Origin of the sequence: Rhizobium sp. WYCCWR 11128, assembly GCF_013416305.1 — a bacterium.
Lineage (GTDB): Bacteria > Pseudomonadota > Alphaproteobacteria > Rhizobiales > Rhizobiaceae > Rhizobium > Rhizobium indicum.
The window spans coordinates 169,285-225,071 of the sequence record NZ_JACCEZ010000010.1; the positions used below are offsets into that span (position 1 = coordinate 169,285).

Below are 55,787 nucleotides of genomic sequence, written 5' to 3' on the forward strand. Positions count from 1 at the left end.
GGAGCGGATGATCGACGCCGTCAGCGGCCGTACCGACATGGAAAAGGCGGAACGCTGGGTTCACCTCAAGGCGAGCGGCGAGACCTTCGAAGTGCTGACCTATGGCCGAGAAGTGCGTTTCGAGGACCGGGCCGCAATCCTGGCGATCGTGCAGGATCGCAGCGAGGTCAACGCCGCCAGACGCCAGATGAGCGATACGCGCTCGCTTCTCGACAGCATCGTCGACAACCTGCCGGTCGGCGTCTTCGTCAAGGACATGGAAGCGGACGGGCTTTACGTTCTCTTCAACGAGGCCTGCGGCGACATCGTCGGCATGAAGGCGGAGGACGTGGTCGGCCGAACCGACCGGGCGCTGTTTCCCCCCAGTCAGACAGACGCCTTTCGCGAGCAGGATCGCCGGGCCTTCGAAGCCAATGCGACGATCAGCTTTGAGGAGACGATGCTGCGCGCCGATGGGGCGCCGCGCCTCTTGCGCACCGTCAAACGCGCCCTGCCGACGCCCGAGGGCCATGCCCCGCGTTATCTGCTCGGCATCTCGCAGGACGTGACGGAGGAGCGGACCGTCGAGGCAAAGCTTGCCCATCTCGCCATGCACGATTCGCTCACCGGCCTGCCGAACCGGGCGGCGTTTTCCAGGCACATCAACCAGCGGGCGGTCGAGGCGACCGCCGACAGCCCGATCGCGCTGCTTTATATCGATGTCGATCATTTCAAGCATATCAACGACAGCAAGGGACATGCCGCCGGCGATGCGCTGCTTTGCCAAGTGTCGGAGCGGCTGCTTCAGCTGGCGGAGGAGGGCGATCTCGTCGCCCGTCTCGGCGGCGACGAATTCGCCGTCGTGCTGGAACTCGACGAGCCGGAACGGGCCGGCCGTTTTGCGCAGCGGCTGCTCAAGGCGCTGAGCCATGCCTTCGATCTCGACGGCGCCCGGGAGCATGTCACCTGCAGTATCGGCATCGCCTTGGCGCCCGACCATGCCGGCGACGCGGATGTGTTGATGCGGCATGCGGATCTGGCGCTCTATGCCGCCAAGGAGAGCGGACGCTCGACCTATCGTTTCTACGAGACGGAGATGCGGCTTGCCGCTGAACGCCGGCACGTGATGACCGCCGAGCTGTGGGAAGCGCTGGAGAAGCGCCAGTTCGAGCTGCATTACCAGCCGATCGTGCAGCTCGACAATGACGGCATCGCTGGCTTCGAAGCGCTGATCCGCTGGCGCCATCCTAAGCGCGGTCTGGTGGCGCCGATGGAATTCATTCCGCTCGCCGAGGAAACCGGCCTTATCGTGCCGATCGGCGACTGGGTGATCCGGGAAGCTTGCCGCGCGGCCGCCGGCTGGCCCGCCCATCTGAGGATCGCCGTCAATCTCTCCGTCAGCCAGTTTCGGCATGCGAGCCTGCTTTCGACCGTGGTCGCGGCGCTCGACGAGACGGGCCTCAATGCCGACCGGCTTGAAATCGAAATCACCGAATCCGTATTCCTGACCGACGCCGACCAAAGCTTGCCGCGGCTGCGCGCATTGAAGGAGCTCGGCCTCCGCATCGCCATCGACGATTTCGGCACCGGTTATTCGTCGCTGAGCTATCTCCGATCCTTCCCCTTCGACAAGATCAAGCTCGACCGCAGCTTCGTTTCGGGCATCGAGACGGATGCGGGCAATCTCGCCATCGTGCGTGCCGTCGTTGGCATCGGCTCCGGCTTCAACGCGACGACGCTGGCCGAAGGGATCGAGACGGAAGAGCAGTTGCAGAAGCTGCGTGCCGAAGGTTTCAGTGAGGTGCAGGGCTATCTGATCGGCCGGCCGATGCCGCAGCACGAGGCAGAGGCGTTGATCCACGGCCGCGCGCTGAAGGCCGCTTCGTCACGCAGATAGAGTCGCTTAAGCGACAGCTGGCAGTGGCGTCCAGGGAAAGGTATTCGCCGGATGCCATCAAGCATTCGTCATTTTGAGAAAGCCGGCAGAAGCGGCATAATTGTCGTGGGCTGGAAAGGAGGATGTCTATGAAACGCTATTCATTATCGATGATCGGACTGGCGCTCGTAACCGCCATTATCGCCAATCCGGGCATCGCATTCGCCTGCAACAAGCTGATCGGCACTTGAGCCGCACCCCCCGCTCCAAGGCGCGGCTTCGGCTGCGCCTTCTCTTCAGGCGGGAATGCGAAATATCGGCGCCCGAAGGCTGCCCCTTGCGCCCAAGGACAATCCTTTCTATATCGGTGCCTCATCGAGAGACGGCGGCCGATCCCGCCGGAGATCAGCAATCCGCCGCAATTGCAGCGCAAGGGCGGATCGTGACTGCGCAGAATTGGCACCATCGTTGAACACACTGGATTTTGACAAGAAGCCGGAAGAGACCCGCGTCGTCGTCGCCATGTCGGGCGGCGTCGATTCATCCGTCGTCGCCGGCCTTCTCAAACAGCAGGGTTATGATGTGCTCGGCATCACGCTGCAGCTTTACGATCATGGCGCCGCCGTTCACCGCGCGGGCTCCTGTTGCGCCGGCCAGGATATCGACGACGCGCGCCGCGTCTGCGAAACGCTCGGCATTCCGCATTACGTGCTCGATTACGAAAAGCGCTTTCGTGAGACGGTGATCAACCCATTCGCCGAAAGCTATGTGGCGGGCGAAACGCCGATCCCTTGCGTTTCCTGCAACCAGACCGTCAAATTCGCCGATCTTCTGGCGACCGCCAAGGAGCTTGGCGCCGATGCGCTGGCGACCGGCCATTATATCCGCTCGGGACGGAATCCTTCGCCGGACAATCCCGGCCGCCGCGCGCTTTTCCGCCCGGCCGATGCCGACCGCGACCAAAGCTATTTCCTCTTCGCCACGACGCAGGAACAGATCGATTATCTCCGCTTTCCCCTGGGCGGCCTGCCGAAGGCCGAGACCCGCAGGCTCGCCGAAGAGATGGGCCTCGTCGTTGCCAAGAAGGCCGACAGCCAAGACATCTGCTTCGTGCCGCAGGGCAAATATTCCGACGTCATCACCAAGCTGAAGCCGAATGCGGCGCTCGCCGGCGAGATCGTCCATCTTGATGGGCGCGTGCTCGGCACCCATGAGGGCATCCTGCATTTCACGATCGGCCAGCGCCGCGGCATCGGCATCGCCACCGGCGAGCCGCTCTACGTCGTCTTTCTCGATGCTCGCTCGCGCCGGGTCATCGTCGGGCCAAAAGAGGCGCTGGAAACGCACCGCGTCTACCTGCGTGACGTCAACTGGCTGGGTGACGAGACGCTTGCGGAAGCCGCCGCCGGCAAGGGCTTTGCCTGTTACGCCAAGGTCCGCTCGACAAGGGCGCCGGCGCCCGCCGTCCTGCATATCGATGCAACAGGCACCTATGTCGACCTGACGGTCGGCGAGGCGGGTATCGCGCCCGGCCAGGCCTGCGCGCTTTATTCCGCGCCCGGCGACAACGCCCGCGTCTTCGGCGGCGGTTTCATCGAACGCTCCGAGCGTGAACCTTCGGCGGAAGCCTGCCTGAAGGCCCTTTTGGCCAGCCCCGTCGCCGCCTGAAACCGATCGGAAACAGGAGGCGGTAAAGCCCACCCTTTTTCTCGATCATGCGCTTGACACAAAGCCGAAGCGCACCTTATAAGCCGCTCATCCCACGAACCGGCATCGCTTCGCGAGCGGGTGTCGTTGACCAGTGGCGGAGTAGCTCAGTAGGTCAGAGCAGAGGAATCATAATCCTTGTGTCGGGGGTTCAAATCCCTCCTCCGCTACCACTACAACAGCCGACAGTTCCGGTCCGGCTATTCCTGACAGCAAACCCTTGATTTCATACTCGTATGCCTCGCCTGGCGCGCGCGGATAGACAACAACGCCCGAAACCACCTCACGAAAAGCTTTCGCCATCTCCGGCGTAGGCTCCGCCTGTCGATCCTTCAGGATCTCAGCCAGGCTTTCAATATCTTCCCTGAACTTGATTACTGCCCTCGGCTTGATCTCGATAACGTTCGTCAGCGGCTCTTCCGCCGCCAGTTCCGCTTTTAGGCGAGACCTTTCCGCCTTCAGCCCGGGGAGGATCGCCAGGACATCGTCCTCATCGATGGTTCCTTTCGAAACTTGCTCGACGATCCTCGTTATCTGTCCCTGCACGTCTACCAGCGCTGTTTCCTTCGCACCGCGGCTATTCCGCCGGTCCATGGCAATCCGCTTGCTCTCGGCTCTGTATTCCTCGACATACGCGTCAATGATCGACGTGTCGGCGAACATCGTCCGCAGCCGGTCAATCACATCGCGCTCTATCTTTTCGACATAGTAGCGGGCGTTGTTTGAACAGCTTCCAGATTCCTTGTGGGTGCTGCAGACCACGCGCGGCCCGCTTCGATCGGCGCCAGTGATGACGAGGCTGCCGTCGCATTCACTGCATCTTAAAAGTCCGGATAACAGGCGCTTGTTCTTCTGAACATGCTTGGCATGTGCGCCACCTCTCGATTCCTTACGGTACTTGACCTCCTCGAGTAGCTGCTCGTCGATGATGCGGAGGTGTGGCGCATCGATCGCCTCAATGGCATCATCGGCGTTCACGCGCGAAATGCGGCGACCGGTCGAGGGGTCTTTCACCATGTGGACGCGGTTCCAGACGATCTTGCCGGCATACAGCGGGTTTCGAAGGATGCCGTTCCCCCGCTGACCGTTCCCGTTGATGGTCGATGCGTTCCATTGCTTTCCGCGCGGCGCCGGAATGCCGGCTGCGTTTAAGGCGGCGGCGATCGAGCGCGGCGAGCTGCCGGCGGCATACATGTCGTAGATCCGACGCACGACTTCGGCTTCGGCCTCGACGATTTCGAGCTCGCCCTTTCTTCCGTTCACCGGCCGGTATCCGTAGGCCTTTCCGCCAGCGTTGCGCCCTGAGCGAACTACACCCATCATGCCACGCTTCACCTTGCGGGCGCCTTCCTCGCGCTGCATCTGTCCGACGATGCCGTACATGCCGATCTGAACGGTATCCATGAGGCCGCCGTTGACGCATTGCATTTCGATGTTGCGGAACTTCAGAACCTTATGGACATGCGCCAGGTCGGCAATATCGCGCGATACGCGGTCCGTGGATTCGGTGATGAGAATTTCGAAGTCGCCGCGCTCGGCGGCAGTCATCATATCCGCAAGGCCGGGCCGTCCGAACATCGATGCGCCAGATTTGGCCCGGTCGGAATATTCATTGCCGACGCTGGCGTCCAGCCGCGCCGCGTACTCACGGCACAGCCTGAATTGATCCTCGACCGACTTGTCGTTTTGCAAATCGGTCGAGTAGCGAGCGTAGATCACCGCGCGTTTCATTGTTTTGTGGCCTGCTTTTCCTCTGAGAGGTTCTCATTAGCGGGCTTTGGTGGGACTGCGTCAAGCCGCGCGCGCCTCCTGGCGAGCGACTTGACCAGTTCTATGAGGGGGCTTTCTGCCGCCATCGGCTAGTTCCCCCCACTATCCACAGGCTCTGGCTCTTCGCCGAGCAGCGACCGGAGAAAGACCCGCAATGCGTGTTCGCTGCCGATCGTGCAGTTGGCGATGCTGTCGAAGACGTTTTCGTCGCGCAGTGCGATTTCTGCTTTCGCTCGGATGTCGTCGAGTGAACGGCACGGCTCTTTCAGCATTGCCGTCTCAGCGTCTTCCTTCGCTTGCCAGAGCTCGTCGTGGTCGCTCCGAGCATCCTGCGCCAACTCGTTGCTAAACTTCGTGTCGGCCTCGCGCCAGGCCTGAATGGCCTGTGTGATCGAAGGACTCGGCTGGCCGCTTGAAGTCGCGCTGCCCGCGACTATGCGAGCGACGGTCATCGCATAATCGTTGACCGCCGACATAAATCCGAGCACCAGGCCCTTCGGTACCTGCTTCTGAATCATCTCAAGCGTGATGCAGCCAAGCAGGGTGGCGTTCCCGTTGGTGGGATGCTTGCCGATGTATTTCAGGAATTCTTCTGCGACCTGGCGGCCGGTATCGCAGTCGTGCGTATAATTGTTTGGCTCGGAATACGGGCCGGCTGCCGTCACGTTCCAATGATCTACACCACCGCCTTCCGCTTTGGACTTCAGCCGCATGAAAGAAAGGTCGATCGCATGGTGCGGGGACTTAAGCATTGGCGCGCTCCTCCAGTTCTCGCCGAGACACGTAGGAGCCTGGAACGTCAAAGTGGTTGATGCCCTTGGCAAGATGCGCGACATGGAAATGCGCGATGTTGACAAGGCTGCTGACGCGATCAAGCGGGATATTTCGCGCCCCATCAGGAAGCCTGTAGTCGACGTCCTCGACCAGCAGGTTGCGGATAGTATCTAGAAGCCGTTCAAGGTCGGTAAGCTCATAAACTAGGTCGTTCGGCTCAAGGGTTTCATTCGTCTTCATCGGATCGTCTCCCCTTCGCCGGCGGCATAAAATGCATCTCGGACCCGCTGCGCCCGGAAGGAGACGTCGTTCCAGGCAAAGCTCAGTGTTTCAAGCTGGTGTTTGGTCAGCATGATCATCAGCGCGTCGTTGCCTCTGGTTTCCATTGGGACCAGTTGATCGTCGAGAAGGTCGCCGAGGATGTCGGCCATATGGTTGAGGCAGCAAATCTCGTGCTCGAGGTCTCTGAAGGCGCCGATGATCTGGGCGTCTGTAGGCAGTACTTTCGGCATAGCTTCGCCAGCGGCCGTTTTCGTGTGCGGCATGATGGTATCTCCAGTGATGTTTGGGAGATCGGCGCGAATTTGCGCCGGTCGCTGGTTAGTTGCAGTTCCGGAAGTTGCGGACCGCGGTCTTTAGACGGCGGCGCGCGTTGGCCTCGTTCTTCTTGGCGTAGACGAGGTTCTGATAGGCGGCGTTCGTGTTACTCATCATCGCTTTCCACTCGTCGCTGTCGCGATCGACGCGGGCGAGCCCGTGCGTTGACTTCCAGTCGGCGTAGGCCTCGCGGAGCAGCTGCTTCTTGGTGCTCGCGTTCGCTTCGTAGGCGTCGAGTTCAAGCGCGCTGTCTGCCACGGCCACCATCAGGTGGATTTTACGGGCGGTAAGAGCGATTGAAGACGCCGCACTTCTTGTGCTATGACTTCCCATGTCCAAATCTCCAAAGGTGTGGACGTTGATTTCCGCTTCCAGGCGGTAGTCTTTCGAATTCGGCGATCATCGAGGTTCCAGCCTCGTTAGGTCGCCGTTTTCATTTTCCAGCCCGAGTCTGATCAAGTGACGAACCGCTTCGGCTCGCGTGCCGATCCGATTGGTGAACCGGTATGTGTCGATCTCGTCTACCAAACTCGGTTCCGCCATCAGGGGGATACGCTGGTCTTTGTGCTCCTTATCCTTCACCGCTTTCTCCTGCCCATGTTGAATAAGTTGCACAACATAATTATTAAGGTTAATTCGCTTACGTCGCAAGCGAAAAGTTGTGCAAGTTATTCAAGGTGTGTAAAACACCGATATGGCTAGAAAAAAGAACCCCGACGCTGAACTCAAAGACCAGCGAATCCCGATCATGATGTCGCCGTCTGAGCTAGAAAGAATCGACGATTGGAGCTTTAAGCGTCGCATACGATCGAGAGGCGAGGCAATTCGTCGACTTTGCCAACTGGGGCTGCGAGCTGATGTAACGATCGATAGGCTGCTGCCAGCGATAGTCAGCGCGTCTGAGGCACACGAGGCAACCAAGCGTCGAGTCTTGGAGGCTCTTGACAAGGCTGATAGCACTGACGAAGCTAAGGCGCTGTTTCGAAGGGAGCTTGTTTCCCGCCTAACCCAACAAGTCAAAATACTGGCGACTCTGACGCCGTTGCTGGTGCAGGCAAGGACCCTCCCCGATAAGGGAGAGGTGCACGAATACGCGAAATACCTTGAGGACGTGGAACGATTTTTCTCCCACGAAGACGACACGGTCGTAATGACGAAATTGCTTGAGTTTCTCGGCAATTCGCTTCCAGAAATCCCAAAAGACGAACCACAGGAATAAACTTGTGGTTCGGGTTTTAGGCCAGCGCCTGAAGGCTGCTGTATGGGCAGGGTTTTGACAGTGGGTGGTTCCATGGGTGCCCTCTCGATCTAAGAGGGCACTCTAGTGCGTGAAATTTCACGCGTCAAATCATTTGTATGAAATATCACGCATAGCCGGGCTTATTGGCAAATCACGGGAAACGCGAACAACAACGCCGAGTATCTCGGTTGAGTTAGGGTGGTTGAAATACACGTTCGGCAAAAGCGCGCTCTCTCGCTCCGTCGCATATGAGTCGAAAGTGATTGGGGCAAACTCTTCCCCGCCGCGGCTGATAAGGGATATTATGTCCTTGCTTATTGAGACCTGCCGTATGCTGATTTCCTCGATCGAGGGCGATGAGAGGTGTTGTTTTGCGAGGACGATCAGACCAGATGAAAGGGGGATTTCCTCGTCATCCGATGGGCGTGCAACCGTCACGATATCGCCCTTTACGATATTAATTTCTCGCATAGAGTTGTCGCCCACGCGGCAAAGCTCTACCCGCCAATCGGCTATTCGCGGATCGCGGTATCCGACATGGCTTGCAGTTGCTAAATCCTCGTCAGCCGGCGCGGCCGAGAAATCCGCAAAGAAAACACCCTTCGCTGGCCTGAACACTCCTGTCTCTGCAACCATCGGATCCGGATCAATGAACGTGTCCATCCACCAAAGGTGACGATGAGGCCCGTTTCGATGAGGATCTGCCGTGGCCCCGGTGAGATAGTCGAGAGTGCACTCCAAAGGCCCGGTCAGCTTCTCCAGTGTATCGATTCTCGGGTGGCTAGCGCGCCGAGTAACGATATCGCGGACGGCTGACCTTCCCAAGCCCGCCTCAAGTGCGACCGACGATGGATTTTTGCCCAGCTCATGCATGCGGGCCATGATTCTGCTTGCGACATCTTCTTTCATTCCCGAAATATCCCTCATTTCGCGATTGTTTACGAGCGCGAAATATCATACATGTTAGCGATCGGTGCAGGAAACATCAAACAGGGTTAACGGATGGAAGACGAGCTCAGAGCTATTTTGCTCTCAACGGCAGAGGCCTACGCCGCGGTCGCCCGTTGCGGCATGACCACCGTCGCGCGCCGCGTCAAGAACAACGCGGCCTTTTTTAAGCGGTTGTCAGACCCGACCACGAGCTTCACGGCCAGATCGTTCGATGAGGTGATGGAGTGGTTCGCGGATAACTGGCCTCGCGACTGCCAAAGGCCCTTGGAACTCCTGCAGTGGGTCAAAGGGAGCCAAAATCGGTCTCGGACGGTGACCGCCTGATGTCGACCACCGAAGAGCAAACCGCTGCCTGGGAAGCTTACCGGCTGGCGAAGATCAGAGCCGATAGCTCCCTTAGCTTTCAGGACGGGCGCGCCGCGGCTTTGGCCTGGCGCGTGTTCAGCGACCTTTTCACGGACGATCCCGCGCCAACACCGGTCGACCTTCATCGGAATGTCGTGACTTTCCCCGCTTACAAGGCTCCCAACTCAGGAGGATCACGCCACGATGAACGAAGATCTTGACGTGCAACGGCTGCCCTACATGCCGCTGCAGATAGAGCGCCTTCGCAAGTCGAAGGCATGGCTACGCTGCAAGCGAAATCCCGAAATCGCCTTTTACATGGTGAACCTCTGGATGCGTGCCTGGCATGAGATCCCGGCCGGCAGCATCGAGGACGACGACGACGTTTTGGCCGATGCTGCCATGTGCTCCCCGGAAAAGTGGGAAAAGCTGAAAGATGAGATCCTCAAGGGATGGGATCGACGTGATGGGCGTGTCTGGCACAGCACTGTCATAGAGATTGCGACAGAAGCTGTCGGCAAACTTCGCATGAACAAATCGCGTACTGCGGCAGCTCGGGAGGCGCGAGAACTTCAACGTCAGTCTTCTGTGACAGACGTTGTGACAGAGAATGTCACTGGCCCTGTAACAGAGCACGAAGGGAAGGGAAGGGAAGAGAAGGGAATAGAAGATAAAACAACATCTGACGATGTTGTTGCCGCCGCCCCTTCGATTTCTCAGGATTTTGCCTTCGAAGCGCAGTCTATCCGGCTCACTGCAGCCAATCTGGAGCAGTGGCGGAAGGCGTTCCCGCATGTCGCGCTTGAGGCGGAGCTTTGGGCGCTGGACGAATGGGCGGGCACCAAGGGCAACAAGTGGTTCACTGCTGTCAGCGGCGCCTTGGCGAAAAAAGAACGAGCGGCGGTCGATCGCGTCAGCACTGCCGCAGCGGTTCGCGATCGAGGAGGCGGCCAACGGCGGGCTGATCCACGAATATGAAAACCATAGATCAGATCCTTCGCGAATACGGCATCCAGCTTAGGCGGGTGACCGCCGGCAACCAAAAAACAACCTGCCCGAAATGCTCGTCGAACCGGCGCAACAAGCGTGAGCCCTGTCTCTCCGTCCGGATCGATGCTGAAGGCGTCCAGTTCAACTGTCACCATTGCGGCTTCCATGGAGGCGATTTCTTTGACCAACATTCTCGGCCCGGCGGGCGCACTGGCATTCCAAAACCGGCAGATCGACCCTCAGGTCGCCGTTCTTTCCGGAGCCTATACGGGTAAGGCCGTCACTGGCGCCGACGGTAGTACTACCGTCGAACCGGATGCTGCAGGCAACATCGTCGTCTTTCCGTTCATTGATGGCGGCCGGCCTGTAGGTGAGAAATACCGGGCGCCAGGCAAGAAGTTCTGGCAGCGGAGGGGCGGCCGGAAGACCTTCTGGAATGCGGACTGCATGGACGATCCGGCGCTTGAGGAAGGGCATAAGGCGCTGATCATCACCGAGGGTGAGATTGATGGACTGACGGCGATTGACTGCGGATTCCACACGACGGTCAGCGTCCCGGACGGTGCGCCGCCGGTCAGAGATGGCGAAGATCCGGACCAGCTCGACGATGCTATTCCCGACGATGACAGCCGCGGGAAATTCGAGTTCGTCTACAACAACCGTCATCGAATCAAACGCATCAAGCGGTTCATTCTGGCGGTCGACAACGATCCTCCCGGGCGTAGGTTGGCAGCGGAGCTGGTCCGACGCCTCGGCGCCGCTCGATGCTCGTTCGTGACCTATCCCGAGGGCTGCAAAGACCTGAACGACGTGAAGATGATGCTTGGACCGGACGCGGTGGTCCGCGTCATCACGGAAGCCAAGCCATATCCCGTCAAGGGCATCTATCTGCTCTCCGACTATCCGGAGCTCGACGAGCCGGTGACCTATTCGACAGGGTGGCCGGACCTCGACGACTATCTCCGCGTCTGGCTGGGCGAGCTGATGGTGGTCACCGGTATTCCGGGCCACGGCAAGTCCACGTGGACCATGAACCTTTGCGTCAACCTCGCCCGCAAGCACGGCTGGCGCGTCGGCGTTGCGTCGTTCGAAATCCCGACGGTGCCGGCGCTGCGCTTCAAGCTGCGGCTGGCTGCGTCGGGGCTCGGCACCAAGCAATGGACCCGCGACGACGTGGCGGAAGCAGACGTGTTCATCCAGCAGCACTTCGTCTTCATCGATGCCGATCCAACTGGAGAGGCTGATGACGACATGACGCTGGAATGGCTCCTCGATCGCGCAGCGGACGCCGTCATGCGCCATTCGATCCGGGTGCTTGTCATCGATCCATGGAACGAGGTTGAGCATTACCGGCCGAAGGGTGAAAGCGAGACGCAGTACATAAATCGGGCGCTCCGCCAGATCCGTAAGTTTGCGCTTAGATACGGGGTGCTGGCGATCGTCGTCGCTCATCCGACGAAGGAACTCGGAAAGGGCGGCGAGGCCAGAACACCGACGCTGTACGACATCGAGGGGTCGGCAGCCTGGTACAACAAACCCGACCACGGCGTTGTCATCGATGTCCCCGATCCAGATCTCCATGAAACGGTGGTCTGGGTGAAGAAAGCCCGCTTCTCCTGGTCTGGCCGCAAGGGCGACGTGACGCTGGAGTACCTGCCGGAGACTGAGGGGTATCGGTCCCTGAATGGCTTTGCTCCGCTATGGAAGGCGGCGCAGGCCGACCATCAGCAGTATCGGCAAAAATCCACTGGCGGTGAATTTTGAAATCCATCCGAGGGACGAATATGTCTGAAAAGCGCAACAAGCAGAAGAGCGGACTGGAGTGGCAGCCGAAGATCAAGGTCGAAAAGGTCACCGTCGACAACCCGTTCTATTCCAAGGCTCACCAGGGCGTGGAAGCCAACCCGGTGAAGATCCAGGCGCAGATGAACATCCGCGAGAGCGCAATCGTCACGCTTGCCGCAAGGAAGCAGATCAACGAGGCGCAGCTTGCCGCGGCTACGCGCTTCAGGGCGCTCTATGAGGCCATGGGCGGGGCAGGGGCGGGGTCGTTCGACTATAGCCGCGAGCCGGTCGACGGCGGGGGATCTCGCGAGCCGTTGACGGAACAGCAGATCCGCGCCGGTCAGGAGCTGAAGCGATGCCGGGAAATTCTGGGCATTCGGGCCTACGACATCATGAGCAAGGTCGCCGGCCAAGGCTATGCGATCGGTGAGCTTGCCAAGTCGCATCGGGAGCGCACCACGCTTGCAGATTATCTAAAGGATGGCCTCGACGAAATGGCCCGCAATTGGGGCTATGAAAACCGTGGAGACAGGCGCAAGAGCGCGTGACCACTCTTGCGCCGTTACAACGAAACGGGTATAGATTATCTACAGTCGTGATTTGCGCAGGTCGGACACGCGCCGCTCAATCTCACCAAAATCCGAGCCACAAACCCCAGCCGTGGACTACCCCACTGGGAAGAAGATGGCCCCTGCTATCAGGAACCCCCACATCTGTTCCGTAAAGCAGACGTAAAGGTGATTGAGCCAGCCTGCCAAGATGCCCAACACGACCAGAAATCCCAGGAAATTTCCCATTGCGTTCCCTCCGCCCCCCAGGAGGGCGGTTTCAGTGACAGTGATAGCCGCCGGTCTTGTGATTGGTATGGCAGCCTTGCCCATCGGTTCCGCCACTGTGGGCGAAAGAGCTGATTGCAGACAACGCGAATACGGTCGCTGCAAGAGCGATTTGGAAGAACTTCATAGGTTGATTCCCCTCAACTGATTTACAGCTTCTAGTAAACCACTCGCGCGACTAGAAGTCGACCGTATTTCAACTTATGGGACTCATTTCTAACACGATAGTTAACAGCTGCAGCGTGTGACGATGCTATGGCGAATGTTTTCGATACTGAATGGAGACTGCAATGGACCCTTCAATTGCCCCGGCCTCGCGGGCCGCAGTGGTGACGCCGAATGATAGCGCCATTGTAGGTGCGCGCGCCCTCTATATCGGCACGGCAGGTGATGTCGCCATCGCGACGCGACGGGATATAGATCCTGTCATCTTCAAGAGCGTTCCGGCCGGGACGATCCTGCCGGTTCACGCGGCCATTGTGGCGCTCACCGGAACCACCGCCTCCAACATTGTCGCGTTGTTCTAGTGGACGACGGCAAGAACGTCCCGCTGAACGAGATCGGGATACAGGGTGGCGCCGCCAAGGTATCGCACCCCATTTTCAACTCCGCCCGTCCAGCCGATCAGAAGGCAGGTGGTGCGCAGAGCGCCGATCCAGGCGGATAAGCAGCAATCCGCACGATGGAAGAAATGCGCCCATTGGACAGATCGGTATTAGCGGCGACCGTCTCCGGTTCCACCATTGCCGTACCCACCGGGGTCACCGCTCCTCGCTGAAACAGCGTCTCGGTCGGCTATCTTGGCATCTGTAATCTCGACGGCCCGCTTCATAACATCGAGGTGGCGCTTGCATCGATCGATGTGAGCTGCGGTGATATCTACCTCTCCATCAGGTCCCTTCTGTGAGATGCGGAAGGCCGGGTTTTCCGTGATGAATTTGAGATTATCTTCGATCTCGCCGATGACCTTCAGCTGCTCTTCGCGATAAGCTTTGGGATCCATGAGGTTTCTCCTGAAAGTAGGTGTGCGGCTATAGCTTTGACTTCTTCTCGAGTAGGGCTCTCATGCCCGAGGTGAAGGATTTCTTAGCTTCTGCAGCTGCGGCAATCTGGTTCGCGAGAAATGTCAGGATCTCTCGGATGGTTTCTGCATTTGCCATGCAATCGCTATCGGATTGCGCATGCAAACCTTCACTCAGGGTTTCGTGAAGTAAGCGCAAAGGGTTCATACCGTCCGGGCGCAATACTGGCGGGATAAGGTCTTTGATGATTTCAATCTTTTCTGCAGTAACGCGGGTTGTTTTCGTCTTAGCAAGCGCATCGCTAAACTGCTCAAGTTCTGCTCCCCCTAAGAGCTGAGGTATCTCATCCAACAATCCGTCGATGGTCTCCTCAACGATGCGTCTATAGTAGGCAAACGCTCCGATCCCGTAACCCTGCCCCTCGCAGATGAGACCCTTCCGAAGGTAGCTACGATGGTCTCCAAGTAGACGTTCGACTTGTTTATTTCCTTGGATGTCCCACGGGGGAAATTGACCCACCTTCGTGACGCTGCTTAGATCTTCGCTGATGTGGATGTCAAAATGGCGAATTTGCCGGTTACATCCTGCGCAACCGTAATTAGCCTGCACGATTTCGTTATGGCAGGGAACGTTGATATATCCGCGTCCATAATTATACTCGGATATCATCAGGAATGTCTGGTCGTTGCGACATATCTCGCATTTCATCTTGATTGACGGTTTTGCGAGCAGGTCCATTGTCTTTGGGACCTTAATCGACAAGGGCCGATACAACGGATAGGTCTCTAGGAATACTTTGTCTGGCATACGTCCCCCTGCAGTGCTGAGGGGTGAATTTAAACTCGCGGTATTAACGCAAGGCAAATAGACGGGGCTGTCGCCATAAAGTTGAGGCACACGGCAGGCTCACGAAAGAACCGCTATCCGCCGATCAGAAGGCATGACTATGACAGGCAGACCCACGAAGTTCACACCGTCCCTGGCTGATAGCATCTGCGCACGTATCGCTGACGGTGAAAGCCTCAGGTCGATTTGCCGCGATGAAGCCATGCCGGCGAAATCGACCGTCCTCGCTTGGCTGGCAGAAGACGAGAAGTCTGCTTTTCGGACCAAGTATGCGCAGGCGCGCGAGATCCAGGCCGACGGCTTCGTCGACGAGATGGTCGAGATTGCCGACGACGGCACGAACGACTGGATGGAAAAGAAGAATGCCGACGGACAAACGACCGGCTGGCAGGAGAACGGCGAGGCGCTCCGACGCTCGCAGCTCCGCATTTCGACGCGGCAGTGGATTGCCGAGAAGCTGAAGCCGAAAAAGTATGGCGCCAAGGTCGAGCTGGAACACGGCGTGACCGGCGAGGTGTCGCAGCTGCTGGAAGCTATCAATGGCAAGACCCGCGGACTTCCAAGCGGCAGTTGATCAGTTCTCGGACTGGCGCTGGCGTCTGAACAATCTCTACTGGATCACGGACAAGGAAGGCAAAAGGGTCCGGTTCGAAATGAACTGGGCTCAGATGACGTTCTTCGAGCAAATGCATTACCTGAACGTGCTGCTGAAGGCGCGCCAGCTCGGCCTGACGACGTTCATTCAGATATTCATGCTCGACGCTTGCGTGTTCAATCGGGACATTCGCGCCGGCACCATCGCCCACACGCTCGGTGATGCGCAGACCATCTTTCGGGACAAGGTGAAATATCCTTACGACAACCTGCCCGAGGGTATCCGGGAAGCGGTGCCGATTGTCAGGGATAATCAGACGGAATTGCTCCTGGGGAATAACTCAAGCATCCGCGTCGGCACGTCTCTCCGATCGGGCACGCTGCAATACCTGCATATCTCGGAGTATGGGAAGCTCTGCGCCAAGTACCCGGACAAGGCGAGGGAAGTCAGGACGGGCGCGCTGAACACCGTACAGGCCGGCCAGCTTGTTTTCGTCGAGAGCACTGCCGAAGGGCAAGAGGGGCACTTCTACACGCTCTGCGAAGACGCCCAGGTCAAGCAGCGCCAGTCGTCGAAGCTGACGGAGCTCGACTTCAAATTCCATTTCTTCCCGTGGTGGAAGGAGCCGCAGTACTCGATCGCGCCCGATGGCGTCATCATCACTGAAGCGTTCGCCAAGTACTTCCGCACCCTGGCTGACCAAGGCATCGAACTGACGGACGGGCAAAAGGCCTGGTACGTCAAGAAGGCTGAAACGCAGCTCGGGGACATGAAGCGTGAATATCCGTCGTCGCCGGCGGAAGCGTTCGAGGCCAGCGTTGAAGGTGCATACTATTCGGATCAGATGGCGGTGGCCGACGCTGAGGAGCGCATAGGCATCTATCCGCATGTGGCGGGTTATCCAGTCCACACGATATCCGACATCGGCATGGACGACACGAACAGCGTCTGGCTCTTCCAGGTGCTCCCGAGCCGCGTCAGGATGATCGGCTACTTCGAACACACCGGCACCGGCATGGATGGCATGCTCGACGAGCTGGAGCGGCGGGCGAACGAGTACGGCTATGTCTACGGCGTGCACAACATGCCGCACGACATCCGCGTGAGGGAATGGACGCGCGGCGGCCTGACCCGCATCGAGGTGATGCTGGCAGAGGTCAAGGCGAGGAACCTGGGCACGGTCCGGAAGATCGAGCGCGCCTATGTTCACGACCGGATCAACGGCACGCGGCGCATCCTGGCCAAGATCGAGTTCGACCAGGCCGGATGCACTCAGGGCATCAAGTGCCTCAGGAACTACCGAAAAGAATGGGACGAGGATCTGAGCGTTTTCCGCGACGTACCCCTGCACAACTGGGCATCCCACGGCGCCGACGCTTTCGGCGGCCTGGCGATCATCTTCACCGGATTGGCGGCCGAACCGCTCAAGCCTGAACCAAAGCCGCTGCGGACGTTCCAGACCATGACATTCAACGATTTCGTCAACTCCACACCGACCCAAAGCGAGCACGTTTGATGGACGACGAAGCCACGACATTGCCGGGCGGTGAGAAGCACGACCTGGCAAAGGTTGGCGCGCACTGGCAGCAGGAGCTTGAGCGCGGACAGCGATACTTCAAATCTTGGATCGATCGCTGCACCAAGATTGAGAAGATCTACCTTCAGCAGGCCGACCAGCAGAGCGCAAAGCGCCGGTTCCCGATGCTGTGGGCGAACATCTCGGTTCTGCAGCCGGCCGTCTATGCCCGTGTCCCGCAGCCAGTCGTCGAGCGTCGCTTCAAGGATTCGCAGCCGGTGGCGCGCATGGCGTCGGAGCTGGTCGAGCGCAATCTAGCCTTCACCGCCGACGACGCGGATCTGGATTCGCTGATGCGGGCGGTGCGCGACGACTTCCTGCTCTGCGCCCGCGGCACGGTCTGGCTGCGGTATGAGGCAGATTTCGAGCCGCTCGACATAGGTGTTGAACCTTCGAATGCTCCGGCTTTGGACATGGAGGGGGACAACGGCGGCCCGACACCTGAGCAGATCACCGATGAACGGGTCTGCATGGACTACGTTCACTGGTCCGACTTCCTGCATTCGCCGGCTCGCCGCTGGAAGGATGTAACGTGGGTGGCGCGTCGCGTTCCCATGACCGACGAGGAATTCGACAAGCGCTTTCCCGAGGGGCGGGCAAGCCTGGCAGCGAACGGCGCCGGCTCCAATCACGGAACCAACCAGACCGAACGCGCTCAGAACGAGGGCAAAACCTACGTCTGGGAAATCTGGTGCAAGAGCGAGAATTATACAGTCTGGATTGCCGAGGGATCGCCTGTGGCTCTGGAGGTCTCGGAGCCGCCGCTGAAGTTGACGCGTTTCTTTCCGTGCCCGCGGCCGGCGTTCGGAACGCTATCGACTACCTCGCTGATCCCAGTGCCTGACTATGTCTACTACCAGGGCCAGTGCGACGAAATCGATATGCTCACCAAGCGTATCAACAAGCTGACGGATCAGCTTCGGCTGAAGATATTCTATCCCTCGGGTGACGGTTCGGTATCGCCGGCGATCGAAAAGGCGATGCGACCGGAGAACGATACGGTCATGGTTCCGATTCCGGAATGGGCCGCCTTCACTGACAAGGGCGGATCGAACGCTATCGTGACCCTGCCGATCGACCAGGTTCAAAAGGTCATCGTTGCCTGCATCGAGGTGCGCAAGCAGCTTGTCGAGGACGTCTATCAGATCACCGGTATATCGGACATCGTCCGCGGCGATACCCAGGCGTCGGAGACGGCGACGGCGCAGCGGATCAAGAGCCAGTGGGGTTCGATCCGCATCCGCGACCGCCAGGCCGAACTGGCACGGTTTGCACGCGATATCGTCAACCTCGCCGGCGAGATCATCTGCGACCAGTTCCAGCCGGAAACGCTGATGCTTGTCAGCGGTATTCAGCTTCCGACCGCGGCGCAGAAGCAGCAGGTCCAGATGCAGATGCAACAGCAGCAGATTGCGCAGCAGCAGGCAGCGATGCGCGCCCAGCAGATGGGGCAGCCCGCACCGTCGCCGCAGCCTCCTCAGTTGCCGCCTGAAATGCAGAAGATGATGGAGCAACCGACGATTGATGAAGTCGTGCAGCTGCTCCGCAATGACAGCGTGCGCGGCTTCAGGATCGACATCGAGACGGATTCGACGATCGAGCCGGACGAAGACGCCGAAAAGCAGCGCCGGATGGAATTCGTCCAGATGGTCGGCGGTTTCATGCAGCAGGCGGGCGCAATCGCACAGCAGACGCCAATGCTTGTGCCTGTGATGGTCGAGACGTTGCTGTTTGCCGCTCGCGGCTTCAGGGCAGGGCGTCAGCTCGAAAACACACTGGAGCAGGTAGGGGCGCAGCTTTCGCAGTCGGCGACCGCTCCCAAGCCTCCGCCGGAGCCCACGCCCGAGCAGATGATCAATCTGAAGACGGCACAGGTGAAGGCCGGCGCCGAGGAAAAGAAGGCCCAGCTCAGCGTTGCCCAAGCGCAAATCGAGCACCAGACCACGGTGGAGCAGGCACGCAGCGACATGGCCGCCCAGGCCCTGCAGCAGTTCCAGCAACAGCCGCCAGCCTATCAGTGAATGAGGGAAGCATGAGAGAACGATTCTGCCGTGTTTGCGGCGGCTGGCACCCGCTCGACAAATGGCCGCACAACTGCATGCCGGTGAAGAACCTTGCGCAGTCGGATCTGCCGGCGCCGCATTTCGTCAGCGACAGCATCGATATCCGGTCGATGCATGACGGCCAGCATTACACGTCGAAAGCTAAGCTGCGCTCCGCCTACCGCGCGGCCGGCGTGGTCGAGATCGGCAATGAAAAGCCTCAGCCGATCGAGACACCGAAGGCGGATCGAAAGGCGATCCGGAACGAACTGCGGCGAGTTCACGCCGAGTACAACGCCTGAACGGGCATCAATCCCCGAAATAGGAAACATCCGAAATGGAAGACCTGATTAACGAGGCCGGCAACGGCAGCGAAGACCTCGGCACGTCCAACGACAAGCCGTTGAGCATCCGCGACAGCCTCAAAGCTGCGATCGACAGTGCTGACGGTAATGTTTCGGCGTCCAGCAGCACGGATCGACAGCGCGACGAACACGGCCGCTTCGCTCCCAAGGAAGCCGACAAGAACACGGCGGCCCCACAGGCAGCGGCGACTGCACCAAAGACGGACCAGACGGCCGCAGCCGGCGGCGCTGCTCCAGCAGCCCAGCAAGCTACCCAGGCACCAGCCCAGGCGGCAGAGCAGCAGGCCGCGAGTACGCATCGCGTCCCGCCTGGCTGGGCGCCAGAGGCAAAGGCGCAATTCGGAGCCCTTCCGCCCGAGGTGCAGGCTGCCATCTCGAAAAGAGAACAGGAGGTCGACAACGGTTTCCGTGTTCTGCAGGACTACAAGGGGCTTGAGGAATTCACGCCTATCGTCAGGCAGGCCGGCACGACACATGCCGATGTCATGAGGAAGGCGATCGACTGGGAACAGTCGCTCATTCGCGACCCGGTCAACACCGTCATTCACGTCGCCAGGATGGCCGGCGTCAATCTTCAAGCCCTTGTCGCCGGCCAGCAGGACCAGATCCTGCAGCGCCGGCCGCAACAGGCTCAGCAACAGCCAACGCCTCAGCCCGTCAACGTCGAGGCCACGGTTGAACAGGTACTTCGGAAACGAGACACTGAAACTCAGGTCAATGCCTTCATTTCCGACCCAGCAAACGTGCACGCCGAAGCAGTTCTCGACGACATGGTCGCCCTTATCAGCGCAGGGCGCGCATCGTCGCTCAAGGATGCTTACGACGCGGCCTGCTGGATGCGCCCCGATATTCGTCAGCAGCTGATCAGCCAGGCTGCGCCGCCGAACACAGTTCCAGACCAGACGTCCCAAAAGGCAGCAGCGGCAGATCAGGCCCGCCGCGCCTCGCGATCGATTTCCGGCTCTTCCGCGCCTGGACCAACCCAGGGCGCTGGCGCCGGCCAACCAACCTCAATCCGCGATTCCCTCCGCAGTGCATTGCACGCCGCGAACGGTCGCGTTTGATCCAAAAGGAAAGTGATCCATGCCCGTTTCCCCCAACCTCTCTGAAATCGTGACCACGACGCTGCGCAACCGCAGCGGCACGGTCGCCGACGACGTGACGAAGAACAACGGACTTCTCACGCGTCTGAACAGCCGCGGCCGCAAGAAGCCCATCTCCGGCGGCCGCACCATCGTTCAGGAACTGCAATATGCCGAAAATTCGACCTTTCGCAGATATTCCGGATACGACATTTTGAATGTGCAACCGTCCGATGTGATTACGGCCGCCGAATACGACCTCAAGCAGGCCGCGGTCGCCGTCTCCATGTCCGGCCTCGAACAGCTGCAGAATTCCGGCGAGGATGCGATCCTCGATCTGCTTGAGCAGCGCATCGAGAACGCCGAAACAACGCTGAAGAACAACATCGCGCTTGATTGCTATTCCGATGGCACGGCCGATGGCGGGCGTCAGATCGGCGGGTTGCAGCTGTTGATCTCGACCTCGCCGACGTCTGGCACCGTCGGCGGCATTTCGCGCGCCACCTGGGGTTTCTGGCGCAACCAGAAATTCTCGGCCTCGGCCGATGGCGGTGCCGCCGCCTCGAACGCCAACATCCAGAGCTATATGAACCGGCTCTACATGTCCTGCGTTCGCGGCTCCGACGCGCCGGATCTGGTCGTCGCCGACAACAACTTCTTCCGCCTCTACTGGGAATCGCTGCAGGCAATCCAGCGCATCACCTCGGCGGACAAGGGCATGGCCGGCTTCCAGTCGCTGCAATACATGGGCGCCGACGTGATCTTCGATGGCGGCTTCGGCGGCGGTGCGCCACTCAACCAGATGTTCTTCCTGAACACCAAGTACCTGTTCTATCGCCCGCACCGCGACCGCGACATGGCTCCGATCGGCGACGAGCGCATGAACACCAACCAGGATGCCTTCGTGCAGCTCATGGGCTTCGCCGGCAACCTCACCATGAACAACGCCTTCCTGCAGGGCGTGTTGTTCGCCTGATCGAACGAAAGGATCAACTCCAATGACCATCGCAATTTCCCAGACCGATCGTCTTGGCGCGAACCCGTTCGTCGTCGAAGGCCCGATCGTTGCCGGCTCCGGTATTCCGGGCCCGAACTTCTCCCTCGGCGCTGTCGCCGGCGGGGATCGTGAATCCGAATGGGTCTATTGCCAGCTGGTGCTGGCCTCGCAGACGACCCTTCAGCCCGGCCAGTGGTTCCAGTGGACCCGGGATTATGTCGCCTCGCTGCTAACCACGGCAGCCGCCGTCGTCGGCAATCGTTGCGGCGTCTTCGCCGGGGCAAGCCAGGCACCGACGCAGTCCGGTGGACCGGCACAAGCAATCAGCCTTGCGGCCGGCACCTATTACGTCTGGCTGCAGCGCAATGGCCAGGCTCCGGCTCTGGTGACCACGGCAACGGCGGCGCTTGTCGTCGCGGAAACCACAGCGACGGCTGGCCTCGCCAATGCTCCCGCATCCGCAACGGCAACAACCAAGGCAATCGCGAATGTGAATTTCGCGGCAGCCAACCAGACCTTCACGGCAACCACGGTCAACGGCTCCAACCAGCTGACCGCACTCGGAAACGTCAGCCCCGCAGGAGGCCCGTTCATCGGCGCCGCCATCTCGGGTACCGGCATTCCGGGTGCCACCACCATCAGCGGGATCACCTACACCCCCTCGGGCACGATCCAGAGCATCACCATGTCCGCCAACGCAACGGCCAATGGCACCGCCATCACGGTCACAGCGACAGGCGTGCTTGAGGCAACGCTGATGCGTCCGTTCCTGTCGAAGGTGAACTAAGGAGGCTGAAATGTCCCTGATGAATGAACTTCACAAGAAAATCGCTGCCGACCGCGAGGCCGGCCGCGACATCTCCCCGGTGATCGAGGAATTGCTTCTGATGATCGCCGAGAAGGTCGAGCCGCCGGCCGCAAAGAAGGCAGCCCCCGCAAAGTCGACCGACACCAGCAAGTGATCAACGGCGGGCGCTTCGGCGCCCGTTTCCTTTCCCCGCCATCAACAGCGAGACAGCACCATGGCCGACAGCAACACCGGAATTTATGCCTCCTTCAGCCTCGAGCCGGTCGAACAGACCTTTCTGACGGAGAAGGAGGGCCGCCCGATCTTCGCCGACAAGGAATTCATCCGGATCTTCATCGCCGGCGACAAACACACCGAAGTCTATCGGGAGGTGACGGAGAACGACAAACAGCGCTTTTCCGACGCCTACAAGCGCTTCAAGGAAGGCGCCGAGGCCCGCGAGCAGCTTGTCGGCACGCCGCTGGCGCAGTGGCCTTATCTGAAGCCCAGCCAGATCAAGGAGCTGGAAGCGATCAATATCTATACCGTCGAGCAGCTCGCGGCACTCTCCGATACCGTCAAGCAGAAGATCGGCATGGGCGCGAACGAGCTCGTCGCTGCCGCGCAAGGCTATCTTGCGACCGCGCAGGACTCCCGGGCGGCTTCGGCCTTTGCCGCAGAGAACGAGCGCCTCAAGGACGAAGTCGGCCGCCTGCAGGAGCAGATGAAGGAAATGGCCTCGCGCTTCGAGGCGATGGAAAAAGAACGCCAAGGTGGCCGCGGCCGCGCAGCAGCAGCCTAAGCCGGAGATCCGCGCATGTCGATTTTGACGATAATCCAGAACGTGTGCGCGGAAATCGACCTCGACCCGCCGACGGCCGTCGTGTCGTCGGCTGACCCGCAGATAAGGCAGTTGCAGATCCTGTCCTATCGCGCCGGCCGTGATCTGCTGAAGGACCATGATTGGTCGGTACTGATGACGACGCGGAATTTCACAGCGACCGGAGCAATTCCGGAGCCAACCGAGCCGCCGGCGGATTTTCAGCGCTACGTCGCCAATTCGGTGATCTGGAACACGTCCCGGCTCTGGCAGCTTAACGGCCCCGTCGAGCCTCAGTCATGGGAACGGAACACCATCCTCAATTCCAACCCGGTCCCGCAGATTTACCGCATGATGGGCGGCAAGCTGGCGTTCTTCCCGAACGATGTCGGCGAGACGCTTCGCTACGAGTACGTTTCGAAATATTGGATCGCGGTCATGGGTGGCCCAACCTATGCCGAAAATTGGGCGAACGACACCGACACGGCGCGTTTCCCGGAAGACCTCCTCGAGCTTTCGCTGATTTGGCGCTGGAAGCGCGCGAAGGGGCTGGACTACGGCGAGGAGCTCGAGAATTACGAGCGTGCGAAAGAAGCGGCTATCGGTGCCGATCGCGCCGCGCAGCCGGTGAGCCTGTCGATGCCGAACCGCGGTGAAGTTCCCGACAATTTCTGGCCCGGCATCATCCTCGCTCCGACGCTATGACAAGAAAACCCGTTCCCCCGAATGGCCGCACCGGCCGCGTCTCGCCGAGCAAAGACTGGATCGCGCCGATCGGCGGCTGGCGAACCGATGTCGAAATGGCTGACATGCCGAAGGACGCGGCGTTCCAGCTCGACAACTTCTTTCCCGAGGCGAACCGGGTGCGCGCGCGCTATGGCAATGTCGCCTTCGCAACGGGTCTAGCTGCCAACGTGCAGACGATCATCCCGTATGTCGGGGTGAGCAACCGGCTGTTTGCCGCTGCAGGGGCCAAAATATTCGATGTGACATCGGGCGGCGCGGTTGGGGCAGCAGTGGTGTCCGGTCTCTCCAGCGCTCGTTGGTCGGTTCAGCAGTACACCAATCCGGCAGGGCAGGAATACCTGCGGATGGTCAACGGCCTGGATTTGCCGCTGCTCTACAACGGCACGTCGTGGACGAACAACATCCTGGTCGGCACGACAACGCTCGCGACGCAGAACGTAGCGGTCAAGGCGGTGCAATACACCCTGAGCTTCTTCGGGACGGGCTCCGTGACGCTATCTGGCGCCTTCGCAGGCGTGCTTAATGGAACCGGCGTCGGCAACCGTGTCACGCTGACATTCACCCCGGCCGCCGGCACGCTGACCCTTACCGTGGCAGGATCGGTGACGAATGCCCAGCTGGAAACGGGCGCCGTCGCCACGCCTTATGTTTCGTCGACGATGATCACCGGCATCTCCGATCCATCGCTGCTGATTGCGGTGACCGCCTATCGCTCGAGGCTTTGGTTCATCGAGAAGAATTCGACCAATGTCTGGTATCTCGCCACCGATGCCGTCAGCGGCGCCGCGACGGTTCTGCCGGTCGGCGGCAACATGAAATATGGCGGCACGCTTATCGCGATTGGTGTCTGGACGATCCCGGTTTCCACCGGGCTGCAGCAGTGCCTAGTGTTGATGTCGTCTGAAGGCGAGGTGGTCGTCTATCAGGGGTCCGATCCTTCCAGCGTGAGCAATTGGGGCCTGATCGGGACGTTCAAGCTTGGCCGGCCGCTCGGAACCGAAAGGTGCTTCCTTTCAGTCGGTGCGGATCTGGCGATCATGACCACCGACGGTATCGTGCCGATCACGAAAGCCGTGCAGCTCGATCGAGGAGCAACCAGCCTTGGCGCCATCACCGCGAAGATCGGCCCGACCTGGCGCGAGACAGTGGCAACGGCCGGCACCACATCGGACGAATGGCAACTGGCGAGCTTTCCGGCGCGGCAGATGGCCATCGTCAACCTGCCGTCGTCTCTCGGGCCATATCAGTACGTGATGAACACCGAAACCGGGGCCTGGTGCCGCTTCGTCGGGCTTGCGGCCTCCTGCTGGGGAAATTGGCAGGACAGGCTGTTTTTCGGCGCTGCCGACGGGACGGTTTACGAAGCTGAGGTAGGGGCCAATGACAACGGGGCGGCGATCGATGCTCTCATGGTGGGAGCGTGGAACCGCTACGGCGAGGATATGGCATCCAAGTTCTCGAAGCTGATCGGCGTGACGGCGCAGATCGGCGTTTCCACGCTGATGTATGCCGGCATGTCGTTTGATTATCAGACGAAGATACCGACGGCGCTTCTGTCGACAGTCGAGAACAATGCAGCGGCGACGTGGGGCTCCGCAATCTGGGGCGTCTCGAAATTCCCCGGTCTGTCGATCGTCAGGAAATTTGCCTCCGCAGGCGGCTCTGGCTCAGCGCTGGCGCCGACGATCCGGGCGTTGATTTCCGGCGCGTCCGGTTCGGTCTCTGAAGCTGCAGTTATCGGCGGGTCGGTTCTCTATGAAAAAGGTTCCCCGATTTGATCGTCTCCGAGCCTCGCGAAGATATCGCGGCATGGGTCGGAGGCAAGATTGGGGTGAGCTTCCATCCGCCGTTCACGGCCATGGCGCAAGTCCAGGGCGGCCGGATCATCGCCGCCTACGTCTTCAACGTCTGGACGGACCACGATGTCGAGGTCTCGCTTGCTGCCGATCGGCTTTCAGCAACCTTGATGCGGGCTGTCTTCCGCTATGTCGTCGAGCAGCTCGGATGCCGCCGGGCGACATTCAGGACGCGCGCCGACAACATCGCTGCTCAGCAGGCGCTCGAAAGACTCGGCGCCCGCCTGGAAGGCCGGCAGACGGCTTACTTCGGCGACTGTGACGCGCTGCTCTATGGAATCTTGAAAGAGGACTTCCCCTATGGTCTCCACGCCTAAGGCGCCGAAAGCGCCCGACCCGACACAGACCGCGGCGGCGCAGACAGCGACGAACGTGGACACCGCTATTGCCAACGCTGGGCTGAGCCACACGAACCAGTACACGCCCGACGGCTCGCTGGAATATAAGGTCACCGGCAATACGACGATGACCGACCAGAACGGTAAGACCTACCAGCTACCGACCTATTCGGCCTATCAGACCTATTCGCCCGAGAACCAGGCGATCTACGATCAGACGCAGCAGACGCAGCTTGGCCTTGCCAAACTCGCCAACGACCAGACGGGCAAGATTTCGGGCGTGCTCGGCACCAATGTCGATTTGAGTGCCGGCAATGTGGACAAATACGTCAACGACCATTGGCAGGGCGGGTTCAACAACCAGTGGGATCGCGATCAGAAGAGCCTTGACCAAAGCCTTGCCGACAAGGGCATCTCGATGGGTTCCGAGGCCTATAACAATGCGCTGCGGGACTTCACCACGCGCAAGCAGGCTGCATCCGACCAGTATCTCGGCGACATGTATTCGAATGCCCAGAATTCGATCCTTACCGAGCGAAACCAGCCGCTGAACGAGATTTCGGCGCTTATGTCGGGCTCTCAGGTCAATCAGCCCAACTACGTCAATTCGCCGACGACGCAGCTCCCAACCGTCGACCAGGCCGGGCTGATCAATGAAAACTACAATCAGCAGATGGGCGCCTATAACCAGCAGGTAGCGAAGTCGAATGCCGCCATGGGCGGCTTGTTCGGCCTCGGCTCAGCGCTCCTCGGCGGCTGGGCAATGTCCGATCGGCGTCTGAAGCGCGATGTCCACCGGATCGGCACCACCGCCGCAGGGCTGCCCGTCTACGAATACGAGTATGTCTGGGGTGGCGGCCCGCAAGTCGGCTTCATGGCCGATGAGGTCGAGGCGGCCGCTCCAAGCGCCGTCATGGAAGGCCCTGGCGGGTTCAAGATGGTCAATTACGCGGGGGTTCTGTGATGGGCTTCATCTTCGGCGGCGATACCGGTCAATCGCAGGCAGACGTCACCGACGCCCGCAAGCGTCTTGCCGCAGCGATGCTTCAGCAGGGCACCGACACGAGCCCTATTCAATCTCCCTGGGAAGGTGCGGCGCGCATGGCGCAGGCCCTGATGGGCGGTCTCGCCGTCAAGAACCAGGCGAACCAGCAGAAAGCCGCCGACGCTCAGGTGATCGCAGCGATCACCGGGCAGCCTTACACGCCTCCAGAGCAGCCCAAGGGCTTTCTGTCGTCGATCTTCGGCGGTGGCAATAAGTCCAACCCCGGTGCAACCGGCTCTTCCATGCCCAAGACCGACAGCGGCGGCAATGTCGCGCTTCCGTCCACGGGCAAGGAATGGGAGACGATCGGACCTCGCTTGGTTGGTGACCTTTCCAAAGATTTCCAGCTTTCGCCAGAGCAGGCCGTCGGCGTCGTCGGGCCGCTTGGCCAAGAATCGGCTGGGTTTGGAACATTGCAGGAGGTGAACCCTCTTATTCCCGGTTCCCGCGGTGGCTTTGGCTATGCGCAGTGGACAGGACCGCGCCGCAAGCAGTTCGAAGCATGGTCGCAGCAGAACGGACTCGATCCGACCTCCTATGAGGCGAATTACGGATTCCTGAAGCACGAACTGATGAACACGCCAGAGGGCGCCGTCCTCGATGAACTGCGTAAAGCTCCCGATGCGATGACCGCTGGCCGTGTCTTCACCGACAAGTTTCTCCGTCCCGGCATTCCGAACTATGACAGCCGCGATGCGTGGACGAAGCGCGCAATGGCGTTCGCCAATTCTCAGGCACAAGCGCCCGGCGGGAACCCTGTCGCAGGCATGCCAACCGCATCGCCGATCCAGCCACCGCCGGTCAATCCTCCAGCACCGCCCCCGACGCCTGGCTATGTCGATCCAATGATCGCGCCGAACGCTGCTACTCCCATGCCGCAAGCGTCCGCCCCCGGCGAGGTCGCAAGCCTCGATCCGTCGATCGGCATTCCCATGCCCGGTGCAGCAGGCCAAATGCGTGCATCCGATCCAGCGCAGCCCATGCCGCCACAGGGCGCTCCGCAGGCTGCGTTGTCGCCTTTGCCGTCGTCCACGGTCGGCCCGACGCCGAACGTCGCCAGCGTGCCGTCTGTGGGGCAGGAGATCCCGCCAGAGTTCCAGAACAGCCAGCAGCTCATGAATGCCGATCCTAACAAGGGCGTTCTCCAAGCGATCCTTGGCGGCGGGTCTCCCGCATCTCCAGAGCAGGTTCAGCAGGCGCAAGCTCTCGGCGGTCAGTCAGGACAGGCACGTCTCGCCCAGGCGCTCGACAACGTTCCGCAGCAGGCACAGAACCCGATGGCGAACCCGCGCGTTCAGGCGCTGGTGCAGGCGATCACGAACCCGAACGCATCGCCGCAGGTGAAGGCGATGGCCGCGCAATCACTGCAAACCCTGATGAAGCCGCCGGAATACGGGTTCCAAGTCCTTCCTGATGGAACCGTCCTGCGCTCCGATCCGCGCAGCGGCAACCTGACGCCTGTCTATCGGTCGGAAATGTCGCAGGCCGATCAGGCCAAGATAGAGTTCGAGCGCGAGAAATTCCGGCAGGAGCAGGAAAATAGAGGCACACTGACGGCGGCCGATAAGGCGAGGATTGATCTGGAAAGACAGAAATCCGATTTCGAGAGGAACAAGCCGGTTGTCGTCCAGCCTGGGGAAACGCTGTTCAGCCCGGGTCAGGAGAAGGTTGTCTATCAGGGCACCGGCTTCAAGCCGGAAGACGTGTCGAGCCTCCGCAAGGAAATCCAGAACCTTCCGACCTACAAGAGCTATCAGCAGGCGCTTCCGTCTTACTCGTCGATGATCGACACAGCGAAGACGGACTCGAAAGCATCTGACCTGAACCTGATCTACGGTTTGGGCAAGATCATGGACCCGAACTCAGTCGTCCGCGAAGGCGAAATGACGTTGGTGCAGAACACCTCGTCATGGCCGGACTGGCTTAAAGGTGCATATGACAGCGTCACGGGCGGTTCACGGCTCGAACCCGCAACCAGAAAGGCGATCCTCGGCGAAGCGCGCAGCCGCATGACGGCCTATCGCGGAGCGCTTGATAACGACATCACACAATACCGCGGCATCATCGGCCGGCGCGGCATGAATGAGGCCGATATCCTGCCGACGCTCGGCGATATCGCGGAAGTGCCGAGTCTAACGCCGGCGCCGGCTGCTGACGTCGGTCCAGCGCCAGAAGGTGTCCCGGCCGATGTATGGGGCGCAATGACGCCCGCGGAGCGTAAGCTATGGCAGAAATGACACCCGAGCAGCAGAAAGCTATGGCGATTGCCGCCGCGCGTCTGCGTCTCAGCCAAACCCAGCAGACGCAGCAGCCCTCGGCGGCAGAGCCGCCACCTCAGACCGGCGAAGAACTGCGAGCCCGCATCTATGCTGATCTCGCTGCTAAGCGCGAGGCTGCGCCTACTCAGAGGCAGCCGGCGGTTGATCGATATGGACTGCCGGCCGACGACGCCCTTTCAGTCGCCAGGACAGGCGTCGGCGGACTCATCGAGGGTATTCCGATCATTGGGCCGCCCATTCGCTACGGTACCGAACGTGCCGCAGCGGCGACGGTCGCGGCATTCTCGGACGAAACCTACGACCAGGTCATGGATCGTATGAATGAAGCGACCAGAGCGGAAAAAGCAGCGAACCCGATCGTCGACAAGGGTGCCCAGATAACGGGAGCCGTTGCGGGGACTATTCCGGCGATCATGGCCGCTCCTGCAGCATTCGGTGCGGGCGGGGGAAGTCTGCTCCTGCGGTCTGGTATCTCTGGGTTGACCGGCGCGACCATTGGCGGGGTCGACGCCGGCGTTCGCTCTGGGGGTGACGCGGAGAAGATCAAGGAAGGCATCTATTGGGGTGGCCTGTTTGGTTTGGGTGGTCCCGCGGCCGGAAAGGTCATCGGGGCCGGCGCCAGGTCGCTTGTCGATGCTCTCCGCACGCGCACGGCAGCGCGAGTAGCCGGCATGGACCCGCAGGCGTTCGGCTATTTCCGGCGCGCAGTGACCGACGACGGTCTAGACGCGGCAACGCTGCCTCAAAGATTGGATGAGACGGGAGCAAATGCCATCCCGGCGGACCTTGGGCCGAACCTCCAGAAGCAAGCCGGCGCGGTTGCGGCAACGCCAGGACCGGGGCAGACGACGGTTAAAACCGCGCTCGCCGATCGCCAGGCCGGCGCGAACGCTCGCATTGGTCAAACGATCGATGAGACGGTGGGAACGAACGTCGTTCCCTCGGAAGTCAGAGCCGGGATTGAAGCCAATCAAGAATCCTTCGGCCCTCATTATCGCGAAGTCTTCAGGGGAGCCCGCCCGTACGACATGACCCCGATAGCAGACGCGATGGAAGCTGATATCAGCCGCCTTCGCGGACCGTCTCAGGCCCGGTTGCGGCAGGTTCGCGACATGCTGAACGTTGCGAACTCGAACGTCCTTTCCACCGATCCGGGTGTCATGTTTCAGACGCGTCAGGCAATCGATGGGCTTCTGAAGACGGAAATTGATCCGAAGGCCATTGCCACGCTGATTGAAGCCCGCCAGATGCTAGACGACGGCCTCACCCGCGCCGTTCCTCGTATCAAGGAACTTGACGCAGGATTTTCCGAGCTGGCTCGTCAAGACGAAGCACTGACACGCGGTCAGCAAGTCCTTGACAGTGGACGCACAGCGCCACGGCCGTCCGAGCTTGCTGCAGAGGTCGAGCAGGGTGTTCAGCCTCAGGGAATGCAGATCGGTCCTTCAGCGGTACCGTTGCGGCTGTCTCAGGGCGCGCGCGCCGAGATCGACCGCATCGTGGGGACGAACTCAAATGATATCGTCGCCATGAACAAGCTGATCAAGGGAGAGGGTGACTGGAACCGCGCGCGCCTCTCCACCCTCTTCGGACCGGAGAAGGCCGACCGGCTGTTCAAGGTGCTTGAGAACGAGCGCATCTATGCCGACACGGCAAACACCGTGACACGCAACAGCGAAACTGCGGCGCGCATTGCAGCTCAGAATGAGTTGGGTGGGGGCGGTGGAAATTTCGGTGTCAAGGAAGCATTCAAGGCCGGCGGCTTTCTCGGTGCAGCGCGATCGGCCGCTATCGACAAGGCTGACGACATTGTAAAGGCGCTGATGTCGAGCAATACAGGGAACGTCACCCGCGAGAGCCTGGCGCGGGCTCTTATCGGCGAGCAGCGTGAAAAGCTGGTCGAAGGTTTGATGAGAGGTCAGGCGATTGGAACGACGCCCGCTCTAGTCGATCCGGTCGTTAAAGCCCTGCTTCTGAACGCCGGTACCGCGAGGACGCGATGACGGGTCGATCCAGCAAATGAGCAAGTAAAGGGCGACCACGAATAGGACCCCGACTATAACGCCGCCTTCAAAATCGTCACCAACGACATATCGCAGCGAGTCAACGCCAGACACCACGGCGTAAAGCAATGCCGTCGTCGCGATGATACAGCCGATTTGCAGAAGTCGGATCATGGCGCAACCAATACTACACCCGTCGAGGCCTCGCAATTCGCGGGGCCGCTTCTTTTTCGGAGAAGGTGAATGCCCAGAAACCCATCGACCGGCGTCTATTCCAAGCCCGCCGGCACGACACCTTCCGTCGGCCAGGTTATCGACCCGGTGCCGTGGAACGCACTGACCACCGACCTTGGCAACGAGATTACAAACTCGCTGCCGCGCGACGGCTCGGCGCCGATGGTAGCGCCGCTGAAGGCCGCAAGCGGAACGGTGTCCGCGCCGGGCGTGGGCTTTGCCTCCAACCCGCAGACCGGCATGTATCTGAAGGGTGGCGGCCTGCTCGGGTTCACGCAGAACGGCGTTGACGTCTCCTTTGACCAGGCAATGGTCTACGCGGTCAAGTCAGGCGATTACACGGCCCTTGCTTCCGACAATAATGCAGTCCATCGCTTTACGGCGGCCGCTATCGTCACCATCACGGCCGCCGCCACGCTCGGCGCGAACTGGCACTATACCGTCATCGCCGACGGCGCAGACGTGACGATCGATCCCAACGGGGCGGAGACTATCGACGGGGCGGCCACGCTCATTGTTCCGAACGGGTATTCGGCGTTCATTATCTGCAGCGGGTCGGCGTTCTTCTCGAACAAGCTTATGACGAAGATCCTGACCAAGGCGGACAGTTCTGCCGTCGGAAGCTTTGTCGACGGGCTCACGCTTTCGAACAACACAGGCAGCCCAACCACCCATATCGATTTCGCTGCGGGGTCGGCCAGATCTGGTTCAAGCTTCGTCTCCAGCGCGGCGTCATTCACCAAGAGGGTGAGCGGGACGTGGGCGGTAGGAAGCGGCAATGGTGGGCTCGATGCCGGCTCTGTGGCCGCAAATGCCACTTATTTCGCCTATGCGCTGCGCAAGGACTCGGACCTGTCGTTTGACGTGGTTCTCTCGACCTCGGCGACGACGGGCGGCGTCACCACGACGCTGCTCACCGGCTATACGATTGTCAAATGCATCGGCGTGGTGCTGACTGACGGAAGTTCGCTCATCCGCCAGTTCGTCATGTATCCGCATGACTTCTATCAATGGGTTACCCCCATACGGGAAGCGACAAACGTCGCCATCTCAACGACCTCGGCACTCTTGGCGATTTCGGTACCCAATGGCGCGAAAGTCGAGGCGAAAATCCGCCTTATGTTCTCATCTAGCGCCACGACCAACTCCGCTCTCGTCCATGACCCGGCCAAAGGGGTTCTTGTCGCTGGTGGCAATGACTCGGGCGGAAACGTGGGCACTATGCAAGTTGCAAGCGGCTTTGCGGTCGGGGGAGGCGATGTCTGGACGAACACCAGCAGGCAGGTTCGATACGTGGCAGGTGCTGGCGGCAGTATCTGGGTTTGGAACGATGGATTCTATTTTCCATGCGGGAGGATTGCGTAATGGCTTTTGTTTCTCGATCGGATGATGGTGCAATCGACAGCGTGTTCGAACAACTGCAGCAGGGCAGGGCGGAGGAGTTTCTGTCTGATGATGATCCTGCTGTTGTAGCGTTTCGGAATGCCCCGCCCATTGTGACCTCAGTGTCGGCGCGACAATTCCGCCTGATGCTCCGGCGCTCCGGCCTCCTGGATCAGGTCAAGGCATGGGTGGCGCAGCAGGATGGCGAAACACAAGACGCCTTCGAATATAGCGGCACCTTCGTGATGGATAGCCCGATGATGAAGGCCGGTTTCGCAGCCATGGGGTTCACCGTAGAACAGCAAGACGCGTTCTTCGAAGCGGCGGCAAAGCTATGATCAAGCCGATCCTGCGCTATCTCGCGTACTTCCCGGCCAATCTTGCCTTCGTGCTCCTGGCCTTTCTCCTGTCGCCGCTGCTGGCCGCGCTGTCGCTCCTAACCGGCCCCAGGCTCCCCGGCATCCTGCAATGGTTTTCCACGCTCGACGCCAATCTGGACGGCGGCATATCCCAGCGCGTGAAGGGATATCAGCCCGATCTCACTGGCTGGGGTCTATGGTGGCAACGAACTTGCTGGATCTGTCGAAACCCCGCCCATGGCTGGCAATCGGAACTGCTGGGCATGCCGGCGGCCGGCAGCAGCATCGTCCGCCAGGTGATCAGCGAGACCCCTAAAAATCAATGGTACGTCATGGAGACTGCCGAGGGCGTGCGCTTCTTCTGCTTCAAGCGCGATCAACCGCTGTTCGGTGGCTTCTACCTCAAGCTTTGGTTTGGCTGGGTGAACAAGCCCTACGACGGCCGGAACCATCACTACGCATTTCAGATCGGGCCTAAGCGGTCCTAACCCACCCCAGAATCTGGAGCCTCCCATGCTCGTCCATAACTGGCGGCGCGTCCTCGCGCGCTCCCTGTCGCTTTGGTGCGTCTACTTCGCGGGAGCCTTTGAACTCGCGCCGTACATCGTCCCGTATCTCGATGGCTATATCCCGCCGTGGCTGTCGATCGTCCTCCTGCTTCTTTCCGTCCCGGCTCGGGTAATCGACCAGAGGCTTTCCAATGGCAAATAGATTGAAACAAGGCAGCGCCGCGGCCGCAATGGCCGTTGCTCTCGTTGGCAGCTTCGAAGGGCTCCGGCAGAACGCCTATCCCGATCCGGCCACGCGAGGCCAGCCTTGGACGATCTGCTACGGCAGCACGAACGGCGTAAAGCCAGGCGATTATAAGACGGTCGCCCAGTGCAAGGCGCTGCTCTCGCTCGAGCTCCAAACCTATGCGGCCGGCATCGAGCGGTGCGTCAAGGTTCCGTTGCCGGATGCGCGCTTCGTGGCGCTGACTTCATTCGGGTATAACGTAGGCATCAAAGCCGCGTGCGGCTCCAGCGCGATCAGGCTCATCAACCAGGGCAGGACCGCGGAAGGCTGCGAAGCCCTGTTGAAATGGAACCGCGCCGCCGGCATCGTCTTCCCCGGCCTGACTCGCCGGCGGCAGAAGGAGCGCCAGTTCTGCTTGGAGGGCCTGTGATGCTCTCCCTAATCCCCGACGTCATAAAGCTGCCGGCCGCCATCGCCCTCGGCGCCGTACTCGCCTTCTACCCGGCTCGTTGGCTCGGGCAGTCGGAAGGCAAGCAAATGGCCGCAACAGCCGCTCTCACGAAATCCGTCCAGGTTCTGCGCGAAAGGAACACGATCGATGATGAAGTTTCCACTTCTGATGCTGCCGCTTTGTGCGCTGATCTCGGGCTGCCAGACGACCAGCAAGCAGAATGTGTGCGACGGGTTCTCTCGCCTGACGCCGAGCCTGCAGACGTCGATCACCGTCCTGAAAACGGATCGTCCGTTCGCAAACCAGATTGTCAGCCACAATAAGTTCGGCGCCTCTCAAGGCTGCTGGGAGTAATCGCCGATGAGCATGATGATTGGCCTTAACATAGCGCTTACGGGTGTGGCTGTGGGAGGGGCACTTGCTCCGCCGCCCTGGGTCCCTGATCCAAACCGCTACATGCCGGCGGCGACTGGCATCCATTGGTCGCAGGGCTTTGTGCAAACCTACGCCGCCGGGCTGAACTACCAGTGCAGCAAATTGTTCTTCGGCTCGCCGGATTATCCGACGAACAATTTTCTTGTGCCATTCTTGGGGTTTGGCCTGACGGACGGCGGTAACGCACCTCAGGAGACGATCAATCCCAACGGCGACATTGTCATCGACGAGGCGTGGTTCGTTCATCCGAACGGCACGGAATATCAAATCCTGTTCGGCGGTAATCCTGGCGTCACTGTAACGGCAGCCACAGGCGTTCAGTTCGGGCAGGTGACACTTCCCGCCGATCTTCCAGCATGGTCGGTCTACGGCATCCGCACGGTTTGGCATGGCACGGTCGGCAACACCTATATCGGCGGGTACAGATGCCAGCGCCACCGGAATGAAAAGTATTGGGCGGCAACCGATCTCGCGTCGATTCAGGCGCTTGCCGCCGCCAACGGCGCGAACACAGCGGATCGTGATCCTGACGCCCGCTACAACTGCTTGGGCAACGTGTCGACGTCACAGCCTCTCGCCTACGGCCCGGCGCAGATCTTCGCCAAGGGATGGGACGGCCGGCCGGTGGCGATGGTGCCTTCCGACAGCCTGGTCGAACGGCAGGAGCTCGCGGCCTCGGCCGATGCTCGGCGCAACATGGGCGTGCTCGGCCGCTACCTCGACGAGGACGATGATGTCTGGGGCAGCACGCCGCACATCTTCATGGGCCTGCCTGGCGCGAAGTCTCAAAACGAGCTGACGACCAATGCCATGAAGCGATGGGACAGCTTCCTCGACGTGGTGAAGAACACCTATAACGGCGGCCTGAATCCGTGGACCTTTGTGCTCGACCAGTCGGGCCGAAACGACAATAACGCCACGGCGAGCACCTGGGCCAACTTCAAGTTCGGCCTCGTCGATCGCATCAAGACCCGATACGGCGCAGGTACCCACGTTGTCGGCATGACTATCCAGCCCACCGTGACCTCAAACCCGTCAAACCAGAACTATCATGCGCTGGCAAATATCTCCGTCGCAACGCTCTGGGACGCGGTTGCCGGCACGCTGAAAGCTGCCAATGACCTTATCAACGCTTCGACGAGATATGCCAAGGTGATCGACATCGTGCCCTATTGGTCCGATGATCGCGCCCTCGGCAAGCCGCCCACGCCAGAGCTCTTTCCGATCGGCAACGTCGTTGGCCATCCCGGCAATCAGGATGGCGTCACCACATGGTCTACCATCGTGCTGCCGTTGCAGGTGCCGCTCGGCTGCCGTATCCAGTTCGAATACCAGCCAGGGCTTTACACTTCGCGGACGATCCGCGACCTGGTTGACAATGGCAACGGCACGTGGACAGGGACCGTCAACGGCGATGAGGTCTTTGCGACGAATGTTCAGGACAACGCCCCGCTCTTCTACATGACGCAGACAGACGGCATCCATTCGGCTCTGCACGGCGTTCTCTATATGGCCGGCCGCATCCCCCTGTCCGAAAAGCTGAAATTCTATCCATAGGCATTCCAGGCGATGACATCCAATGACGATATCCTCCGCGCGCTCGGCCGTGTCGAAGGCAGATTAACCGGCATAGAAGAAAGCGTCTCCCTCTTGCGGGAGGATGTCAGCGACGAGAAGGATAACGCTCACGAAAGCCGGTCGGTGATCCACCGGCGCCTTGATGAGCAAGCGAGGCAGATCCATCTTCTCGACATGACCGTAACCGTCAGCAGCAACGTCGATGGTCAGATCCGCGAGGAAATCAAAACCCTCAAGGATACTGTCGAGAAGAACCACGAAGCGGTCGCCCCCACTCTTGAGGAGTGGAAAAAAATGAAAACTCTCGGCTACGGGATTTCAGGGCTTATTGCCTTTGCCGGCCTCACGATCGGCGGGGTTGTCGCCCATATGAGCGATGGCGCGGTAGCGGCGTTACGGCATTGGCTGAAAATCAATTGAGGTATGCCAATGCCAAAAAAGACCCCGCTTCGGAGCGGGGCTAAGGTTGAGGTGGGTCGCATAGCGAAGTGTAACGAATCTCCGCACGGCCCGAAGGTTTTACGATCAACCGAGCATATTGTTCCCGTGCCGACAAATTTTTTTTAATCAGTCGCACCAATCATTCCGCCGCTTCGCGCCCCACGTCCTGGCCCGTCCGATCCTTGTGGCGCTCGATGTCTCGCAATGCCTCAATGAGTAACGCAAACTCGCTTAATCAAGGCGGCAAGTTGATCACCCTCAAGGATCGCATAACGATGGTGGCCTGTACGGATTAGGATCTCGATCGCCGGAAGCTCGTCTAATAGCTTCCCCGCGTATTCGATGGCTGCTTGCAAAGAGATGAACTCTTTGTTCGCAGTGCCGGGGCACCAGCTGTGAACTGTGATCGGAGTGGTGGAATACGTCGACATCATTTCAGGCAACTTCGTCTCCACCAGTTTAGCGAGAGTCATCCATATCAGGAATCAACCTCTCGTACGACATGGAAAACCAAATCTGGTTACTGGTCGGTTCACGACTGCGCGAACGAGGTAACCTCGGTGATTGTAAAAAAGGCCCCGATCGGGGCAAATCCGCGAACATGGAATGGACCATCGGGGCGGCTAACTCCGATGAGTCCCGAGCCGCTAGCACGCCAACAGCCGATAGGTTCCCCGAGTCATAAAAAAACCCCGCGCGTGCGGGGCCAGTGATCGGGGTGGTACTTTTTAGCAATCGCCCAAGGGCGCTGCGAAGTTCTTCTTGGCGCACTTTGTCTTTGATTTGCAATGACTATTTCGTTGGATAAGTTACTCGACGTACGTACTGCAGAATAGTTACTCACTAAATGTACGTCTTGGGCAGTATTTGTGAATATACACTGGAATTGTCTTTGGTATCGTGCGTTTGGCCGCTTGGCGATGTTGCAAAACCCCACGCAATTAACTCCTGTGCGCTGGGCGGCCGTCCTTTTGATTTAACTGCGGTCTCAAGATTGCTCGTTCAATTTCTCGGAGAGATGGCGCGGCAACGCGTCCCGGTCCGGTGAGGTCTGGAGCGCATCGACAGCCGTCGTAAGGGCAAGCTGTCCGCGGCTGCTGTGAATGTTGCAATGATGCTGAGAGCACCATTCGGTTACGGCATCGACCACAACTTCGATATCATGGTCGGAAAGGGAGGTCAGCGCTGGAAACATCTAGGTGGTCCATAGATCTGTGGACGAGGCTGTTGGACTAGTTTCGGCGATCCAACCTGAACATCAGATGAAGGGGCAACGGGGAGGGGCAGTATGCTCAATCACACCAGTCGTTGCGCCGCTTCGGGCTCCATGTCCTGGCGAATCCCTCCCGAAGCAGCGTCTTACCGATTTCTTCACCATTCTTTCGGTAGATGTTGACTAACGGCCGGTGCGTTTGTGTCTTGTCCACCGCGCCGCTGAACACAACGCGCAGTCCCTTTTCAGCCAGCAGCTCTTTCAACCTGCCCTTGGCGATCAACGCCAGCTTCCGTTCTTTGATGCACTTCGCGTGCGACCCGATCTCCGGTGTATCGATGCCCGAGACGAACGGAACACCTTCCCCCAGCAGTCGCATATTCTGCCCGTCGCATTTCACCGTGTCGCCGTCGACGACGCTCAGGGATACGCAGATAATCAGTCCAGCAATCATCGCAGTATCTATTTGTTCGTCGTCATGATTGGCTCGCCCCTCGGAACGCTTCGCATCATCTCGAGCAGCTCTTCCATACAATCTCTTGCCTGCTCACAGCCTCCTATGAGCGCGCTTCGCTGGTCTCGATCGTCGATGGCGTGGGCAGCCATTTCGATCAAGCGGAGCTGATCCTTGAGGCTATTGCCCTTGTCGACCAGGTCTATTCGGTGGTTCATAGGTTCTCCGCAAAACTACCTCAGCTCCTGAGGCTTTAGAGCACTGATGGGAGCTATCGTTATCGCCTCCGCATATAGGCTTTCGCGCTACTTCGAACCGCGAGCTTCATCCAGGAGTGTATTAGCCACGACACCGGTGATCTCCTTGTGGTAGATGCCAAAATGCTGAAGGCTGAAGGGGCCATCGTCCTTTCCGTTGGAAAGACCGGCCTGCTTCAAATAGAAAAGAAGGTCACTCCGGGAAACATAACAGCCCAGCGTCTTGGTCCATGTGTATAGTTCGTTGAAGGCCCCGAGACCCACCAACTCATTGGCCGATCTAAATAAATCAACACAGAGCGTTGACGTCTCCGAAAGCTCCCACAGTGCATACTCAGAAGTGGCAGTGAGCCGATGGATACGAGCGCTATCGGTAGTGTTCATCTCCTTTTTTAGCCAGTCCAACACTGTCGGAGAGTTCCGTGGTATTCGGCTATCAAAGCTCTTCCAATACGCGAGCCCGGCTTGGGCGAGCGTTTTGCGATCAGCAACGCCCATTGGCGTCATGCCAAAGTGGGTAGCGGACATTACTGCTTTGTCGAGTTCAAGTGTGCTGGCCGCTGCGGGTATCGCTGAGCAGAATGCCAGCACGACTATCACGACTCTCATTTTCAGACCTCGCGGCGGGCTCATGCTGACCCGTCCACATCGCTATCTTCGTCGAGGTTGTGCACCGGCAGATAGGTGTTCTTCTCCATCCACTCCCGCACGATGAACCTGATCGTATCATTGCGCGTCATGCCAAGCTCGCCGGCTAGGTCGCGCAAGGCGTCCTCGACGTCATCCTCCATCGAAACGGCGCCGGCATTGCGCAGCCGCAGGGCGGCCCGACGAAGCATGATCTGGAGGTCCGCTCGCGAGATATCTGCGATCCGGTCGGCGGCCTCCTCTAGAAGGGTGGCGGTATCGGGCGAGGTCATCAGTTTCCTTCTCTGTCCGCCCTGCCGTGGTCGGGCATTTTACCTTGGTTCTTCTGCTGTTTGCGTTGAGTCAAGCCAGTCAAAAAGCTTCTCAGGCGGTGCAGGTATGGTGGTCTCGTCCGGGATCAGTTCAATCTTGCTTGGCGGGGTGAAAAAGAATTCGCCACTTCTGTCTTTTGGCCAAATCGCCTGGAACACATCAGAAATCGTGGCATTCGGCGGAAAGGTGTATGCTTTCGTCGGCGCCGCTTCCTTCGCTCCAACTCCTTCCGTTCTCGGAAAGCTCGCGACGACCACGAAACGCTCGGCCTTGTTGCTCATGCTATCCATTCGAATCTCCTTTGAAAGGATGGAGTATAACACGGCCGTGGCCCAGCAATCTGATCTGTGCCCGCTATCCGACTTATCAACAGGTGCCAAATTCCCTTCCTCGGCAAAGCTGCTTCAAAACGGCGCGCGATCCTGTGGATGTTAGCCCTTCTGAAAGGTTCTCCGCACGAAGCGTTGGAAAGCTTCTCGGCTCTCTCCCTAGAAAACAGCGGCCGGCTGCCGCTGGCGAACGCCAGAGGAAGCCCAATGCAAGACAACGTGAGACCAATAGCCCCCGTCAGTATCGCAGGCCTTAATCCACAGATGCCGCCCAGCGGAATGCCGATCTTCGAGCTGGTCAAACCAGTCGATCTTTTCGTTGACCCCGCCTATCAGCGGAATGTCAGCGAAAAAGGAATGCGCCAGATCCGCCGCATTATTGAGGGTTTCGACTGGGCGAAATTCAAACCTCCAATTTGCGCATATGCAGAGAATGACGGTGAAACCATTCTCAAGGTCCTCGACGGGCAGCACACAGCAATCGCCGCAGCATCCAATCCTCACATTGGTGTTATTCCGGTCATGATAGTTGACGCGGAAGATACGATCGCCCAGGCGAAGGCTTTCATCGGGCAGAACACCGAACGTCTCGGAGTTACCACCCTGCAGCTTCATCAGGCTGCGCTTGCCGCGGCTGATGAGGATGCCCAAACTCTTGAGCTGGTTTGCTCCCGAGCGAACATCAAAGTCTTGAAGACTACAAACGCTTACACCGGGACCGGAACGCGCCAGACTATCGCGGTGAAGCAGGTTGAAGCGCTCATCAGCCGACGCGGCCCAAAGCTCGCGAGGGAAATTCTTGAGGTGCTGGCCAACGCAGAGCGAGGCCCACTCACAGCTCCTCAGATCAAGGCAGTCGAGCTGCTGCTGACCGATCCTGAATATCATGAGAGGATCACTCCAGAGGATCTTACAGAGGCCATCGTGGATTTGCTGTTTACCGCCGAGGACGAAGCCAAGATATTTGCCGCAACGCATAAGGTGCAATTCTGGAGGGCCTTGGCGATCACCTGGTTTCGAAAGTGCAAAAAGCGGAAACAGCCGTTGGCGCGGGTAGCGTGACGGCCGCTTCGTCCCTTTCCTAAGAATGGTCCGCTTTCCGCGGGACGCCGACATCGACGTTGGCGGCGTCCGGCACAGCCCTTGATTTGAGATAATCGGCAACCGCGCGCTTGAGAGCGATTTGCCAAGTTCCCAAGCTGATCTCAATCTGTTCACCCTGTCGGCTGTTGTGACCAGAACGGACCTCCGCTACCATCTGTTTTCATTACATAAAATGCGAATTTTGGAGGCCGAAAAGACGGCCTCTTTTTTTGGCGTGATGGCACACTGGTGGCAACCACCAAACGTGGCGGTGAGGGGACAAAACCAGTCCGGCCCTGATCTGCAGGATTCCCGCCAACGCTGAGGACAGGCCTATCTGTAGAGCGTCAGAAGCAACAGAGGCATCTTCGTCGCCCAAAGGTGGGATGCTACAGCGATAATAATAGCCCATACGGCGAGCGAGAACATGACCGCCGCTAACCTGATCCCGACTGGCTGCATCATTTCCTCCATCCCAGCATAATCGTGCCCCCTCGAACGATCCAATGCTAGCAAGATGCAGGCCCGTCAGCTATCGCAAGAAATTGGTACCCAGATAGGCGCCGCAGAGCGCAGTCGGTGAAGGTGCACAGATTTCGGTGATGCGGCGCCCTTTCCCATCAATCAGACGATGAAATGAAAGTTGTCGTATTGCGCGCCGTAATAATCCGGGCCGCTCGTTTCGTTGATGACGGGTTCGGTGTCGAGCACGAGAGAGTCGATTTCGCCGTAGGCGCTGAGATCGATCACTTGCGGGTCATGAATGCTGTCGGCGGTGACGTTGACTGTGACCAAGAATACGGTATCGCCGTCCAGCTTACCTTCGATCGTCAGAACGTTGTCATAGTCCGATGTGCCGTTTGCGACACTGAATTGCTCGATCTGAAAGTTGCCGCCATCGGCGGCTTGGATGGGTGTCCAGAACACGCCTCCTCCCAGATAGTGGTTGCCATCCGCTTCCTCCCGCACAGTCGCGTCGTCACCATCGTACCAGGCGCCCCAATCGAAGCCTTTGTAGCCCGTCGGGAAGTCGTGGTTGCCGACATCCTCGAAATTGACGAAGACGTCGCCGCGTTCCGGCAGGTCGACCGCGATGTTGAGCAAGCCGAAATCGGTGGCGCCTTTGCCATCCGAGATCTTGAAATTGAACTGGTCGACGAGTTGGTCTCCCGGGCCGAGCGCTGATACCACCGGGTTGGTGTGATCGAGCTCATATGTGTAGTTACCGTTGGAATAGACGGTCAGAGTGCCGTATTTTCCCTCGACTGTGGTGGTCGTGGCAGGCCCGTTCGGATCGGCCGGTTGCGGAATTCGCTGTCCATTGACGAAGTTGAGACGCACCTGATCTCCGTCGGCATCCACCGAACTGGTATTGTCCAGGATGTTGCCGTCGATCGGGTTGTCGATGTTGAAAATAGGCTGGTATACATCACCTGCGACCGGCTTGTGGTTTGCCATTTCTACCTCCCGTGTGATTTTCTGTTCGACTATGCAACCCTATCGGGTATCTGGCAACCGAAATTGATGGAGCGTCAAAGCAATTCCGCCCGTCAACGCCACACATTCCGGTCGATTACAGCTCAACTGTTCAAGTAAAGGGAGCGGCATAAACGTCGATCCTGTTGATGAACCAGGATTTACGTCTGGTCTTACGTTGCTGCCGCTTCATCGATCATGGTGTTTCTCGCCTTTTCAGGCGATCCATCAATTCGGCCAGCGGAAAACTTTCAGGTATGATAATAATGACCGGTCAATCATGACGTCGTCATGACGATATACTGCATGAATTGCTCGGCGCGCCAAGAGCAATCTTGAAGGCGAAAGGGGAGCAATCAGCAGAGCCCGAGCTTCTGCCGACCATCCCATCAATGCAGGCCGCCGACCCCGAGCAGGCTCTCGACAGCCTCGTGATCCCTGGTGAGGTTCTCCGGCGTTCCGGTCCAGGCCAGTCTGCCGCGTTCGAGAATGACGACCTGATCGGCGAAATCGAGCGCGCTCTGGATGCGCTGTTCGACCAGCACGATGGTCATGTCTCCTGTCTTGGCGAGGTCGGTGAAGGCCGCCATCAGTTCCTCGCAAATAACAGGTGCGAGGCCTTCCAGCGGCTCGTCGAGCAGCAGGACGGAGGGGCGGCCGAGAATGGTGCGGGCGGTGGAGAGCATCTGCTGCTCGCCGCCGGAAAGCTGGCTACCGAGGTTGCGGCGGCGCTCCTTCAGGCGCGGGAACATCGCATAGGCTTCCTCCAGCGCCGTCTTCGGTCGCGCCTTCAAGCCGACGAAGAGGTTCTCTTCCACCGTCAACGTCGGGAAGACGCAGCGTGCCTGCGGCACATATCCGAGGCCCTTGTGCGCGCGTGCAGCACTCGGTGCCGTCGTGACATCCGAATCGCCGAGGCGGATGCTGCCCTCGTATCGCCTGGTCTGCCCGGCAAGCGTTGCGAGCAGCGTGGTCTTGCCCATGCCGTTGCGGCCGAGCACGGCGAGCCGGGCACCTGCCGGCACGGAGAAGGAAATGCCTTCGAGCACTCTCGTCGGCCCATATCCGGCCGACAGATTCTCGACCTCAAGCGATATGGCTGGCATTGGCATAGCTCCCGAGATAGGCCTCGCGCACGCGCGCATCCTTGGTGACGTCTTCAGGCTGGCCATCGAAGATGATCGCGCCTGATGCAAGCACGATGACCCGTTTGGCAAAACGGAAGACGAGATCCATATCGTGTTCGATCATCAAGACGGCGAGATCGGCGGGCAGATCGGCCAGCGCCTGCTCGATGCGGCCGGTATCGCTCTGCGGCACGCCGGCTGCCGGCTCGTCAAGCAGCAGCACTTTCGGCTTCAATGCCAGCGCCACGGCGATCTCGAGAAGCCGCTGCTGGCCATAGGCGATTTCGCTGACCTTGCGATGCATCAGGAAAGCCAGTCCGAGCTTGCCGAGGAGATCATCGACCTCCGCCATGACATCGGGCATACGCAGGAAATTGCCGAACATGTGCCCAGTCTTTCCATCGCGCTGAAGGACGGCAAGTCCCACATGTTCGGCCGGCGTCATGTCCTGGAAGAGCCGCGTCACCTGAAAGGAGCGGACAAGGCCGCGTCTGACCCTGCCGATCGCATCGACCTTTGTCACCACCTCGCCGCCGAGGCGAACCTCGCCTGAATCGGGCGAGAGATTACCGGTCACGAGGTTGACGAAGGTGGTCTTGCCGGCGCCGTTCGGGCCGATCAGCGCGATGCGATCACCAGGCGACATCGTGAGCGAGACATTATTTGTGACGGCAAGGCCGCCGAAGGCTTTCTTGAGATTGGCGACTTCGAAGACCGGGCTCATGAGCGCTTCCCACTGCGGCGGCTAACGAAGGCTGCGGCCGTGCCATAGAGACCTTTCGGCGCAAAGAGCACGACGGCGATCAGCAGCGCGCCGACCATGGTCAGCCAATGGAAGGGATTGGCGGCGGAGACATAGTCCTCGAAGAGCATGAAGATGACGGTGCCGGAAAGTGCCCCGAAGAGAGAACCGGTGCCGCCGAGGACCAGCATCACAAGCGCTTCCGCCGACTGCGTGAAAGACAGGCTGTCGAGGCCGACGACCTGTGTCGAAATCGCGTTCAAGGCGCCGCCGACACCGGCAACGGCACCGGAGATCGCGTACATCCTGATCAGAGCTGCCTTCGGCGAAGCGCCCATGGCGCGGATGCGCAGCGGGTCCTGCTTGATGGCGCGGCAGAGCATGCCGAAGGGCGAGCGGACCAGAACCCTCAGCAGCACGAAGACGGTCAGCAGCAGCGCCATTCCGAAGAAGAAGGCGGTGTGACCGTAGAGATCGAACTCGAAGAGGCCGAAGACCGGATCCGGCGCAATGCCGGAAAGTCCGTCGCTGCCGCCTGTCCATGACGAGGCCTTGTTGGCGAATTCATGGAAGAGGTTGATCAGCGCAATCGACAGCACCAGCTGCGGCAGTCCATGCGCACGCAGGATGATGGCGCCGCAGAGCAGCCCGGCGACCACGCCGCCGACAATGCCGGCCAGCATCATCAGCAGCGGGTCATTGATGCCGTAATGCGCCGAAAGGATCCCGGCGGCATAGGCGCCGGAGCCGAAAAGTGCTGCATGGCCGAGCGTTGCGACGCCGCAATAACCGGTCACGAGATCGAGCGACAGGACGAGCAGCGCGATGGTGATCATTCGGGTCAGAAGGGCGAGATTATCGGGGAAGGCGAAATAGCCGATCGTGGCAATGGCTATGATGACCGCTATTCCGATGAAATCGCGGCCGATAAAGCCGCGACGATGCTGTAGACCTTCGTTTTCGTCGTTCATGACAAGCGCCATCCTATTTCGCCCTTCCGGCAAGGCCGCGCGGGAAGACGCAGATGATTGCGATCACCGCGAGATAGAAGAAGAATTCGCCGAATTCCGGCATCAGATACCGTCCTGTGGTATCGATCGCGCCCAGCAGCAGACAGGCGATCAGCGCGCCTGGAATGGAGCCCGCGCCGCCGACGGAGACGACGACCAGGAAGGTCACCATGTAGCGCAGCGCGTAATAGGGTTCGACGGGTAGGAGTTCGGCGCCGACCACGCCGCCGAAGGCGGCAAGCCCGACGGCAACGGCAAAACTCACCGCATAGATGATCTCTGTGCGCACGCCGAGTGCTGCAGCCATCGCCGCATCGTCGACGGAGGCGCGTAGCTTGACGCCGAAGCTCGTCCTGTCGATCGTAAACCAGAGGGCGAGAGCCACGGCGAGGCCGCAGAGGATGACGAAAAGCCGGTGAACGGGAATGGTGCGGAAGCCGAGATCGGCTGACCCCTGTAGCGCACCGGCAAGCGGTATGGTCTTCAGCGTCGGCCCCATGACATAATTGGCGATGCCGATGACGCAGAAGGTGATGCCGATGGTCATCAGCACCTGGGTCAGTTCCGGCGCGCCATAGATCCGGCGGTAGAGAAAACGCTCGATCGGAATGGCGACGATGATCGTGATGACAACGGCGGCGATGACCGCCGCGGCATAACCGAGGCCGAGGTCGCGTGCGACATAGGAGGCGATATAGCCGCCGATCATTGCGAAGGCGCCATGGGCCAGGTTGACGACACGCATCAGCCCCATGGTCACCGAAAGGCCGATCGATATCACGAACAGCACCATGCCGTAGGCAAGGGCGTCGACGGCTATGCTGAAGACTGTCTGCATGGAAATACCTTGCTTCCAAGCGACGGGCTCGGCCTGATCGCAGGCCAAGCCCGTCACCTGTCTTGACGCTCGATGTTACTTGACGGCCGCCAGACCCGGATCGCCCTGCTTCTCGAAAGTCTGGACCTCCTTGTTGATGTAGGTCCCGTCATCGGCTTTCGTCACTTCGCGCAGATAGATGTTCTGCGTGATGTGACGGCTTTCCGGATCGATCGAAACCGGGCCGCGCGGGCTTGTCCAAGCAAGGCCCTTGACCGCATCGACGGCCTTTTCAGCATCCTGATTGCCGCCCGTCGCCTCGATCATCTTGTAGATGACATACATGCCGTCATAGGCGCTGACTGAGGGGAAGGAGAGTTCGGCCTTGTTGCCGATCGCTTTGGTCGCCGCCTCGACGAAAGCCTTGTTCTCCGGAGAATCGTGCGACACGGCATAGTGGAAGGTCGTCTGGATGCCGAGTGCGGCATCGCCGAGCGCCGGCAGATCGGATTCCTGCGTCAGGTCACCCGGCGCGAAGAACTTGATGCCGGCAGCCTTCAGGCCATTGTCGTTGTAAGCCTTGACGAAGCCGAGCGTCGTCGGGCCGGAGGGCAGGAAGGCGAACACGCCCTCAGCGCCAGAATCCCTGATGCGCTGCATGATCGGGCTGAAGTCGTTGGTCGCAAGCGGCATGCGGATCGCCTCGACCACCTGGCCGCCGGCCTTTTCGAAGCCGGCCTTGAAAGCGTTCTCGGCATCGATGCCGGGGCCGTAATCGCTGACGACGGAAATCACCTTCTTGACGCCGGCGTCGAAGGCGACCTTGGCGATCGGCGTCGAGGTCTGCCAAGTGGTAAACGAGGTGCGGACGACGAGCGGGCTCTTGGTGACGATCGCCGAGGTGGCAGCGTTCATGATGACCATCGGCACATTGCCCTGCTTCAGGATCGGCGTCACAGCCATGGCATCGGGGGTGAAATAGAAGCCGGCCAGATACTGGACCTTCTCCTTGACAATGAGTTCCTGCGCAAGCGCCTTGGATTGCGCGGGATCTGCCTGCGGCACATCGCGATAGACGATCTCGACCGTATCGTTGCCGACCTTGTTGCCGTTGACCGCCATATAGGCATCGATGCCGGCCTTGAAGTTCTTGCCTTGGAGCGCGAACGGACCGGAGAACGGCCCGATGACCCCGACTTTGATGGTGTCGGCATAGGCGCTCGTGCCCATGGCGACTGCCGCAATGGCGGCCAGAAATAGTTTCTTCATTCTCTCTCTCCCTTTTGGGCGCACTCCAGCGCCGTATTCGCTAGCCGCTAGAAATTTAGCGCTAACCTGTCATGCGAAATGGTGATGTAAAATGAAATAAGTACTGCAATCCATAACTATACAATTATGATTGTGTTTCGAAGAGCGGAACTATCGACGGCCGGTTCTACGGTCGAATTCTGGTCCTTGGCCCACCTCAGACAACCCTATCAGAATGGCAGTCCCACATAGTTCTCCGCAAGCGCCGTCGAGGCGGCGCGGGAGTGGGTGAGATAGTCGAGCTCCGCCTCCTGGATCTTCTGGTCAAAATCCCCGGTATCCGGAAAACGATGCATCATCGTCGTCATCCACCAGGAAAACCGCACGGCTTTCCACACGCGGGCGAGCGCCTTTTGCGAGTAGGCGTCGATGCCGCCATCCGATCCCTCGCGGTAATGCTCGATCAGCCCTGAGAAAAGATAATGAACGTCGCTGGCGGCAAGGTTCAGTCCCTTGGCGCCGGTCGGCGGGACGATATGGGCGGCGTCGCCGACCAGGAAAAGCCGGCCGAAACGCATCGGTTCGGCGACGAAGGAGCGAAGCGGCGCGATCGATTTCTCGAAGGACGGCGCGGTCGCCAAGGCTTGGGCGTGATGCACCGGCAGGCGCCGTCTCAACTCGTCCCAGAAGCGGCCGTCGCTCCAGTCCTCGATCTTCTCGTCGAGCGCACATTGGATGTAGTAGCGGCTGCGGGTGGCCGAGCGCATCGAACAGAGCGCAAAGCCCCTTGGATGGTTGGCGTAGATCAGTTCATGGCTGACAGGCGCCACGTCGGCAAGGACCCCCAGCCAGCCGAAGGGGTAGACCTTCTCGAAACTCCTGATCGCTCGTTCCGGAACGGCCTTGCGGCTGGCGCCGTGAAAGCCGTCGCAGCCGGCGATGAAGTCGCAATCGATGCGCTTGGCAACACCGTCTTTCACATAGGTGACGAAGGGAGAATGGCCGTCGAAGTCATGCGGCACGACATCGACGGCATCGTAGATCGACAGGGAGCCGCTCGCTTCACGCCGCTCCATGAGATCGCGCGTCACCTCTGTCTGTCCATAAACCGTAACACGCCTGCCGTCGGTCAATTCGTGGAGGTCGATGCGATGGTCGCGTCCGTCGAAGGCCAGCGAGAAACCGTCATGCGGCAGGCCCTCGGCATGCAGCCTCGCGCCTGACTTTGCCTGATCCAGCAGCCCGACGGTGCCTTCCTCCAGAACGCCGGCGCGAACCCGGCCGAGGATATAATCCTTGTTCACACGATCGAGAATGACATTGTCGATGCCGGCTTCGGTCAGAAGTTGGCCGAGCAGCAGGCCGGATGGCCCCGAACCGATGATGGCGACCTGAGTTCGCAAATGCTGCCTCCCTGCATTTTTGCGTTTTGTCAGATTCTGCCGCGCCGCGCTTGCCGCAGCAATGGACATCCCAACCTAAAAATTGCACTAATCGAACATTGGTGCCGGAGAAGCCCCACGGAGCCCCATGAGCAGACAGGTCCCTACCTATGAACTCTACGGCGAAAAGACCGGGCGAGAACCGGATTTTTGGGTGCATTGCGAAACAATTCGCTCTCGCAGCAGCTTGCATCAATGGGAGATTCGCCCGCACCGCCACGAGAGTTTCTTTCAGATATTGTACATCGAAAGCGGTTCGGGCGATGCGATCTTCGGCGAAAAGAGCCATGCCATCCGTCCGCCGGCCATCATCACCGTGCCGCCCGTGCTCGATCATGGCTTTCGTTTTTCACGCGATATCGACGGCCTGGTGATCACCCTGTTGAGATCCCATCTCAGCCATCCGCTCGGTGATCGAAGCCAGCTCGGCGAATGGCTGGCGGCGCCGCATCTGACGCCGCTCGATCCCGATAATGCCGAGGCAGCCTATGTCATGCAGACGTTGAAGCGGCTGGGCGACGAATTCGAAAACCGCCGCAGCGGCCGCAACGAGGCGTTGGCCGCCTATGTCGCCCTGGCACTGCGGCTGACGGCGAGGATTTCTCATGAAGGGAATACGCGCGAGCTTCCGCCCAACGAGAACGAGCGGCGAATGGAAATGCTGAGCGAGCTCATTCAGCAACATTTTCGATCACACAAGCCCGCGTCCTTCTACGCCAGAGAGCTTGGGCTTTCCCCGACTCATCTCACCCGCATCGTCCGGTCGATGACCGGCAACACTCCCCACGAACTGATCGCCGGCAAACTCGTCGAAGAGGCGAAACGCCAGCTGGTTTTTACGCTGGGCAGCGTTCAGGAGATCGGATTTCGGCTCGGCTTTGCCGACCCCGCCTATTTCTCGCGCTTCTTCGTTAAATACACCGGAGAAACGCCGCGGGTCTGGCGCATGAAGGAGAAGGTTCGGCTTGAAGGTGTATAGGCCACCCGCAAGGGTTGTGGGCGCGCAACTGCCCTACCAGGCTTCGACGCCCTCTTCCGTGTTGCGGGTGCGTTCGCCTGCGCGGGTCTCGTATGCGTCTCGTTGCTCAGCTGATTTGACGGCATCGTCTGAGCCATCGCGCTGGGCTTCGGGCGTCATGTAGAAGGCGAGCGCCTTTTCCAGCCGGGCGGCGGTAAGCGTGGCAGCGAAACTTTTCATGTCGTTTCCTCGGTCGACGGCCTTGAAGCTTGCTTGAGACACATAGCCTACGATGCGGCCTTCCAGGAACAGCGCGCCGATGGTTTTCACCAACTTTAGACTTTGCTTGACGATCGCTTCTACCGGATGATCTCCGCCGACCAGTTCCGTGCGATTCCGTTTGGTTTTCGTCTCACGCCGCCGGCCACGTCCAGTTTCGGACCTCCGGGATGTCCTCGCCATATTCACGGACATAGTCGTGATGCTCGGCAAGCTTGCCGCGGAAGGCGGCGAGCGCTTTGCCTGCTTTTTCCTTCAGGCCGGGTACACGCTCGATCGCTTCGATGGCGAGGTGGAAACGGTCGAGTTCGTTGAGGACGGTCATGTCGAAGGGTGTGGTCGTCGTGCCTTCCTCAATGAAGCCGCGGACGTGGATGTTGCGGTGGTTGGTGCGTTTATAGGTCAGGCGGTGAATGAGATAGGGATAGCCGTGATAGGCGAAAATGACAGGCTTGTCGGCGGTGAAGATCGCGTCGAAGGCCTGGTCGGTCAGGCCGTGCGGATGCTGATCCCTGGATTGCAGTGCCAGGAGATCGACGACGTTGACGGTGCGGATCTTCAGCTCGGGAATGGCCTTACGCAGAAGATCGACCGCTGCAAGCGTTTCCATGGTCGGCACGTCGCCGGCGCAGGCCATGACGAGATCAGGCAGGATGGTGTCGTCCTCGTTACTCGCCCAGTGCCAGATGCCGATGCCGGCCTCGCAATGTTTCACGGCCTCGTCCATCGATAGCCATTGCGGCTCCGGTTGCTTGCCGGCGACGATGACATTGATGCGGTCATAGGTGCGCAGGCAATGGTCGCCGACCCAGAGCAGGGTGTTGGCATCCGGCGGCAGGTAGATGCGGACGATATCGGCCTTCTTATTGGCGACGAGATCGACGAAGCCGGGATCCTGATGGCTGAAGCCATTGTGGTCCTGACGCCAGACGTGAGAGGTCAGCAGGTAATTCAGCGACGAGATCGGCTTTCTCCACTCGAGTTCCCGCGTCACCTTCAGCCATTTGGCGTGCTGGTTGAACATGGAATCGATGATGTGGATGAAGGCCTCGTAGCAGGAGAACAGGCCGTGGCGGCCAGTCAGCAGGTAGCCTTCCAGCCAGCCCTGGCAGAGATGTTCGCTCAGCACCTCCATGACACGTCCATCCCGAGACAAGTGGACGTCGTAGGGTTCGATACCCTCCATCCAGACACGGTCGGTGACTTCGAAGACGCTGCCGAGACGGTTCGATTCTGTCTCGTCAGGGCCGAAGATACGGAAGTTGGCAGCCTTCGCGTTGCGCTTCATCGTGTCGCGCAGATAATGGCCGAGGATTTCCGTCGATTGCACCATGGCGCTGCCGCGCTTGCCGATATCGACCGCATAGTCGCGAATATCGGGAACATCGAGTTCCATGCGCAGCAAACCGCCATTGGCATGCGGATTGGCGCCCATGCGGCGCTCGCCGACAGGGGCTAGCGCCCGCAGCTCGGGTTTCAGCCGGCCGTCGGCACTGAACAGGTCCTCCGGATCGTAGCCCCGCATCCAGTCCTCGAGGATCTTGCGATGGCCGTCATTCTCGCGGCAATTGGAGACCGGCACCTGATGGGCGCGCCAGAAGCCTTCGACCTTCTTGCCGTCGACTTCCTTCGGTCCTGTCCAGCCCTTCGGGCTGCGTAGCACGATCATCGGCCAGCGGGGGCAGATATCGGGCGCCTTGCCATTGCGGGCTTCCTCCTGGATTTCGCGAATGCGGTCGAAGACCCTGTCGAAGGTCGCGGCCATCTGCTGGTGCATGTCGCGCGGCTCGTGGCCCTCGACGAAGAAAGGTTCGTAGCCGTAGCCTTCGAAGAGGCTCTGCAAATCCTCATGACTGGCGCGGCCAAGAATGGTCGGATTGGCGATCTTGTAGCCGTTCAGATGCAGGATCGGCAGCACGGCGCCATCGCGGGCAGGGTTCAGAAACTTGTTGGAATGCCAGCTCGCAGCCAGTGGCCCGGTTTCGGCTTCGCCGTCGCCGATGACGCAGGCAACGATCAGATCGGGATTGTCGAAGGCGGCGCCATAGGCATGGACGAGGGCATAGCCGAGTTCGCCGCCCTCGTGGATCGAGCCCGGCGTTTCGGGTGCCGCGTGGCTCGGAATGCCGCCGGGGAAAGAGAATTGTCGGAAAAGCTTGCGCATGCCTTCGGCATCCTCGGAGATATCGGGATAGATCTCGCTGTAGATGCCTTCGAGATAGGTGTTGGCGACCATGCCCGGCCCGCCATGGCCGGGGCCGCACATGTAGATGATATCGAGGTCGCGAGCGCGGATGAGACGGTTCAGATGCGCATAGATGAAGTTGAGGCCGGGTGTCGTGCCCCAATGGCCGAGCAGGCGGGGTTTGATGTGCTCTGGTTTCAGCGGCTCGCGCAGCAGCGGATTGGCCAGCAGATAGATCTGGCCGATGGAGAGATAATTGGCGGCGCGCCAATAGCGGTCGATCAGGGTGAGTTCGGCATCGTTAAGGGCGGCGGTCGAGACATGCTTTTCCATGGGTTTCTCCCGTTCGAAAACGTCTTCAACGTCAATTCTACCGGCTGCTGCCGGCAAGCTGTTGATCTGGATCAGCCACTGCCAAGAACGGACAGCGCCTCCTCGGCGATGATCTGCTCCTCATCGGTGGCGATGACATGGGCGGCGATGCGGCTTTCCCTGGTGCTGATCGTAAAGTCATTGGCAGCATTGACCTTTTCGTCGATTGCAAAGCCAAGCCAGCATAGCCGTTTAGCCACGCCTGCGCGGATCTCCGGCTGATGCTCGCCGATGCCGGCGGTGAAGACGATGGCGTCAAGGCCACCAAGCGTCGCCGCCATGCGGCCGATTTCGCCGGCAACGCGCAGGGTGAAGAGGTCGATCGCCTGGCGCGCCTCCGGCCGTCCGTCCTTCAGCAGGTCGCGCGTATCGGCGCTGATTCCGGAGACGCCGAGCAGGCCGCAACGGTGATAGAGCAAGTCCTCGATCTCCTCGAAGGATTGTTTCCTCTGACGGGCCAGATGCAGGATGATGCCGGGATCGAGCCAGCCCGGGCGCGTCGCCATCGGGATGCCGTCGAGCGTCGAAAAGCCCATGCTGCAATCGCGGCTGATGCCGTCATCCAGCGCACAGAGGCTGGCGCCGCTGCCGAGATGGGCGACAACCACCTTTGCCGTGCGCGGCGCCTTGCGGCGAAGCTCTCCGGCGATGAATTTATAGGACAGGCCGTGGAAGCCGTAGCGCTTGATGCCCTCGTCATGCAGCGCGCGGGGAATGGCGAAGCGGCGAACGAGATCGTCCTGCGTGGCGTGAAAAGCCGTGTCGAAGGAGGCCGTCTGGGCAAGATGCGGTTTCAGATGCCGGAGGGCGCGGATGAAACGCAGCGCCTGCGGCTGGTGCAGGGGCGCAAGCGGGGTCAGCGCATCGACGGCATCGATTGCGGCGGCGTCGAGGGCGATCGGCCTGGTGAAGCGGTCGCCGCCATGGACGACACGGTGGCCGGCAGCACGCGTCGCTGTCATGTCGAAGTGATCGGCGAGACGCGCGAAGGTCTCATCGATGACGCCGTGCAGGTCTTCCGTCACCTCGGCCTTCAACGGCATCTCGACTATCTGCAGCCCTTTCGTCAGGCCGAGCGACAGCGGTTCGGCGCGGAAATCGATCACGCCCTTGCCGATGCGTCGTGCCTCGGCGCCATCTATCGCGAAGATGCCGATCTTAACGGTCGAAGAACCGGTGTTGAAGGTCAGCAGCAGGTCGGTCGATGACATGTCGTCTAAGACTCCGCGCGGGTGTGAGATGACCGAACTTAGCGTCGGAGTCCCAGGCGGGAAGGATTTATTCGCTCGGGGCGCGATTTTGTCACTGCGCAGCCAGTCATCTTGTGCGGCTGGGATTGTGACGCGTCATCCTTCGTGAAGGCGATGGTACCAAGCGCTTCACCGTCAATATCGTCCGACATCAGTGGCTTACGGGGCGGGCCGGGTGGGGCGTCATGAGAGCTTCACGCTGCGGAATTATTAACAAAAGGCAAATTTGCAAAACGGAACAAGGAACTATGCCATGGCCGATATTGCCCCCAGCCAGGTTCATAGCGACGCTTCCCACCCGCTCCACAGTTCGAATTCGGCCAGCAAGTGGTTCTTGCCGCTGTTTGCGCTCGTTCTGGTTTGTGGCCTTGGATATGTCGCCTATGCACTCGCCCGCGACCTGACAACCGCAGTCGCCGTTCCCTGGATTCTCCTAGGCCTTGCGCTGCTCATCGCGCTCGGCTTCGAGTTCGTCAACGGTTTTCATGATACGGCCAATGCCGTCGCCACCGTCATCTACACCCGTTCCATGCCGGCGGAATTCGCCGTCATCTGGTCCGGCTTCTTCAACTTCCTCGGCGTGCTGACCTCAAGCGGCGCCGTCGCCTTCGGCATTCTGGCGCTGCTGCCGGTGGAACTGATCCTGCAGGTCGGTTCCGGCTCCGGCCTTGCCATGGTCTTCGCGCTGCTGATTGCCGCGATCGTCTGGAACCTCGGCACCTGGTCTCTCGGCTTGCCGTCGTCGAGCTCGCACACGCTGGTCGGCTCGATCATCGGCGTCGGCCTCGCCAACCAGTTCCTGGCACCGGCAGGCACCGCGACCAGCGGCGTCGACTGGTCGCAGGCAACCAATATCGGCCTGTCGCTTTTGATCTCGCCGCTGATCGGCTTCGGCCTTTCCGCTGTTCTTCTGCTGGTCATGAAACTTCTGGTGCGCAACAAGGCGCTCTATGCAGAGCCGAAAGGCAACCAGCCGCCGCCGCTCTGGATCCGCGCCATCCTGATCTTCACCTGCACCGGCGTCAGCTTCGCCCACGGCTCCAACGACGGCCAGAAGGGCATGGGCCTCATCATGCTCATTCTGATCGGCCTGGTGCCGACGGCTTTCGCGCTGAACCGCACGCCCGATGTCAACTATCTCGAAGCCTACAAGTCGGCATCGGCCCAAGTGGAAACCGCGCTCGGCAAATATGTGAAGCCTGGCGTGACGGTCGCGGACTACAAGGCCGAGGTCAGCAACGCCGTCAAGAACAAGACCTGGACGGATGCGACGACGCCGGCCCTGCAGCAATATATCCACCAGACAAGTGCCGAAGTCGCCGGCTTCCCGACGCTCGAAGCGGTGCCGACCAATCTCGTCAGCAACGTCCGCAACGACATCTACCTGATCGGCGAGGCGCTGAAGTTGATCGACAAGCAGAAGCTGCTGCCGATGGATGCCGGCGACCTCAGCGCGGTGACGAACTACCACAAGGCGGTCGACAACGCGACGAAGTTCATCCCGCTCTGGGTGAAAGTGGCGGTCGCGATCGCGCTCGGCCTCGGCACGATGGTGGGCTGGAAGCGCATCGTCGTCACCGTCGGCGAAAAGATCGGCAAGACGCATCTGACCTATGGTCAGGGCGCGGCAGCTGAAGTCGTGGCGATGGTCACCATCGCTTCGGCCGACCATCTCGGCCTGCCGGTCTCGACCACGCATGTGCTGTCGTCAGGCGTTGC

59 protein-coding genes and 1 tRNA gene (2 of these 60 only partly in view) are annotated in these 55,787 nt (G+C 59.9%); 35 read left to right on the plus strand and 25 right to left on the minus strand.

Annotation, left to right across the window (positions count from 1 at the left end):
• From HX898_RS26130 to HX898_RS26140, 3 genes are all read left to right on the plus strand, one after another.
• On the plus strand, window positions 1-1,876 hold the 3' portion of the coding sequence (locus tag HX898_RS26130) for a bifunctional diguanylate cyclase/phosphodiesterase (RefSeq protein WP_180196187.1). 278 nt of this gene lie to the left of the window's left edge; only the last 1,876 of its 2,154 coding nucleotides appear in the window; its start codon lies beyond the left edge, outside the window; its stop codon occupies window positions 1,874-1,876.
• Between the two features lie 447 nt (window positions 1,877-2,323).
• Window positions 2,324-3,523 carry a tRNA 2-thiouridine(34) synthase MnmA gene (mnmA, locus tag HX898_RS26135; protein ID WP_138390901.1) on the plus strand — a complete coding sequence of 400 codons (1,200 nt, stop codon included), beginning with the start codon at window positions 2,324-2,326 and terminating at the stop codon, window positions 3,521-3,523.
• 135 nt (window positions 3,524-3,658) lie between these two features.
• Window positions 3,659-3,735, plus strand: a tRNA-Met gene (locus HX898_RS26140).
• Here the strand turns inward: HX898_RS26140 and HX898_RS26145 are convergent.
• The 6 genes from HX898_RS26145 to HX898_RS26170 form a co-directional block, all read right to left on the minus strand.
• The gene (locus tag HX898_RS26145; protein WP_180196239.1) at window positions 3,692-5,293 is read right to left on the minus strand and encodes a recombinase family protein; all 1,602 of its coding nucleotides are present in this window, start codon (window positions 5,291-5,293) and stop codon (window positions 3,692-3,694) included. The genes HX898_RS26140 and HX898_RS26145 overlap by 44 nt on opposite strands.
• A 128-nt stretch (window positions 5,294-5,421) precedes the next feature.
• A complete protein-coding gene (locus tag HX898_RS26150) occupies window positions 5,422-6,084 on the minus strand; it encodes a hypothetical protein (RefSeq protein ID WP_180196188.1) in 663 nt (220 codons plus the stop codon).
• Window positions 6,077-6,346 carry a hypothetical protein gene (locus tag HX898_RS26155; protein WP_180196189.1) on the minus strand — a complete coding sequence of 90 codons (270 nt, stop codon included), beginning with the start codon at window positions 6,344-6,346 and terminating at the stop codon, window positions 6,077-6,079. The genes HX898_RS26150 and HX898_RS26155 overlap by 8 nt, the downstream gene beginning before the upstream one ends.
• Entirely contained in the window at window positions 6,343-6,651 is a 309-nt protein-coding gene (locus tag HX898_RS26160) for a hypothetical protein (RefSeq protein ID WP_180196190.1), read from the minus strand. The genes HX898_RS26155 and HX898_RS26160 overlap by 4 nt, the downstream gene beginning before the upstream one ends.
• A 55-nt stretch (window positions 6,652-6,706) precedes the next feature.
• On the minus strand, window positions 6,707-7,036 hold the full coding sequence (locus tag HX898_RS26165) for a hypothetical protein (protein ID WP_180196191.1): 330 nt from the start codon (window positions 7,034-7,036) through the stop codon (window positions 6,707-6,709).
• Between the two features lie 66 nt (window positions 7,037-7,102).
• The gene (locus HX898_RS26170) at window positions 7,103-7,285 is read right to left on the minus strand and encodes a hypothetical protein (protein ID WP_180196132.1); all 183 of its coding nucleotides are present in this window, start codon (window positions 7,283-7,285) and stop codon (window positions 7,103-7,105) included.
• Window positions 7,286-7,397: 112 nt separating this feature from the next.
• Here HX898_RS26170 and HX898_RS26175 point away from each other — a divergent pair, with 112 nt between their 5' ends.
• Window positions 7,398-7,922, plus strand: coding sequence for a hypothetical protein (locus HX898_RS26175; protein WP_180196192.1), 525 nt, complete (start codon window positions 7,398-7,400; stop codon window positions 7,920-7,922).
• A gap of 129 nt (window positions 7,923-8,051) precedes the next feature.
• Here the strand turns inward: HX898_RS26175 and HX898_RS26180 are convergent, their stop codons facing one another.
• A complete protein-coding gene (locus tag HX898_RS26180) occupies window positions 8,052-8,852 on the minus strand; it encodes a helix-turn-helix transcriptional regulator (protein ID WP_180196193.1) in 801 nt (266 codons plus the stop codon).
• 93 nt (window positions 8,853-8,945) lie between these two features.
• Between HX898_RS26180 and HX898_RS26185 the strand changes: the two genes are divergently transcribed.
• The 4 genes from HX898_RS26185 to HX898_RS26200 all read left to right on the plus strand — a co-directional run bounded on the left by HX898_RS26185 (window position 8,946) and on the right by HX898_RS26200 (window position 12,562).
• Window positions 8,946-9,218, plus strand: coding sequence for a hypothetical protein (locus tag HX898_RS26185; protein WP_180196194.1), 273 nt, complete (start codon window positions 8,946-8,948; stop codon window positions 9,216-9,218).
• A 225-nt stretch (window positions 9,219-9,443) separates the two neighbouring features.
• Complete coding sequence (locus tag HX898_RS26190) at window positions 9,444-10,217, plus strand: DUF1376 domain-containing protein (RefSeq protein WP_180196195.1); 774 nt, start codon at window positions 9,444-9,446, stop codon at window positions 10,215-10,217.
• Window positions 10,218-10,409: 192 nt separating this feature from the next.
• Complete coding sequence (locus HX898_RS26195) at window positions 10,410-11,993, plus strand: bifunctional DNA primase/helicase (protein WP_246697992.1); 1,584 nt, start codon at window positions 10,410-10,412, stop codon at window positions 11,991-11,993.
• Between the two features lie 20 nt (window positions 11,994-12,013).
• The gene (locus HX898_RS26200) at window positions 12,014-12,562 is read left to right on the plus strand and encodes a hypothetical protein (RefSeq protein WP_180196197.1); all 549 of its coding nucleotides are present in this window, start codon (window positions 12,014-12,016) and stop codon (window positions 12,560-12,562) included.
• Between the two features lie 280 nt (window positions 12,563-12,842).
• Here the strand turns inward: HX898_RS26200 and HX898_RS33570 are convergent, their stop codons facing one another.
• Window positions 12,843-12,977 (minus strand): YHYH domain-containing protein, encoded by a 135-nt coding sequence (locus HX898_RS33570; protein ID WP_180196198.1) that lies wholly within the window; start codon window positions 12,975-12,977, stop codon window positions 12,843-12,845.
• Window positions 12,978-13,140: 163 nt separating this feature from the next.
• On the opposite strand from HX898_RS33570, the gene HX898_RS26210 reads away from it, so the two are divergent.
• Window positions 13,141-13,377 (plus strand): hypothetical protein, encoded by a 237-nt coding sequence (locus HX898_RS26210; RefSeq protein WP_180196199.1) that lies wholly within the window; start codon window positions 13,141-13,143, stop codon window positions 13,375-13,377.
• A gap of 188 nt (window positions 13,378-13,565) precedes the next feature.
• On the opposite strand, the gene HX898_RS26215 is transcribed toward HX898_RS26210, so the two are convergent.
• A complete protein-coding gene (locus HX898_RS26215; RefSeq protein ID WP_180196200.1) occupies window positions 13,566-13,853 on the minus strand; it encodes a hypothetical protein in 288 nt (95 codons plus the stop codon).
• A gap of 28 nt (window positions 13,854-13,881) precedes the next feature.
• Window positions 13,882-14,679: a hypothetical protein gene (locus HX898_RS26220; protein ID WP_180196201.1), complete on the minus strand. Its 798-nt coding sequence runs from the start codon at window positions 14,677-14,679 to the stop codon at window positions 13,882-13,884.
• Between the two features lie 139 nt (window positions 14,680-14,818).
• On the opposite strand from HX898_RS26220, the gene HX898_RS26225 reads away from it, so the two are divergent.
• The 23 genes from HX898_RS26225 to HX898_RS26335 all read left to right on the plus strand — a co-directional run bounded on the left by HX898_RS26225 (window position 14,819) and on the right by HX898_RS26335 (window position 36,845).
• Window positions 14,819-15,292 (plus strand): terminase small subunit protein, encoded by a 474-nt coding sequence (locus HX898_RS26225; protein ID WP_180196202.1) that lies wholly within the window; start codon window positions 14,819-14,821, stop codon window positions 15,290-15,292.
• On the plus strand, window positions 15,258-16,829 hold the full coding sequence (locus tag HX898_RS26230) for a terminase (protein ID WP_180196203.1): 1,572 nt from the start codon (window positions 15,258-15,260) through the stop codon (window positions 16,827-16,829). The genes HX898_RS26225 and HX898_RS26230 overlap by 35 nt, the downstream gene beginning before the upstream one ends.
• Window positions 16,829-18,910, plus strand: a complete 2,082-nt coding sequence (locus HX898_RS26235; protein ID WP_180196204.1) for a hypothetical protein — start codon at window positions 16,829-16,831, stop codon at window positions 18,908-18,910. The genes HX898_RS26230 and HX898_RS26235 overlap by 1 nt, the downstream gene beginning before the upstream one ends.
• An 11-nt stretch (window positions 18,911-18,921) precedes the next feature.
• Window positions 18,922-19,233 (plus strand): hypothetical protein, encoded by a 312-nt coding sequence (locus HX898_RS26240; protein ID WP_180196205.1) that lies wholly within the window; start codon window positions 18,922-18,924, stop codon window positions 19,231-19,233.
• A gap of 35 nt (window positions 19,234-19,268) precedes the next feature.
• A complete protein-coding gene (locus HX898_RS26245; protein ID WP_180196206.1) occupies window positions 19,269-20,360 on the plus strand; it encodes a hypothetical protein in 1,092 nt (363 codons plus the stop codon).
• 19 nt (window positions 20,361-20,379) lie between these two features.
• Window positions 20,380-21,354, plus strand: coding sequence for a phage major capsid protein (locus HX898_RS26250; RefSeq protein ID WP_180196207.1), 975 nt, complete (start codon window positions 20,380-20,382; stop codon window positions 21,352-21,354).
• A gap of 22 nt (window positions 21,355-21,376) precedes the next feature.
• Window positions 21,377-22,162, plus strand: coding sequence for a hypothetical protein (locus HX898_RS26255; protein WP_180196208.1), 786 nt, complete (start codon window positions 21,377-21,379; stop codon window positions 22,160-22,162).
• 10 nt (window positions 22,163-22,172) lie between these two features.
• Window positions 22,173-22,337, plus strand: a complete 165-nt coding sequence (locus HX898_RS26260) for a hypothetical protein (protein ID WP_165448289.1) — start codon at window positions 22,173-22,175, stop codon at window positions 22,335-22,337.
• Between the two features lie 60 nt (window positions 22,338-22,397).
• Window positions 22,398-22,964 (plus strand): hypothetical protein, encoded by a 567-nt coding sequence (locus HX898_RS26265; protein ID WP_180196209.1) that lies wholly within the window; start codon window positions 22,398-22,400, stop codon window positions 22,962-22,964.
• 15 nt (window positions 22,965-22,979) lie between these two features.
• Window positions 22,980-23,687: a hypothetical protein gene (locus tag HX898_RS26270; protein ID WP_180196210.1), complete on the plus strand. Its 708-nt coding sequence runs from the start codon at window positions 22,980-22,982 to the stop codon at window positions 23,685-23,687.
• Complete coding sequence (locus HX898_RS26275) at window positions 23,684-25,507, plus strand: hypothetical protein (protein WP_180196211.1); 1,824 nt, start codon at window positions 23,684-23,686, stop codon at window positions 25,505-25,507. The genes HX898_RS26270 and HX898_RS26275 overlap by 4 nt, the downstream gene beginning before the upstream one ends.
• On the plus strand, window positions 25,504-25,902 hold the full coding sequence (locus tag HX898_RS26280) for a GNAT family protein (RefSeq protein WP_180196212.1): 399 nt from the start codon (window positions 25,504-25,506) through the stop codon (window positions 25,900-25,902). The genes HX898_RS26275 and HX898_RS26280 overlap by 4 nt, the downstream gene beginning before the upstream one ends.
• Window positions 25,886-26,887 carry a tail fiber domain-containing protein gene (locus HX898_RS26285; protein ID WP_180196213.1) on the plus strand — a complete coding sequence of 334 codons (1,002 nt, stop codon included), beginning with the start codon at window positions 25,886-25,888 and terminating at the stop codon, window positions 26,885-26,887. The genes HX898_RS26280 and HX898_RS26285 overlap by 17 nt, the downstream gene beginning before the upstream one ends.
• A complete protein-coding gene (locus HX898_RS26290; protein ID WP_180196214.1) occupies window positions 26,887-29,205 on the plus strand; it encodes a phage tail tip lysozyme in 2,319 nt (772 codons plus the stop codon). The genes HX898_RS26285 and HX898_RS26290 overlap by 1 nt, the downstream gene beginning before the upstream one ends.
• The gene (locus HX898_RS26295) at window positions 29,193-31,250 is read left to right on the plus strand and encodes a hypothetical protein (RefSeq protein ID WP_180196215.1); all 2,058 of its coding nucleotides are present in this window, start codon (window positions 29,193-29,195) and stop codon (window positions 31,248-31,250) included. Before HX898_RS26290 ends, HX898_RS26295 begins: the two co-directional genes overlap by 13 nt.
• A 243-nt stretch (window positions 31,251-31,493) precedes the next feature.
• Window positions 31,494-32,849, plus strand: a complete 1,356-nt coding sequence (locus tag HX898_RS26300) for a hypothetical protein (RefSeq protein WP_180196216.1) — start codon at window positions 31,494-31,496, stop codon at window positions 32,847-32,849.
• The gene (locus tag HX898_RS26305; protein WP_180196217.1) at window positions 32,849-33,205 is read left to right on the plus strand and encodes a hypothetical protein; all 357 of its coding nucleotides are present in this window, start codon (window positions 32,849-32,851) and stop codon (window positions 33,203-33,205) included. Before HX898_RS26300 ends, HX898_RS26305 begins: the two co-directional genes overlap by 1 nt.
• Complete coding sequence (locus HX898_RS26310) at window positions 33,202-33,714, plus strand: hypothetical protein (protein ID WP_180196218.1); 513 nt, start codon at window positions 33,202-33,204, stop codon at window positions 33,712-33,714. Before HX898_RS26305 ends, HX898_RS26310 begins: the two co-directional genes overlap by 4 nt.
• 25 nt (window positions 33,715-33,739) lie before the next feature.
• On the plus strand, window positions 33,740-33,937 hold the full coding sequence (locus tag HX898_RS26315; protein ID WP_130657160.1) for a hypothetical protein: 198 nt from the start codon (window positions 33,740-33,742) through the stop codon (window positions 33,935-33,937).
• Window positions 33,927-34,391 carry a lysozyme gene (locus HX898_RS26320; protein ID WP_180196219.1) on the plus strand — a complete coding sequence of 155 codons (465 nt, stop codon included), beginning with the start codon at window positions 33,927-33,929 and terminating at the stop codon, window positions 34,389-34,391. The genes HX898_RS26315 and HX898_RS26320 overlap by 11 nt, the downstream gene beginning before the upstream one ends.
• Before the next feature lie 168 nt (window positions 34,392-34,559).
• Window positions 34,560-34,766: a hypothetical protein gene (locus HX898_RS26325; protein ID WP_180196220.1), complete on the plus strand. Its 207-nt coding sequence runs from the start codon at window positions 34,560-34,562 to the stop codon at window positions 34,764-34,766.
• A 12-nt stretch (window positions 34,767-34,778) separates the two neighbouring features.
• Complete coding sequence (locus HX898_RS26330) at window positions 34,779-36,404, plus strand: hypothetical protein (protein ID WP_180196240.1); 1,626 nt, start codon at window positions 34,779-34,781, stop codon at window positions 36,402-36,404.
• A 12-nt stretch (window positions 36,405-36,416) separates the two neighbouring features.
• Window positions 36,417-36,845, plus strand: coding sequence for a DUF1515 domain-containing protein (locus tag HX898_RS26335; protein ID WP_180196221.1), 429 nt, complete (start codon window positions 36,417-36,419; stop codon window positions 36,843-36,845).
• A gap of 1,009 nt (window positions 36,846-37,854) precedes the next feature.
• On the opposite strand, the gene HX898_RS33060 is transcribed toward HX898_RS26335, so the two are convergent.
• From HX898_RS33060 to HX898_RS26355, 5 genes are all read right to left on the minus strand, one after another.
• Window positions 37,855-38,061: a hypothetical protein gene (locus HX898_RS33060; RefSeq protein ID WP_210273240.1), complete on the minus strand. Its 207-nt coding sequence runs from the start codon at window positions 38,059-38,061 to the stop codon at window positions 37,855-37,857.
• A gap of 97 nt (window positions 38,062-38,158) precedes the next feature.
• The gene (locus HX898_RS26340) at window positions 38,159-38,533 is read right to left on the minus strand and encodes a thermonuclease family protein (RefSeq protein WP_180196222.1); all 375 of its coding nucleotides are present in this window, start codon (window positions 38,531-38,533) and stop codon (window positions 38,159-38,161) included.
• Window positions 38,534-38,838: 305 nt separating this feature from the next.
• Window positions 38,839-39,399, minus strand: coding sequence for a hypothetical protein (locus tag HX898_RS26345; RefSeq protein ID WP_180196223.1), 561 nt, complete (start codon window positions 39,397-39,399; stop codon window positions 38,839-38,841).
• Between the two features lie 20 nt (window positions 39,400-39,419).
• Window positions 39,420-39,710, minus strand: a complete 291-nt coding sequence (locus HX898_RS26350; protein WP_180196224.1) for a CopG family transcriptional regulator — start codon at window positions 39,708-39,710, stop codon at window positions 39,420-39,422.
• Window positions 39,711-39,749: 39 nt separating this feature from the next.
• Complete coding sequence (locus HX898_RS26355; protein ID WP_180196225.1) at window positions 39,750-40,040, minus strand: hypothetical protein; 291 nt, start codon at window positions 40,038-40,040, stop codon at window positions 39,750-39,752.
• A gap of 138 nt (window positions 40,041-40,178) precedes the next feature.
• On the opposite strand from HX898_RS26355, the gene HX898_RS26360 reads away from it, so the two are divergent.
• Window positions 40,179-41,141, plus strand: coding sequence for a hypothetical protein (locus tag HX898_RS26360; protein ID WP_180196226.1), 963 nt, complete (start codon window positions 40,179-40,181; stop codon window positions 41,139-41,141).
• Between the two features lie 645 nt (window positions 41,142-41,786).
• Here the strand turns inward: HX898_RS26360 and HX898_RS26365 are convergent.
• From HX898_RS26365 to pobA, 7 genes are all read right to left on the minus strand, one after another.
• Window positions 41,787-42,638 (minus strand): VCBS domain-containing protein, encoded by an 852-nt coding sequence (locus HX898_RS26365; RefSeq protein ID WP_348647903.1) that lies wholly within the window; start codon window positions 42,636-42,638, stop codon window positions 41,787-41,789.
• A 389-nt stretch (window positions 42,639-43,027) separates the two neighbouring features.
• Window positions 43,028-43,744, minus strand: coding sequence for an ABC transporter ATP-binding protein (locus HX898_RS26370; RefSeq protein WP_180196227.1), 717 nt, complete (start codon window positions 43,742-43,744; stop codon window positions 43,028-43,030).
• Window positions 43,725-44,489, minus strand: a complete 765-nt coding sequence (locus tag HX898_RS26375; RefSeq protein WP_138333508.1) for an ABC transporter ATP-binding protein — start codon at window positions 44,487-44,489, stop codon at window positions 43,725-43,727. The genes HX898_RS26370 and HX898_RS26375 overlap by 20 nt, the downstream gene beginning before the upstream one ends.
• A complete protein-coding gene (locus HX898_RS26380) occupies window positions 44,486-45,490 on the minus strand; it encodes a branched-chain amino acid ABC transporter permease (protein ID WP_180196228.1) in 1,005 nt (334 codons plus the stop codon). The genes HX898_RS26375 and HX898_RS26380 overlap by 4 nt, the downstream gene beginning before the upstream one ends.
• A gap of 1 nt (window position 45,491) precedes the next feature.
• On the minus strand, window positions 45,492-46,355 hold the full coding sequence (locus HX898_RS26385) for a branched-chain amino acid ABC transporter permease (protein ID WP_026158858.1): 864 nt from the start codon (window positions 46,353-46,355) through the stop codon (window positions 45,492-45,494).
• A 75-nt stretch (window positions 46,356-46,430) separates the two neighbouring features.
• Entirely contained in the window at window positions 46,431-47,603 is a 1,173-nt protein-coding gene (locus HX898_RS26390) for an ABC transporter substrate-binding protein (RefSeq protein WP_180196229.1), read from the minus strand.
• A gap of 209 nt (window positions 47,604-47,812) precedes the next feature.
• A complete protein-coding gene (gene pobA, locus HX898_RS26395; protein ID WP_138390894.1) occupies window positions 47,813-48,985 on the minus strand; it encodes a 4-hydroxybenzoate 3-monooxygenase in 1,173 nt (390 codons plus the stop codon).
• A 127-nt stretch (window positions 48,986-49,112) separates the two neighbouring features.
• On the opposite strand from pobA, the gene HX898_RS26400 reads away from it, so the two are divergent.
• Window positions 49,113-50,003 carry a helix-turn-helix domain-containing protein gene (locus tag HX898_RS26400; protein ID WP_138390893.1) on the plus strand — a complete coding sequence of 297 codons (891 nt, stop codon included), beginning with the start codon at window positions 49,113-49,115 and terminating at the stop codon, window positions 50,001-50,003.
• Between the two features lie 33 nt (window positions 50,004-50,036).
• Here HX898_RS26400 and HX898_RS26405 read toward each other — a convergent pair whose 3' ends face one another.
• The 3 genes from HX898_RS26405 to HX898_RS26415 all read right to left on the minus strand — a co-directional run bounded on the left by HX898_RS26405 (window position 50,037) and on the right by HX898_RS26415 (window position 54,029).
• Complete coding sequence (locus HX898_RS26405) at window positions 50,037-50,315, minus strand: hypothetical protein (protein ID WP_138390892.1); 279 nt, start codon at window positions 50,313-50,315, stop codon at window positions 50,037-50,039.
• 79 nt (window positions 50,316-50,394) lie between these two features.
• Complete coding sequence (locus HX898_RS26410; protein ID WP_180196230.1) at window positions 50,395-52,779, minus strand: phosphoketolase family protein; 2,385 nt, start codon at window positions 52,777-52,779, stop codon at window positions 50,395-50,397.
• Between the two features lie 71 nt (window positions 52,780-52,850).
• Window positions 52,851-54,029, minus strand: coding sequence for an acetate/propionate family kinase (locus tag HX898_RS26415; RefSeq protein WP_138390890.1), 1,179 nt, complete (start codon window positions 54,027-54,029; stop codon window positions 52,851-52,853).
• Between the two features lie 292 nt (window positions 54,030-54,321).
• Between HX898_RS26415 and HX898_RS26420 the strand changes: the two genes are divergently transcribed.
• A protein-coding gene (locus HX898_RS26420; protein ID WP_180196231.1) for an inorganic phosphate transporter crosses the window boundary here: on the plus strand, window positions 54,322-55,787 show its 5' portion. It continues 136 nt past the right edge of the window; only the first 1,466 of its 1,602 coding nucleotides appear in the window; the start codon lies at window positions 54,322-54,324; its stop codon lies off the right edge, out of view.

What these genes read in the sequence shown, in the direction of transcription:
- HX898_RS33060 (WP_210273240.1), bottom strand. Translation starts at nt 38,061, where the DNA reads ATGTTTCCAGCGCTGACCTCCCTTTCCGACCATGATATCGAAGTTGTG.
- HX898_RS26410 (WP_180196230.1), bottom strand. Translation starts at nt 52,779, where the DNA reads ATGGAAAAGCATGTCTCGACCGCCGCCCTTAACGATGCCGAACTCACC.
- HX898_RS26145 (WP_180196239.1), bottom strand. Translation starts at nt 5,293, where the DNA reads ATGAAACGCGCGGTGATCTACGCTCGCTACTCGACCGATTTGCAAAAC.
- HX898_RS26290 (WP_180196214.1), top strand. Translation starts at nt 26,887, where the DNA reads ATGGGCTTCATCTTCGGCGGCGATACCGGTCAATCGCAGGCAGACGTC.
- HX898_RS26175 (WP_180196192.1), top strand. Translation starts at nt 7,398, where the DNA reads ATGGCTAGAAAAAAGAACCCCGACGCTGAACTCAAAGACCAGCGAATC.
- HX898_RS26220 (WP_180196201.1), bottom strand. Translation starts at nt 14,679, where the DNA reads ATGCCAGACAAAGTATTCCTAGAGACCTATCCGTTGTATCGGCCCTTG.
- HX898_RS26185 (WP_180196194.1), top strand. Translation starts at nt 8,946, where the DNA reads ATGGAAGACGAGCTCAGAGCTATTTTGCTCTCAACGGCAGAGGCCTAC.
- HX898_RS26180 (WP_180196193.1), bottom strand. Translation starts at nt 8,852, where the DNA reads ATGAAAGAAGATGTCGCAAGCAGAATCATGGCCCGCATGCATGAGCTG.
- HX898_RS26295 (WP_180196215.1), top strand. Translation starts at nt 29,193, where the DNA reads ATGGCAGAAATGACACCCGAGCAGCAGAAAGCTATGGCGATTGCCGCC.
- HX898_RS26210 (WP_180196199.1), top strand. Translation starts at nt 13,141, where the DNA reads ATGGACCCTTCAATTGCCCCGGCCTCGCGGGCCGCAGTGGTGACGCCG.
- HX898_RS26300 (WP_180196216.1), top strand. Translation starts at nt 31,494, where the DNA reads ATGCCCAGAAACCCATCGACCGGCGTCTATTCCAAGCCCGCCGGCACG.
- HX898_RS26345 (WP_180196223.1), bottom strand. Translation starts at nt 39,399, where the DNA reads ATGAGAGTCGTGATAGTCGTGCTGGCATTCTGCTCAGCGATACCCGCA.
- HX898_RS26350 (WP_180196224.1), bottom strand. Translation starts at nt 39,710, where the DNA reads ATGACCTCGCCCGATACCGCCACCCTTCTAGAGGAGGCCGCCGACCGG.
- HX898_RS26275 (WP_180196211.1), top strand. Translation starts at nt 23,684, where the DNA reads ATGACAAGAAAACCCGTTCCCCCGAATGGCCGCACCGGCCGCGTCTCG.
- HX898_RS26245 (WP_180196206.1), top strand. Translation starts at nt 19,269, where the DNA reads ATGGAAGACCTGATTAACGAGGCCGGCAACGGCAGCGAAGACCTCGGC.
- HX898_RS26385 (WP_026158858.1), bottom strand. Translation starts at nt 46,355, where the DNA reads ATGCAGACAGTCTTCAGCATAGCCGTCGACGCCCTTGCCTACGGCATG.
- HX898_RS26155 (WP_180196189.1), bottom strand. Translation starts at nt 6,346, where the DNA reads ATGAAGACGAATGAAACCCTTGAGCCGAACGACCTAGTTTATGAGCTT.
- HX898_RS26225 (WP_180196202.1), top strand. Translation starts at nt 14,819, where the DNA reads ATGACAGGCAGACCCACGAAGTTCACACCGTCCCTGGCTGATAGCATC.
- HX898_RS26285 (WP_180196213.1), top strand. Translation starts at nt 25,886, where the DNA reads ATGGTCTCCACGCCTAAGGCGCCGAAAGCGCCCGACCCGACACAGACC.
- HX898_RS26165 (WP_180196191.1), bottom strand. Translation starts at nt 7,036, where the DNA reads ATGGGAAGTCATAGCACAAGAAGTGCGGCGTCTTCAATCGCTCTTACC.
- HX898_RS26375 (WP_138333508.1), bottom strand. Translation starts at nt 44,489, where the DNA reads ATGAGCCCGGTCTTCGAAGTCGCCAATCTCAAGAAAGCCTTCGGCGGC.
- HX898_RS26270 (WP_180196210.1), top strand. Translation starts at nt 22,980, where the DNA reads ATGTCGATTTTGACGATAATCCAGAACGTGTGCGCGGAAATCGACCTC.
- HX898_RS26310 (WP_180196218.1), top strand. Translation starts at nt 33,202, where the DNA reads ATGATCAAGCCGATCCTGCGCTATCTCGCGTACTTCCCGGCCAATCTT.
- HX898_RS33570 (WP_180196198.1), bottom strand. Translation starts at nt 12,977, where the DNA reads ATGAAGTTCTTCCAAATCGCTCTTGCAGCGACCGTATTCGCGTTGTCT.
- HX898_RS26150 (WP_180196188.1), bottom strand. Translation starts at nt 6,084, where the DNA reads ATGCTTAAGTCCCCGCACCATGCGATCGACCTTTCTTTCATGCGGCTG.
- HX898_RS26315 (WP_130657160.1), top strand. Translation starts at nt 33,740, where the DNA reads ATGCTCGTCCATAACTGGCGGCGCGTCCTCGCGCGCTCCCTGTCGCTT.
- HX898_RS26255 (WP_180196208.1), top strand. Translation starts at nt 21,377, where the DNA reads ATGACCATCGCAATTTCCCAGACCGATCGTCTTGGCGCGAACCCGTTC.
- HX898_RS26235 (WP_180196204.1), top strand. Translation starts at nt 16,829, where the DNA reads ATGGACGACGAAGCCACGACATTGCCGGGCGGTGAGAAGCACGACCTG.
- HX898_RS26400 (WP_138390893.1), top strand. Translation starts at nt 49,113, where the DNA reads ATGAGCAGACAGGTCCCTACCTATGAACTCTACGGCGAAAAGACCGGG.
- HX898_RS26240 (WP_180196205.1), top strand. Translation starts at nt 18,922, where the DNA reads ATGAGAGAACGATTCTGCCGTGTTTGCGGCGGCTGGCACCCGCTCGAC.
- HX898_RS26380 (WP_180196228.1), bottom strand. Translation starts at nt 45,490, where the DNA reads ATGGCGCTTGTCATGAACGACGAAAACGAAGGTCTACAGCATCGTCGC.
- HX898_RS26355 (WP_180196225.1), bottom strand. Translation starts at nt 40,040, where the DNA reads ATGGATAGCATGAGCAACAAGGCCGAGCGTTTCGTGGTCGTCGCGAGC.
- HX898_RS26370 (WP_180196227.1), bottom strand. Translation starts at nt 43,744, where the DNA reads ATGCCAGCCATATCGCTTGAGGTCGAGAATCTGTCGGCCGGATATGGG.
- HX898_RS26320 (WP_180196219.1), top strand. Translation starts at nt 33,927, where the DNA reads ATGGCAAATAGATTGAAACAAGGCAGCGCCGCGGCCGCAATGGCCGTT.
- HX898_RS26190 (WP_180196195.1), top strand. Translation starts at nt 9,444, where the DNA reads ATGAACGAAGATCTTGACGTGCAACGGCTGCCCTACATGCCGCTGCAG.
- HX898_RS26390 (WP_180196229.1), bottom strand. Translation starts at nt 47,603, where the DNA reads ATGAAGAAACTATTTCTGGCCGCCATTGCGGCAGTCGCCATGGGCACG.
- HX898_RS26160 (WP_180196190.1), bottom strand. Translation starts at nt 6,651, where the DNA reads ATGCCGCACACGAAAACGGCCGCTGGCGAAGCTATGCCGAAAGTACTG.
- HX898_RS26200 (WP_180196197.1), top strand. Translation starts at nt 12,014, where the DNA reads ATGTCTGAAAAGCGCAACAAGCAGAAGAGCGGACTGGAGTGGCAGCCG.
- HX898_RS26260 (WP_165448289.1), top strand. Translation starts at nt 22,173, where the DNA reads ATGTCCCTGATGAATGAACTTCACAAGAAAATCGCTGCCGACCGCGAG.
- HX898_RS26360 (WP_180196226.1), top strand. Translation starts at nt 40,179, where the DNA reads ATGTTAGCCCTTCTGAAAGGTTCTCCGCACGAAGCGTTGGAAAGCTTC.
- HX898_RS26305 (WP_180196217.1), top strand. Translation starts at nt 32,849, where the DNA reads ATGGCTTTTGTTTCTCGATCGGATGATGGTGCAATCGACAGCGTGTTC.
- HX898_RS26265 (WP_180196209.1), top strand. Translation starts at nt 22,398, where the DNA reads ATGGCCGACAGCAACACCGGAATTTATGCCTCCTTCAGCCTCGAGCCG.
- HX898_RS26335 (WP_180196221.1), top strand. Translation starts at nt 36,417, where the DNA reads ATGACATCCAATGACGATATCCTCCGCGCGCTCGGCCGTGTCGAAGGC.
- HX898_RS26330 (WP_180196240.1), top strand. Translation starts at nt 34,779, where the DNA reads ATGATGATTGGCCTTAACATAGCGCTTACGGGTGTGGCTGTGGGAGGG.
- HX898_RS26325 (WP_180196220.1), top strand. Translation starts at nt 34,560, where the DNA reads ATGATGAAGTTTCCACTTCTGATGCTGCCGCTTTGTGCGCTGATCTCG.
- HX898_RS26250 (WP_180196207.1), top strand. Translation starts at nt 20,380, where the DNA reads ATGCCCGTTTCCCCCAACCTCTCTGAAATCGTGACCACGACGCTGCGC.
- HX898_RS26215 (WP_180196200.1), bottom strand. Translation starts at nt 13,853, where the DNA reads ATGGATCCCAAAGCTTATCGCGAAGAGCAGCTGAAGGTCATCGGCGAG.
- HX898_RS26340 (WP_180196222.1), bottom strand. Translation starts at nt 38,533, where the DNA reads ATGATTGCTGGACTGATTATCTGCGTATCCCTGAGCGTCGTCGACGGC.
- HX898_RS26230 (WP_180196203.1), top strand. Translation starts at nt 15,258, where the DNA reads ATGGCAAGACCCGCGGACTTCCAAGCGGCAGTTGATCAGTTCTCGGAC.
- HX898_RS26415 (WP_138390890.1), bottom strand. Translation starts at nt 54,029, where the DNA reads ATGTCATCGACCGACCTGCTGCTGACCTTCAACACCGGTTCTTCGACC.